Genomic DNA, 42240 nt, shown 5'->3' on the forward strand with positions numbered 1-42240 from the left:
TCCTGCACTTCAAAGCGTACTCGCCTCCGCATTTCTTTGTTGTCTAGCTCCGCGGTGCAGAAACTGCGAAGCAGAAATCCCCTGACTCGTGAAATGTGGGAATCCATTTCTCGGTCAGGTGATGTTCTGTTCTCCGTTTCTAAGCGTGCACCGCTCCGCATTTCTTTGTTGCATATGTTTTTTGTTTTTGGAAATGCTAGGGGCAAAGGTTTATTTTGAAGGGGTTGGTGGTGTTGTGGTGGTTTTGGATGGGTGCGCTTGCTTGGATGGGACTGGGCTTTAGTGGGAATGTTCAGGACATGAAGGGAGTGGAGCTGCCGCCTGTACGTGTTTTACACGTTGAGGATGGGGCGGAAGAGGTGTGGACGAACGATCAGCGCATTCAGAAGGAAGGTGCTCGAATGGTGGCATCAATTAAAACACACTATGAAGGTACGTTTGTTCCGCCTCAGTCAGGTATGCTTGTCCGAATTCCGTATATGCCGCCTATTGTGTTAGACGGCGTTCCTTTTGATGGTGCTGTGTCTCAAGTGGTTTTAGCCATTCCTGAAGAGGCGCCCTCGTATTTGCTGTTACGAGATTCAGAAGAACGTTGGCATGTGTGTAGCTTTTCTCATCCGATTGATCATTTGATGATCCCCACTGTTGGTGAAGCACCACTTTCATCAAACACCGTTCCTTAACATCGTTAAAAATAGGTTGACTTGATTAAAACGGCTCTGGTATGATGTTTGAAATTATATAGCCATTCGAGGAAAGAGAGAGTACTTAATGATGCGTGGTATAGCGACCGGGGATGGTGAAAGCCCGGCCATCGCATTGTTGAGGAACCGGACTCTGGAGAAGCTTACCTGAACGTTAAAGTAGGGTAGCCGCTGGCCGCGTTATCCGCCTGAAGTGGGAAAGGATTCTTTCCAAAAAGAGTGGCACCACGGCGTCCCCGTCTCTTATATAGAGGCGGGGTTTTTGGCGTGTCTGAAAGGGTGAACAATGATGAAAAACATGCATGATATGTGGCAAGGAGCGTTGTTTAATGCATTATGTGAACATGCCTCTTTTGAGGAGATTGGTCAATGGATTGAGGCTCCAAAAGATCGTGCACACGGCGATTTGGCATTTCCGTGCTTTCCTCTTGCCAAACGTCAGCGTCGCGCGCCGAGTGCGATTGCTGAAGATCTAGCCGCGACGCTCACGCACGATGAATTTGCGCGTGTTGAGGCGGTTGGTGGATATGTGAATGTGTTTTTTAAAAAGGATTCACTGAGTCGGCAAGTTCTTCAATCGATTGTTGTCCAGAAAAGCGCGTACGGTTCCTTTGTTACAGGGAAAAGCGCACGTGTGCCGATTGATTTTTCGTCACCGAATATTGCAAAGCCGTTTTCAATGGGACATTTGCGCTCAACGGTCATCGGCAATGCGTTGGCGTTGCTGGCGGAGAAAAACGGCTTTTTGCCGGAGCGGATCAATTATATTGGCGATTGGGGAACGCAGTTTGGCAAATTAATTGTGGCGTATCAACGTTGGGGCTCTGAAGCGGAAGTGCGTCAGGCGCCGATCCAAACGCTGTATAAGCTATATGTTCGTTTTCATGAGGAAGCGGAAAAGGAGCCCGAGCTGGATGACGAAGGGCGGGCGTGGTTCGTGCGGTTAGAGCAGGGGGATGAAGAGGCTGTGGCGTTATGGACATGGTTCCGTCAAGAGTCCATTGTCGCTTTTCAGCATCTGTACGACCGTTTGGGCATTACGTTTGATCGGATTCAAGGCGAGGCGTATTACAATGATCGGATGAAGGCTGTGATGACGCACTTACAAGAAGCAGGGCTGTTAGAAGAGTCGGATGGCGCACTCGTCGTTCGGTTAGATGATGAAGGTCTCCCACCTTGTTTATTCCAAAAGAAAGACGGCTCTTCACTATATGCGACGCGCGACCTAGCGGCTGTCTATCATCGAAATGAAGAGCTGTCACCGGCACGTCTTCTGTATGTCGTCGGTCAGGAACAAAGCTTGCATTTTAAACAAATTCAAGCCGTGTTAACACGCTTAGGTGTTGAGAAACAAAAGCAGCCTGAGCACGTAGCCTTTGGCTTATTGCTTTCCGACGGCAAGAAAATGTCAACAAGACGTGGCCGGGTCATTTTTTGGAGGATGTTTTAGAGGAGGCAACAGGACGCGCACTGCAGTCGATTCAGCAACGAAATAGCTCATTGGAAAACCCGCAGCAGGTGGCACAGCAAGTTGCGGTTGGCGCGATGATTTTTCACGATTTGAAACACGATCGTCGCAACGATGTCGCGTTTTCTTTGGAGGATATGCTCGCATTTGAAGGAGAAACAGGGCCGTATGTGCAGTATACGCATGCACGCGCGTGTACGCTTTTACACAAAGGAGACTGGGATAGCGGTGCGTTTGCTGTTGATCTTACAGATGAAGAGGCGTGGCCTGTTGTTAAAGCGTTAGCTGAATTTCCGAATATTGTCCAGCGCGCCTGGAACGATGCCGACCCTTCGCAAGTGGCACGTCACGCATTGGCTTTAGCGAAAGCATTTAATGCGTATTATGGAAAAGTGCGGATTTTAGGTGATAGTGAGCACGTAAAAGCCAGGATGACGCTGACTTGGGCTGTAGCGACGGTGCTTAAGGAAGGGCTTCGCTTGCTTGGCATTCAAGCCCCTGAACGGATGTAACTTTGTAAGATGAAAGAGGAGGGTTATCACGCCTTCTCTTTTTGTGTTTTTTTGCTTGACTGGAAAGTATACAAGGGTGCGCGCGCGAACATGCCAAGTGAAACAGGAGGTGTATAAGTGACCAAAAAAGTGTGACATAATTAAGATCACTTACTCAGATTTCCTCGCTCGTGCAAGGTGTATTTACACTGAACGAAAGCACTGAAGGAGGGTGAGAAATGAGAACAGAAATAAGCATCGTACTTGGGCTCGCAGTGTTACTTTCTGTATGGCTAGGGCGAAATAATATTCAGAAATATCTAGTTATTTTTATTATAAACATCATGTTAACGCACATTTGCTGATCTTAGATTTAGCGGTTGTTGATAAGTTCATTGCTCATGATGAATATGATTTAGCGTTCAATATCAACAATGAAGAGCTGATCTAGGAGTATCAGATTGAGGATAGAAGGAGGGTCTATAAGGAAAAAGGTGAAGAGCTGTATAACGCTATTGACCTAGCCAGAGCTGAAGACTATATAGGCATCGGGTTTAGACGTCTCAATTCATGTGTAACATTTGTCTGATGTTGAAGAAAAATCTCTTGAGGAGGAGCCGTTTCTCGTGATGCCGTCCCAAAAATATAGTAATTATGTTGAGGTTGTTCACGTATCGGATGCTTTAGAACAAGAAAAAGACAGGGAAAGGAACCTGTCTTTAATAAAGTGAATGATGTAGAAAAAAAGCCGGGCATTTAAGAGATTACTTTGCCGCCTCGAGCGTTCCACCTTCGTATGCTTCTGGTTCCCCTGCACGAACAAGCAGTTTGCCGGTATTTTTGCCGGTAAATAATCCTAAAAATGCATCGATCGTTTGGTCAAACCCGTCAACGATATGTTCTCTATACGTTAATGAGCCGTTTGCCAATTGCTTGGCAATATACGCTGATCCTTCGTCAAACAGATGCGCGTAATCGGAAACGATAAACCCTTTCATCATGGCGCGTCTCGTTAATAGCAATGGCTGAATACGCGGTCCGTGATCAAGCTCTTGCAAATTATAGAGAGAGATTTGGCCGCATAGAGGGATACGTGCGCCATCGTTTAACAGCTGTAGGACGGCATCAGAGACCGGTCCGCCAACATTGTCAAAATAGACATCGACGCCGTCAGGACAAATGTTTTCCAACTCTTCACTAAAGTTTTCAGATTTGTAATTGATCGCTGCGTCTACTTTGAGGTCCTTCGTTAAAAAGTGGCACTTTTCATCGGAGCCAGCAATACCGATGACACGAGCACCAGCAAGCTTAGCGAGCTGGCAGACGATGCTGCCGACGGCGCCTGCAGCGCCAGACACGACGACTGTGTCATCTTCGTCAGGTTGTCCGATGTGAAACAGGCCTACGTAAGCGGTCATCCCAGTCATGCCGAGTGGGCCGAGAAAGGCGGTCGGGGCTCCAATTGACGGATCAATTGGGCGTAATAAAGAGCCGTGGACGGCGTTATACTGCCTAAATGGAAGGTTTCCTGTGACGAGGTCACCTTTTTTAAAATCTGCATGGTTCGACGCAATGATTTCGCCGAGTACCCCGCCGGCTAACGGTTCGTTTAGTTGAAAAGGAGCGACATATGAGCGGGTGTCGTTCATCCGCCCGCGCATATAAGGGTCGACTGACAGGTAGAGCGTATGCACAAGCACTTCATTTTCTTGAATCGTTGGGATGGGCATGTCTTCGTACGAAAAATCTTCGGCGGTCGGCATTCCTGTTGGCCGACGCTTTAACACTAGCTGCTGATTGTTTGAGCTCATTCAAACCATATCCTTTCTGCGTGATGTTTGATTACTATACTAAAAGAGTGCCGGTTGTGCATTGATTTAGCTTGGGCGATGTTGTATTCTCCAAACAACAAACTTTTGGAGAAGGGAGTTGTATGATTTTGGAGTCAGAACGGCTACTTTACAAACGTTACGAGCTTGCTGATCTTCCTTTTTACTGCAAAATGTGGCAGCATCCCGACGTTGTGCGTTATATCGGAAATGGGTCTCCTAAGACAGCTGATGAGGCAGAGCGCAGTCTTCGCTATTGGGCACTGCCTTTGTATGAAGAACGACTTGGGCTTTATCAAATTATTGATAAGAAGACGAAGGCTCCGATGGGTCATGCTGGTTTAGTCCGCCAACAAGTGGAGGGGCGGACCGAGATTGAAATTGGCTACTGGCTGTTGCCGGAATACTGGGGATACGGTTATGCAAAAGAAGCTGCCTCGACGATGAAAGCTTATGGAGAGGCAGAGCTCGGACTAAGCCGATTGATCTGCCTCATTCACCCAGAACACCCTGCTTCTATCTTCGTTGCGCTGAAAACAGGGATGCACTATGAAAAAACGAGTGTGTACAATGGTCGTGACGTGCTCGTCTATGCGACAACAGGGAAAAAAGTGTTACGTTGATCGGCGCTGTGCTTCGACAATTCCTTTTTGCCGTGCTGTGACCTCACCTTGATGGAGCAAGTCAATGTTGATATGCTCGGGCAAGTTTGTAAAGATCACTGGCGTCGTCAAGTTTGCTTTGTTCGCTAGTGCGTCGAGGTCGATGCGTAGCAACGGTTGCCCTTCTTCGACGTCATCTCCTTGAGCTACAAGGGCTTCAAAGCCTTCCCCTTTAAGCTGCACCGTATCCAATCCGACGTGAATCAAAATTTCAGTACCACTTTTTGTCTTTAAGCCAATCGCGTGGCGAGTGTCGGCAAGTATCGCAACTGAGGCATGGAAAGGAGCCGTCACAGTGCCATCGGTTGGGTTAATGGCAAACCCGTCGCCCATCATTTTTTTAGAGAACGCTTCGTCTTTGACGTCTTCAAGTCGAATGAGGGTGCCCGTCAACGGTGCGGTTACGGCTGCGATATCATTTTCATTGGCAAAGCTTTGGTCGTTCGTTTGTGCAGATTGAGGTGCATCATTCAGCTGTTCGTTTGTTCTCTGCGTTGTTAAAATCCCTTCTTTAAATGCATGCAAGGCGTTATAAACAAATTCTACTTGTGTACCGACGATGATTTGCAAATTCGTTTTATTCACTTTCACTGTGCCTCTAGCGCCATGCTTTTTCAAGGCCGCTTCGTCGACTCGATCCATGTTATGAACTGTTAACCGGAGCCGTGTTGCGCAATGGTCAATCGTGTTCAGATTGTCTTTCCCGCCTAAATCTTCTAGAAAATAAGCAGCTTGTTGCTGATGCTTGTCAAATCCCTGCTTGTTTGCTTGCATATCAACCGTCCCAGGGCTTCCTGTAACAGCAAGCTCTTCATCCTCATCTTCACGCCCGGGCGTTTTTAAATCAAACTTTTTAATGACAAAATAGAAGATCCCTAAGTAAATAAAGAAGTAAATCACACCCATAATTAACAAGATATAGATGCGCGTCCCATTTAACGATTGTAAAACGAAGTCAATGGCTCCAGCGGAGAAGCCGAATCCGTGACGTACGCCGAAAATGGTCGCTAAATATAAGGCTGAGCCGGTCAATAAGGCGTGAATACCGTAGAGCACAGGGGCTAGAAACATAAAGGAATACTCGACAGGCTCTGTAATTCCGGTAAAAAATGAAGCGAACGCAAGGCTGAGCATAGCGGTTAACGTCGCTTTACGACGTCCTTTTTTGGCAGCAAGACCGATCGCAACTGCTGCGCCAGGTATGCCGAACATCATGATGACATAAAAGCCGCCCATGAAGATGCCTGCTTCCGGGTCACCCGCGAGAAACCGGCTAAGATCGCCCGTCGCGCCCTCGTACTCACCGAATTGGAACCAGACGAGTGTATTGATGACATGATGAAGACCAAGTGGAATAAGTAAACGGTTGATGAAGCCAAACAATCCAGCACCGACCGCTCCAGCTTCAACGATAGACTGTCCACCGGCTTCCACGAGCCCTTGAATAGGCGGCCACACGAAACCAAGAATCGCCGTCAAGACGATCATTACGCCGGCTTGAATGATCGGTACGAAACGCCTCCCGCCAAAAAAGGCTAGAAACTCTGGGAGCTGAATGTTATTAAAACGGTTATATAATAAACCCGCACTCACACCCGAGATGAGACCACCAAGCACGCCCATGCTGATATCCTCGCCACCAATGACAACGAGTCCAGACGATAAAATAAAATACCCGATTACCCCTGCGAGTGCAGCGGTACCGTTACTGTCTTTAGCAAAGCCTATTGCCACTCCGGCAGAAAAGATTAAGGCAAGATTATCGACAATGCTTTGGCCGGACATGCGGATAAAGCTGCCTCCGGGAACTAGAAATTCTTCCATAATCAGACCGATCCCGATTAAAATCCCTGCAGCTGGAAGCACTGCAATCGGGAGCATTAACGCTTTACCTAGCCGTTGAAGAAATGAAAGCATCGAACCCCTCCTTATAAATGTGATGAATTTATTTTATGGTTACCCTTGATGTCAATCGTCTAAAATCTTTTTTCTTTTATAACACCGGGAGATTGGTAAGTAGTATTTAAAAATTTCGCGATGATATGTGAAGTCCCTTCTTTTAAATGTGCTTAAAATAAAACGTACGGTTTTGTGAAAGGAACGCTTCCTCGTATGTTTTCTTTCCTGATCGTGGTAAAATCGAGACGAACCCCCAAGTGAACAGTGGGAGGATGTAAACGGAAAGGAGAGTTTATATGTTAGACGGCTTTATCGCGTCGCACGCAGGATCGTGGGCGTTCGTTGTTCTTCTGTTTATTCTGTCGTTTTTTATGATCCGTGTAAAATTCTTGCCGATGATTCTTCGTTTGTTTTACGTCATCATGCTTGTAACGGGTGTGTATATACTGATTCAATATGCATTCCCGATTAATTATCTCATTAAAGGGATTTTAGCAGTCATTACAATCGGCTTAATGGAAGCAACACTTGGACGTAAAAAACGTGGCGAAAATGCAAATGTCTTTTTTGTCATTTCCCTCGCTTTGCTCGTCGTAATTATTTTGCTAGGATATGGAGTTATTGGTTAAAGTAAATGAGGAAGCAGCCTTTCAATTGCAGGCTGCTTTTCACTATTTTTAGGGGGGAATGAGCCGTTTGCTATTTCCTTGATGGCTAGTAGAAGAGGAGTGATTTTTTGTACCAGGCGAGCGCACGTTTCGTTAAAATATCAAAAATTCTATAAATTCATTTATGCAATTACACTCCCGATGCTATTTGGTGCACTTGTAGGTCATCTCGACAAATTCATAAATGTCGCCATTCGTTTGCTGCTTAAATGTGCGTGTTTTTTTAAACCCCGCCTTTAGATAAACTTTAATCGCTCGTTCATTAAACGTCGCGACCGATAAGGTGATATGTTGGGGTGCGAAGGTCTTTTGTACAAACGACATGCCCGCTTGTACAAAAGACAACCCATTCCCTGCCGGTTAAATCGGGCTGCATACCTAAACCAATATCAACGGTATCTGGTGCTACGTGATTGGCGCTAAAAAAACCGATCAACTCATGTGGATTCGTCACGGCGAACATTCTGTCCCCCCGCAATTTAGCGTCAATAAACTCGGCGAAGTCCTCTTCATCTGCATCCATATCATAGAACGAATCATCACCTTCATAACGCCATTCGTAGCCGAAGCGAGTTGCACGCAGAGTTCATGTTTGAATCGTTAGATGCACAAGGCCAAGCGCTAAACCTAGGAGAGATCGTCCTGCTTGAAGAAGAAGTGCCAGCGTTCACTAGTGCGTGGGTCAGGCAAGGGATTGCCATAAGTGCATTGCATAACCATTGGCTATACACAAAACCGACGATTCTCTATGCACATTTTCAATCAGTTGAACCACCGTTGCAGTTTGCCACGAAGGTTGCTGCGGCTTTGCAGGTATTGCAACGTTAGACGATCACAACTAGAGAGCCGACGCAGTTTGGTTTGCCGTTTTTGTACTTTAAATCGCCTTGGCTAAGCCCCTTGTCCTTGTCAGCCAAGCACCGCATCCGTGTCCTTGCCAACAAACGAAACCCTGCGCGGCGGCAGGGTTTCACGTACAGTATTAAGACTGGTGTTCTGGCATGGCGCCAATATACGTTGCTTGCGGACGGATAATCCGGTTGTTTTCATTTTGCTCGAACACGTGGGCGCTCCAGCCAGCCATTCGGGCTGATGAGAACGTCGGCGTGAATAACTCAGCCGGGAATTGCAACGCTTTTAAAATCGCTGCAGCATAGAACTCGACGTTTGCATACAGATGACGCCCCGGCTTGTATTCCTGTAAAAGAGCGACTGCGGTTTTTTCGACGTGGTTGGCTAAGTCGAACCACGGGTCCCGTCCCTTTAATTCTAACGTAATTGCTTTTAAAGCCTGCCCACGTGGATCAGCGGTTTTATATACCCGGTGACCGAAGCCCATAAGGCGCTCGCCGTTTTCGATCTTTTGGCGTAACACTGTTTCAGCGTTTTCTGGCGTCGAAATTTCTTCAAGTAAATCGATGACGCCAGACGGAGCTCCGCCGTGCAAAGGACCCTTCATTGCGCCGAGGGCACCTGTGAGTGCCGAGGCAAGGTCAGATTGTGTTGACGAGATGACCCGAGCGGTAAAGGTTGATGCATTTAAACCATGCTCTGCAGTTAGGATCATATATGCATTTAAGGCAGCAACGTGTGCTTCTTCAGGCTCTTCACCATAAAGCATATACAAAAACTGTGCGGCATGCTTTAGACCGGGCTTTGGCTGAATCGGCTCTAACCCTTTCATGCGTCGATAGCGGCGGGCGATCGCTGTCGGTAGCATCGCGGTTAAAAAGAGGGCCTGCTCCTTCGTTGCTGGCCATGTATAAGATGCGTCTCCTGCAGAAGATACGGCGGTACGCGCCGCTTCCATGAGATCAAAGGCAGGCGGCAGCTCATCAATCATTTTTCTACATGTAGAGGCAGATGGGCCGCATTCGACCACGCTTCATAAAACACTTTCTTTTCATCGCCTAGTGGTAAATTCCCGTGCCATAACAGGTAGGCGACTTCTTCGTAATCCTTTTCCCGCGCCAAATCAGCTGCGAAATGCCCGCGGTAAACTAAAACCCCGTTTTTTCCATCGACTAAGCTCATATTTGTTTCTGCTGCAACGACTTGATCTAAACCATTAACAGTTGCCATGTGCTTCTCTCCTTTAATAGGGCTCCGAAAGCCACAAATATCCATAGTTCTTATTGTAACAATGCAAATTCATTCCGTATAATTAAAAAAAACGTATAGATTCATTGATTATTATAATGAATGAAAGTAAGGAGAGTCGGCTTATGCAATCTACCTGGTTAAGGACCTTTCTCGTAGCGGCGGAGCACGAGCATTTTATGAAAGCGGCAGATGTGCTGTTTATTTCTCAGCCTACGGTCACAAGCCATATTCGACACCTCGAAAAAGCTCTAGGGTGTGCTTTATTTCACAAGCATGGAAGAGGCGTGCGTCTGACGGAAGAAGGGCGACTGTTTTTGCCTCGGGCGGAAGGGATGTTGCACCAGCTAGAGGAAGGATATAAAGAGTTAAAGGATTATCGACAAGGGTATCGGCAGTCTTTGCTCGTAGCGGTCAGTCCCATCGTTGCGGAAACGAAACTTCCGTTTTGGTTAAGGGCCTTTCAGCCACAGCATCCCGAAATACGTGTGGACGTACAAGTCAAAGAATCTGATGAAATTGGACAATTAGTGGCCCAAGGAAAAGCAGATGTCGGCTTAAGTCGTATGAAAACCCAAGCGCCCACGCTTATTAATACTTTCCTTTACGAAGAGGCGATTCGCTGCATCGCACCTCATGATGGAGGCGATGCGGAGACAAGCATCCCTTTAGGTCTGCACGATTTTGTCCAGACAATGCCCGTGTTAAGTGGAAATCATCCAGAATATTGGCCGCAGCTTCTTGATAAGCTACGACAAAAATACCCCGGTTTAAGGGTCATGGAGGTTTCGCAAATTCATATTACACGGCGCTTCGTTGAAGAGGGTCTTGGTTTTTCCTTTTTACCGGAATCGGCTGTGCGTAGAGAGCTCGTCGAAGGCAGGGTGTTGAATATTCCAGTCGATGGCTTAGGCTTGCAAAACACAGAAACCTTCGCTGTTCACCGGTCGTTGGATGAACGTGCGGAACGTTTTGTCCGATGTATACAAAGGATCAAGTAAAAGGAGGTGATTCAATTGTCACAATTAAAGAAGGTAATAAACACGGAACGTCTTACACTCGTGCCTATCTCTCAAGCGCACGCTGATGTCTTGTTCACGTATTGGTCCGATGATGAGGTCACCCGGTATATGAATATCGTGCCAATGAAAAAAATCGATGAGGCAAGGCAAATGATTGAGATGCTAGATCAATATGCAGATCAAGGGAATGCTGTACGATACGCGCTCGTTTTAGGCGATGGTCAAGTCGTTGGCTCTGTTGGTTTAAACGCGATAGACACCCTGAATGACGGCGCTGAAATTGGTTATGACGTAGGGAAGCCATATTGGCGGCAAGGCTATGGGAAGGAAGCGCTCAACGCATTGATCAACTTTGCGTTTGACACGCTTCAAGTCAATCGTCTGGAAGCAAAAGTCATTCCAGACAATATGCCGTCGCTCGCTTTACTCGAAAAACTCGGGTTTGAAAAAGAAGGCTGCTTAAGGGAAAAAGAAAAAACCGAAACGGGCTATAGCGACTTATATTTGTACAGCTTGCTCAGGAAAGATCAATTGTAGTCTCTGCTTACTTTAGTATGTTGAAAAGGTTTTTGCGATTAGAATAAACAGAGCGACTACCGTAGCAACAAACGTCATTAAAGCACCTTGAACGAGGAAAAAGGTTTTGACTTTGTTTTCTCGTTTTTTTGTTCCGACATCTTTAGCAAAAGATAAATGAAGCGGAATAAAAAATAGTGAAAAACAAAAACCAATGCCTAAACCAATGAATATCACTTGAAGCCAAGCTGGAACATTCGCTTCGGTTAACGCCATAAAAGGTAATCCTAGCCAAAAACCGGCTGTAAGAACTAATAAGACAACGGTTATGAGAAATAGAAAAACATTTTTCTTCATTGTTTGTAAATAGAGCCTCATGTCTCCTCTTTTTCCAGCAAACCGATCCATCCTCGTCAATACATGATCAAGGAAGGATCGATCTCGCTCTCACAGCACTCAACGAATCATACTCCAGCTGGCGAGTTTGTATGATCTCTTCGCATGAATGTGAATTCCTTTAAACATGTCACATCAAATGCCTTAGCCCGTTGACGAACGTTTCATCCATCGTTGCTAAGCCCGCTCACTTTTTCAAAGGTTCTCTTCGATTCTCCACGCGCTTAGGCTGAAAGGTGGTTTTCAGCTTGGGAGCTGCTCAGCCTTTTCTGAAACAAAGCCTAGGAAGACGTTGTCTACACTTTGACATTTGATTGATAAAGTGATGCTGAATAGCCAAGTTCTTCGGAAATGGCGTTGGCGAAGCCTTTGACGAGCTCTACGTAAGCGTCGATTTTTTCCGGTGTAAAGCGATCGGTCGCTCCCGAGATCGACAGGCTGGCCCGCACTTCACCTTCCCCATCGAAAATCGGTGCAGCAACTGCTGAGGCACCGGGCTCTCGACCATCGATGCTCTCGGCAACACCGTTTTGCTTGATCTGTACGAGTTCATCAAATAAAGGAGCTCTGTCAAAGGGTGGGACATTCTCGTGTAAGATCGCAGAAATAAATGAATCTGACTGGTGCGCTAGCAGGGCTTTTCCGGCAGCTCCGCGCCAGAGCGGCAGCTTCGTACCGATTTTGACCCAAACCCTTACGTCGTGTTCTCCTTCACTCTGTTCCAAACACATGCGTTCCCTTCCATCGATCATAAATAAATTGACCGTTTCCTTCGTAATGTTGCGAAGTTCGTCCATGAATGGGCGGGCACAATCACGCACCGTGAGAGATTGTGCTGCTGTCATGCCTAATATATACATCTCTTTACTTAAATGATACGAGTTCGTTGTTTCTTTATAATTTATCATATTTTGTTGCGCCAACAAATGTAACAGACGTGTCGCTTCGTGCTCGCTTAAGCCTGTTTTTTCGGCAACGCTCTTGGCGGTGAGATCAAAATCATGTGGTTCAAATGCTTGTAACACATGGACGACCGCGTGAATGGTTGGTTCATGCATTTCCTTCATGGTCATGCCAATCCTTTCTATTTCTTAGTACTTATGTACAGTTGCTCGTTGTCTAAAGAGTGACATGTAAAAGAGGAGCCAACTATTCTTTTCCCCTTTTTTCCTCTTTTATAAACTAAAGTGAGGAAATCTGTGGTTAAAATCGGTGGGAAATTCAAATAGTAAGGACATGTTTGTGCATGTTTTTAACAAGTAAAGGAGCGGCATCGATGTTCGCTAATCTTTTTGGAAGAACGAAAGCTGATCATGTCCTGGCGCCGATGACTGGAGAAATTGTTCCGCTGGAAAGTTTGTCTGATCCAAAGTTTTCTCAAAAAATGATGGGAGACGGTGTAGCCATTCAACCTGATGACGGGTTTGTCGTCTCGCCGGTAGATGGCAAAGTTACGGAGTTGTATATGACTCATCATGCGTTCGTTATTAAATCAAAGTCCGGCATCGAGTATTTGATTCATGTTGGCTTAGATACGGTTTTTTTAAACGGAGAAGGCTTTACGGCGCATGTCATTAAAGGCGACCGTGTGTCAGCCGGGGACCTTATACTGACCGTCGATTTGGCTCTTGTGAAGAAAAAAGCAGAATCGACCGTGAGTCCAATCGTCGTTGCTACTGAAGTTAAAAAGCTGATCGGTCATATTGGGCAAAAGGTGACCCGTGGTGAAACGGAAATGATGTATGTTGAAAAATAGCGGCTAACAGAGAGATTGACGGAAAATAAGCAAGCGTAAAGATAAAATCAAACAGACAGCCGGTTTGATGATCATCATCGTAGAGGCAAGAGGGCGACAATGAATGATGACGACAAAGAGCGGTGTATGAAGCCAATGGTTCACTCGTTGCTAAATGAATGTCAATACGCTCTCCACAAAGGCTCTTTTCATGTGTATCATAAACGTAGGTTCCTTGATTGTCTCAAGGCACTCTCTGTTTCACACGATCGCTCGACAATAAACGAAGGAGAGATATTGATGCAAAACAGGCCGGTGAAAGCGTGTTCCGATTCACGTGTCGTGAAAACCGTCCGTATTTTCCCAATTGATACGAATAGTCACGGCACGATGTTCGGTGGAAAGCTACTAAGTTATATGGATGAAGTGTCATCAATGTCTGCGTCAAGACATAGCCGCGGGGACGCAGTCACCGCCTCGATGGATTCTGTCGACTTTCTATCGCCGATTCGTTTAGACGATGCAGTAACGATCGAGTCGTACGTCACGTGGGTCGGTACGTCCTCAATGGAAGTGTTTATTAAAGTAACGGCTGAAGATTTAAAAACGGGAGTGTCACGACTTGCCAACACTGCTTTTCTAACTTTTGTTGCTTTGTCCGATGATGGTCGCAAAAAGGTCGTTCCGCTCATCCGTCCTGAAAGTGATGAAGAAAAAATGCTATATCAAGCGGCAGAAAAAAGGGCGGGACAACGAATCGAAAGGCGCCAGGAAAGCCGGGCATTTGCAAATACGTTGGCGGCTTCTATTAAATAAACAATGATTGTGAGATTTGTCCGTCTATTTTTAAGACCGCATGCATAGATGTAAAAGAGAACCGATTTTACATCAAAGGAGACTATAAATTGGCAACGGTGAATGTATATCGAATCAGTAGTGCATGCTTTCTCGTCATCAGCTTTTTACTTCTATTACGAGCAGTAATGTATGCTGAAGGCTCTCCGTTGTTAGCAGGAAGTCTAGGCGTGCTCGCGGTCGTCCAGTTTATGATCGGACGAGCTTTATATGATGCAGCAGCGTTTTCATCCGTGCAAAAGCGAGTCACAAATGAATAAGTGTGCCGTTTAAGTTGATCCCGAGCAGCGTTGTCGTTCGGGGTTTTTGCATTTCAAGCTGAGGTGTTGCTTAAATCGTTATAATTTCATCTCGCATCGGTCAAGCTAGGGAAAAAGAAAGTGGGATGTGTATGACACAAGAATCACAGCAATGGCCGCAAAAGCCCTTGTCGTTATGGCGCGACGCTGCTAGGCAAACAACACAGCACCCACCACTACAGCAGTCTGAGACTTCTGAAGTGGTGATCATCGGGGGCGGTCTCACCGGTTTGACAACAGCTTATTTACTTGCGAAAGAAGGAAAAGATGTCGTTCTACTTGAGGCAGGGAGGTTGATGACTGGAACGAGTGGTCATACGACAGCCAAGGTCACCGTCCAGCACGATCTCATTTACGATGAGTTTCTAGCCCATTTCGGTCATGATGCGATAGAGGCGTACTATCGAGCCAATGATGAAGCGCTTCGTTGGATGAAGGCGTTGATCGCGCAGCATCAGATTGATTGTGATTGGACAGAAGAATCGGCATACTTGTACACGAGTCAAGCGTTGTCTGTGGATAAGCTTGAACGGGAAATGAGAGCGTATGATCGACTGAATATTCCGGGACAGCTTGTTCGCCAAGGCCTTCCTGACTATATGCACGCAAAATTAGCGCTGATGGTTCCAAATCAGGCGCATTTTCATCCGGTCAAATATGCGGCGTTTTTATTAACTGAAGCTGAACGGATGGGCGCACGTATCTATGAGCAGACGACTGCGATGAAGCTTACAGACGAGCAGCGCCCCGTCATCACTTGCGACAATGGGAGCACGGTTACGGCAGATCACGTCCTGATTTGTTCCCACTTCCCGTTCATCGACCAAGGTGGCTTTTATTTTACCCGAATGCACGCTAGTCGATCGTATGTACTGGCACTTGAGAGCCCGACACCCCCACCACAAGGCATGTTTTTAGAGGTTGACCCGCCACAGCATTCGTGGCGCGCTGCAAACAGCACAGATGGGACACCGCTGCTATTATTAGGCGGAGAAGGACATAAAACAGGTCAAGGGTTAAATACGCATGAGCCGTACGAACAGTTGCTCAACTACGCTAAAAAAACTGTTGGTGTGACAAACGTTCATTACCGCTGGTCTGCACAAGACTTAATAACGAGCGATAAAATGCCTTATGTTGGTCCAATTACGAGAAGTCATCCAAATATTTGTATCGCTACTGGGTTCAGAAAATGGGGGATGACCAACAGTACGCAAGCGGCGCGACAAATGGCAAGGTATGTGACAGAAGGAAAGGCGTTTTTATCCGTAAGTGTACCGAGTCGCTTCAAGGCAGATCCCTCCCTTAAGCATATGGCACGGGAAAACGCGGATGTCGCCAAACACTTTGCCCGCGGGAAATTCGGTCTGGTCGCCAAAACCCCTGCAGACGTAAACAAAGGTGAAGGGGCTGTCGTCCGGTATCAAGGCCAACGCGCTGGTTTATATAAAGATGCATCAGGCAAGGCTTTTCTCGTGGATACGACATGTACTCATTTAGGCTGTGAAGTCGATTGGAACGATGGCGATTGTGCTTGGGAGTGCCCGTGTCACGGTTCGCGATTTGCACCAACGGGTGAAGTGTTAAATGGACCTGCAAAAAAGCCGTTAAAGCGTCTGTTTAATGAGGATTGACCCTTTTCGACTGGTGGTTCGTGTTTTATAATAAAGGCGACAAGGCTTTTTTCAGTGACTGGCGATGAAACGTGGAGGCTACCACGAGGAAGCTGAAAAAAAGAATTCTTCGTTTCGCGTGCCGTCCGCCTGGGCACCTGCGACCTAGAAGAATATATGGACAACATGTATCTTAGAGGAGGACGGTAGCGTGGGAGAACCAGTCATACTAGACGGAAGAAAAGTAGCACAAGCTATTCGGGAGGATGTCAGTGAGCGAGCAAGCCATCTCAAGCAAGCGAAAGGGATCACACCTTGCTTAGCAACGATCCTTGTCGGGGATGACCCTTCTTCAGCAACATATGTGAAAATGAAGGGGAAAGCGTGTGAAAAGGTTGGTATCGATTCAAAGAAAGTAACCTTGCCAGCAGACATTACGCAAGATGATCTCATGTCGACCATTCAATCACTAAACGATGACCCTGCCATTAATGGAATTTTATTGCAACACCCAATTCCCTCACATTTAGATGAGCGGGCAGCGTTTGAAGCGATTGATCCGGAAAAAGATGTAGATGGCGTTACGAGTGCTTCATTCGGACGCACAGGTCTCGGATTTGGACAATATCCTTCCTGCACGCCAGGAGCGATTATTTCCATTTTAGATTATTACGATATTCCTTTGGAAGGAAAGCATGCCGTCGTCGTAGGACGCAGCCCTATCCTTGGCAAGCCTGTATCTTTGTTGCTTTTGAACCGAAATGCGACAGTGACGATTTGCCATTCTCGGACTGTAGACGTCGCAGCGAAAGTGGCTGAAGCGGATGTGGTTGTAGCAGCCGTAGGTAAACCTGAGTTTGTCAAAGGACATTGGATCAAAGAAGGTGCAGTAGTCGTTGACGCTGGATACAATCCAGGCAACATCGGTGATGTAGAGTATGACGCGAGCTATCAAAAAGCGAGTGCCATCACGCCTGTTCCTGGTGGCGTAGGACCAGTTACGATTGCGACGCTATTAAAGCAAACGATGGAATCCGCTGAAAAATCAGCTGGATTAAATAAATCATAGACGACTTACCCCCAAAACGCAGTCACGTAAACCTGCCTTTGGGGGTTTTTTTGTGTCGTGAGATCATTAGGTCTCTTCATACGGCTTGTGCAAAATGCATTGGCAAGAAATGAAATTTACCGCGCAAATGTGCTTCAAATCTTAGCGTTCAATGTCGATATATATAGGGTAGAAGACAGACGCAAAGGTGATGAAAACATGGATAAAACTTCACTGATAGGAATATTTCTCGGCTTTATAGCAATCGCGCTCGGTATGGTTTTAAAGGGTGTAAGTCTTGTAGTTTTTTTAAACCCGGCGGCCATTTTAATAATTTTAGTCGGGACAGCAGCAGCGGTTTTTGTTGCCTTTCCAACCAATGAAATGAAGAAAGTCCCGAAGCTGTTCGGTATTCTTTTCAAAGAGCAAAAAATGATGACGCCTGTCGAAGTCATTGGAACATTCTCCTCTTGGACTGAGGTCGCTCGTAAGGAAGGCTTGCTCATGCTTGAGTCAAAAATCGCAGAGCTGGACGATGCCTTTCTGAAGAACGGTATGCAGATGGCCATCGACGGTCAAAATTCTGAATACATTCGAGATGTTTTAAGTGAAGAAATTGATGCAATGGAAGAGCGCCATGCAGGCGGCGCACAAATTTTCTCCCAAGCCGGTACGTATGCTCCGACGTTAGGTGTACTCGGTGCGGTCATCGGTTTGATTGCCGCACTCGGTAATATGAGTGACATTGATAAGCTCGGGGAAGCGATTTCTGCGGCCTTCGTTGCAACGCTTATGGGGATTTTTACGGGATACGTACTTTGGCACCCGTTTGCCAATAAATTAAAACAAAAGTCTAAGGCAGAGGTTAAAGTGAAAGAGATGATGATCGAAGGCATTTTATCTTTAATCGAGGGAGAATCACCTAAAGCGCTTGAGCAAAAGCTGACTTCCTATCTGTCTGAACAAGAAAGAAGCGCAGTAGGGGAGAAAAAAGGAGCAATAAGCGATGACGCGGCGTAAGAAAAAGAAAGAATCTAATCATGTCGATGAATCGTGGCTAATTCCGTATGCAGATTTAATGACATTGTTGTTGGCTTTATTTATTGTGTTATTTTCCTCAAGCAGTATTGACGCACAAAAGTTTCAGCATATGTCAGAAGTGTTTTCCGATGTTTTCACCGGCGGAACAGAGATGATGGAATACTCTGCCGCTTTTCCTAACACGACGACATTAACGGGCAAGGATCCAGAAGGGCGCTCTGAAGGGGCGAGTGCCAGTGAGTTGGAAGAGCTAGGCGCATTAAAAGAAAAGATTGACCAGTATATCGGAGAGCAAGGGTTGACAGGTAGCTTTCAAACGTCATTAAGTGAAGAAGGCCTCTTATTGAAAATTGAAGACAGTATACTTTTTGAATCAGGTCATGCACAAGTGAGCCCAGAGTACTATAAATTAGCCGAAGAAATATCGGGTTTACTAGTGATGGATCCACCAAGGCAGATTATTATTAGCGGTCATACCGATAACGTTCCGATTGGAAGTGCGCCATTTGAGTCCAACTGGGAGCTGAGCGTTATGCGGGCAGTTAACTTTATGAAGCTACTCGTGGACAATCCAGCCCTCCAGCCTCAATGGTTCAGTGCAAAAGGCTTTGGCGAATTTCATCCTGTTGCTTCAAATGACACGGCCAGCGGACGGCAAGAAAACCGTCGGGTAGAGGTTTTAATTCTTCCAAGGACGTCAACGACTAGTTCTCCTTAAAACTCAGCCTGTTGACAAACGCATTCATCCGTCGTTGCTCGGCTCGCTCGTCCTCTCATGAACTTAGGTTCAATTTGGGAGCCGAACTGAATCAGAATTGCGACCACTTCTACCTTAAGAAGTGGTATTTTTTTACTCGTAATGTAAACAATCATTGACATTATGACAAAAAAAGTTTACATTATATAAGACGTTTATCGTCATTTCAGCTGAAGGGGTGGGATACGAATGCTAAGAAATCGTGTGCGTGAAATGCGGGCACGTCATTCACTAACCCAAACTGAGCTCGCCCAATTAGTCGGCGCGACGAGGCAAACGATTGGCATGATCGAAAAAGGGGATTACGCCCCGTCAGTCGCTTTAGCTTTAAAGATCGCACATGCGTTTCGAGAAAACCTGGAAGCAATTTTCTGGTTAGAGGAGGAGTCCTGATGCTTGAAAGGTTTATTCGTTCCCCATTTCAGGCGGCTTTTGTTCTTTTTCTAGTGATGTCTAATGTGTATCTGGCTTATAAACAGGTGGTCTGGGTGCTGATTTTTTCTTTAATCGCATTTGTGTACGTCGCTTTATATGTAATGCTCATCGTGATTTATAACCGACAGCAGCCAAAAAGGCGCATTTCGTTTTTGTCGTTTGTCCCTTATGAATTGCACGAACTTGATGAAGGCCAGCAATGGGTCGTGAACAAAGCCTTGCCGTAAAGTGTATATTTTTTTCTATTTTGCAATTCCGACCTCTGCGGCGATTCTGTTTTCGTTTCCGATCTTTCCAGAAGTTCCGCTGTTGCTCCTGTTTGTCATGGGGGTCACACAATACACAATTTTTTGGTTAGATACACGGTCTTATTACAAACAATAAGGAAGAGGTGAAAGTGATGGCGTTTATTATTGCGTACGCGCTCGTGTTTATCTTTGCGGCTATACCGTTTTTTGAAGTGCTAGCTGTCATTCCGCTCGGTATTTTAGCGGGGCTCAATGGCTTTCTTGTGATCATTCTTGCCTTTTTAGGAAATTTGCTGACGGTGCTATTAGTGATTTTTCTTGGCGACCGTCTGAATCAGTGGAATGAAAGAAGAAAAGCGGCGAAGGAGCACGCTCCGAATAAAAGGAGACAGCGAGCGGAGCGTCTGTGGAAAAAATATGGTTTAATTGGGTTTTCACTGCTTGGGCCGGTTTTAATCGGCAGTCATTTGGCGGCTTTCTTAGCTGTGACTTTTGGTGGTCAGCGGCAGGCGGTTACATTATGGATGACGATTAGTTTAGTCGTCTGGTGTATCGCTTTTGGCGTACTTTCGTATCTAGGTGCCGATTTTATTCTGGAGCGTTCAGGAAATACGGACGGTTTCTTGTACAGGATGTTAGATGTCGATGAGTCATAACGCGAAGCCAAACGAAGGGACAGCGCAGCTTGAGCCGACAAAGTCTGCAAAACGAATTGCGTCGATAGATGTTTTGCGCGGTTTTGCTTTAATTGGCATATTACTTGCAAATATGCGGGCGTTTAAAACGCCTGCCTTACACGATATGAGTGCGTATGTGCTCGGGCAAACGTGGCCGGAAGGTGGGATGAGCGGCGCCATTGAAGCGTTTCTTCATTGGGCGGTCATTGGTAAATTTTATCCGCTGTTTTCGTTTTTGTTCGGCCTTGGTTTTTATTTGTTTGTGTCGCGGATTGAAGAGCGCCAGTTAGACGGATCGTACTACTTTAAAAAACGAATGGCGGGACTTGCGCTCATCGGATTGATCCATCTCTTTTTCATCTGGTCCGGTGATATTTTACACACGTATGCGGTTGCGGGCTTGTTTTTACTTTTGTTTTACCGTAAGCCGATTGGCACGTTGATTCGTTGGGGCATTGGCCTGCTTGTTTTCCCTGCGTTATTGACAGCGTTGCTTGGTTTAGTGACAGCCTTAACGCAAAATCCTGAGGATGTACAAGGTATAATAGAGATGTCTTTAGCGCCGATTGTAACGATATTTCAAAGCGGTAGTTATGTAGACATTTTGCAATTTCGCATGAGCATGGAAGTCCCAGTGCTGCTGTTTAACCTGTTTTTTGCGGTACCTAACGTCTTAGGTGTATTTTTGCTAGGGTTAGCATTTGGAAAGTGGGGCGGACTGCAACGACCTAAAGAATTTGCAACGACATGGCGGCGTATCCAGCTGTACAGTGGTTGGTCGGGAGCGATCCTTTCGCTCGTGTATGTCTTATTGATCTACAATGTGTTTCCACTTCCAGCTGGCGAAGGATATGCGTATGGACAATCACTCAATATGATTGCTGGTCCGTTGGTTATGCTTTGGTACGTATCAACCTTCGTTCGTGTCATGGAGAACGAGCGCATGCAAACAAGGCTGGCACCATTAGGGGCGATGGGGCGTATGGCTTTAACGAACTATATCGTTCAATCAATCGTTAGCGTTTTTCTTTTCTATGGATTTGGTCTTGGCTTGTTCGGACGAGTAAGTGTCGCTGCCGGGATGGGAATTGCCGTTACCATCTTCATTCTACAGCTTCTGTTCAGTGTACTTTGGTTGAAAAAATATAACCAAGGACCTTTAGAGAACCTTTGGCGTAAAGCGACGTATGCAGGTGCAACGCGATATAAACAAAAATGACCGGTTTGCTGTTTTCAACACCTTCACTCGGATCGTGTGAGGGTGTTGTTTTTCTGTAAAGAGAACAATGGATGCTGCCGACAGCATTTTCGCGCTTTAACCAGTCAACGCAAAAAAGAAAAGGGCTTGCCGAAGCATTCAAAGTATGTGATAGTTAAGGGAACATCAGCTAGAACGTAAGGGGGAAAAACAGTTGGCACATACGCCGGATTTGGAAGCACGGTCGCCTTGGTCAGCCATCAGTGATTATAAAGAGGTCAATATACGTGGGTATGAAAAGCCTGTTCAAGGAAGTGTTACGATTCCTGGAAGTAAAAGCTTTACCAACCGCGCCTTGGCGCTGGCTGCTTTTTCGGAAGGGACAAGCCATTTAACAGGGGTACTCCAAAGCGATGACTCCTATTTTTGTTTAGAGTCACTGAAAGCGCTTGGTGTCAAAATAGAGCTCGATGGCGAAACAACAAAGATTGAAGGAATCGGCGGACAACGGTTAGCTCACTCCGCGCAAATGTATATTGGTGCATCTGGCACGAACGGCCGCTTTCTGCCAGGGCTCGTCGCTGCCCATACGGATGTACCACAGGAAATTAGGGCGAGTAAGCGGATGTCTGAGCGCCCCGTAGAGCCATTATTTAACGTGTTAACGTCTTTAGGACAAAAAGTGGAATATACAGGTAAAGAAGGCTTTTATCCAGTGACCTTGCACCCGTCAGCCTTCACGGGGGGAGAGGCAACAATTTCTGGTCAGCTGTCCAGCCAATTCATCAGCGGCATTTTGATGGCGGCTCCAGCGTCAGAACAAGGTGTCGTGCTCAATGTGACGGACGGAATTGTACAGCACGCATACGTCAACATAACGGTCGAGCTGATGCGCGCTCATGGTGTCGATGTACAGCACAATGACCGTTTTGATCGCTTTGTCGTGAAACCGCAAACGTATCAGGCAAAAGATTATGCCTTGGAGGCAGATGCATCAACCGCAGGCTACTTTTTTGCGCTGGCGGCGTTGCACGGGACGACAATTGAAGTAACAAACATGAACCCTGAAACAAATCAGCCAGACTTTTTACTCCTGAAAGTTTTAGAGCAGCTCGGGTGTCAGGTGGCGATTGATGGGACGTGTGTCAAAGTGACCGGCCCAGAGCAATTAAAAGGCAACTGCACCATTTCGATGCGGGAAATGTCAGACCAGGCGCTCACGCTAGCCGCACTAGCACCATTCGCCGATGGACCGATCACGATCACGGAGGTGGAGCACATTCGCCACCATGAGAGTGATCGAATTGCCGCAATGGCAACGTCACTCAAGCAGTTAGGCATCGACGTTCAAGAGCACATCGACGGATGGACGATTCAGCCGGGAAGCCCAGCTTCAACCGATCCGTTGTCATCGTATGACGACCATCGTGTCGCGATGTCCTTGGCGGTGATCGGGACAAAAGCCGGAAATTTAACCATTTCTGATCCTGGCTGTGTCTCCAAAACGTGTCCGACATTCTTTTCGTTAATTGAGCAATTGCATGTCAACGTTGATTATGTGAAAGCATAATATGAAGCCCTCTTGTCTGCTCGTCGTGAGCAGGAGAGGGCTTTGCTACTTTTAGAAGAAATGCTTCCATAAGAGGATATTAAAATTGTTCCGCTTAGACATCTGGTAAATTCGTTTTTTTGACCGCACACTCAGCTGTTTTCATTCTATTGAAAAATAATCTTGAATGATTAGCTAGCTTTTAGTCAGCGTAAAAAAGTAATCGACATCATGACGAGTCTTTATTATCGAATTATTTATAATTTTATTTACTTAAAGGGGTGACGACCCTTTCCAAAGCATCATAAAACTTTAGTCCATACAACAGTAGAAAATATTCATTGCTTCACAAAGAGCCTATAGGAATTTGTCAAATACATTTAGGGGAAGAATGAAAAAAAGAGCGCAACGCTTCTTGCTTTACAATAAAAAACGCACATGGTAACATGTTTAGTGCTAAACCTTATAATAAAAAGGTGGAGAAAACATTGTCTGAAGGCCGTTCAAAAAGTCAATTTAGTATGGATCGATTAAGCTTGCTTTGCTGGTTTCGTCTTTCGCGTGTGTATACACAAAACATCCGTGAGACGAATCAGCATTTAAACCAATGGAATATGTCTGCGACCCAGTTTGACATGCTCGCCCAAATTGGGGCAAATGAACCAATTTCGCAACAAGACCTCGCGGAAAAACTGTTTGTGACAAAAGGGAACATTGCTCAGCAAATGCGTAAGCTTGAGGAATGGGGCTGGATTACGCGTCAGAGTGAAGGACATACGAAGTGGGTATCGCTTACAGAAAAAGGACGAGCAAAGTATGAGGATGTCGTGCCGCAGCAAGAGCAGTTTCAACAGGAGCAATTTCAACGTCTCAGCCGCGATGAGCAGAAACAGCTCGTTCGGCTTCTCAAAAAAATTCAAGATTCTTAAAGGAGGACGATTTAATGAACATCAAAGGGATTCATCACGTTTCGGCCATGACAGGAAGCGCCAAAGGAAATTACACGTTTTACACCGATATTTTAGGTATGCGTCTCGTAAAGAAGACAGTGAATCAGGATGACACGAGCATTTATCACTTATTTTATGGCGATCGTGTCGGAAGCCCAGGAACAGAGCTGACTTTTTTTGAAATTCCTAATGCGGCGCCAACGCATCAAGGGAACAGGAGCATCTCGCAAATTCAACTGCGTGTACCGTCTGATGCATCATTACAATATTGGGTTGAGCGCTTTGACGATCACAACGTTCAGCATACAGGGGTAATAGAAGTAGCTGGCCGCAAGACGTTGCCTTTCTTTGATCCTGAAGGTCAACGGTTGGCTTTTGTATCCGATGAGACGAATGAAGGCGTTGCGGGCGGTGAGCCTTGGGAGCGAAGTGCAGTTACGGCAGCTCATGGAGTTATTGGTTTAGGACCTGTGAAATTGACTGTGCCGGACGCAGAGCGAACCGCCGACATCCTGACCGACGTCCTCGGATTTCATCTTGCAGGCACGCGCCCACCAGAGAAAGAGGGGATGAATGATATCCAAATTTTCTCGGTTGGCGAAGGGGGGACTGGAGCTGAGGTCCATTTAGAAGAACGGACCGATCTTCCTCCGGAAAGATTAGGGAAAGGCGGCGTCCACCACGTGGCGTTTCGTTTGGAAGATGAAGAGGCTTTGCTTAAATGGGCGGAGCAATTAAATGAGCTGCGCATCCCAAATTCCGGGTTTGTCGAGCGGTTTTATTTTAAATCGCTATATTTTCGTGAACCTAATGGCATCTTATTTGAACTCGCTACAGATGGTCCTGGCTTTGCGACAGATGAGGACGAGGCGCATTTAGGAGAAAGTCTATCTCTTCCGCCGTATTTAGAAAGTCAGCGCGAGCATATTGAAAAGCACATTGCCCCATTGGACACGACACCGAGGAGTGATGCATAATGAAGTATATTTATCATCCACCGAAAACAGAGAAAGCGCCTGTGTTATTACTGCTTCATGGTACTGGCGGAAGCGAGCAAGACTTGATCGAGCTCGGACGTGAGCTTCATCCCGATGCAGGGCGATTAAGTGTGAGGGGTCAGGAGATTGAGAACGGTATGCCGCGCTATTTTAAGCGGTTGGCACCAGGTGTATTTGATCTCGATAATTTAACGATGCGCACCGAAGAGCTTTATCAATTTATACAAACAGCGCGAGAAGAGCACGCTTTTCAAACAAATCCCCTCATTGCAGTTGGTTATTCTAACGGTGCCAATATTGCTGGAAGCCTTATGTACGACTTTCCAGAAGCTTTAGCAGGTGCTGTGTTATTTCATCCAATGGTGCCGCGCCGTGACAAACAGCCAACTCATTTGAGTGGTAAGGACGTTTGGATTGGTGCTGGGACGAATGACCCGATGTGTCCAGCAGAAGAAACGAAGGATCTCACTTCTTATTTACAACAAGCGGGTGCCGAAGTCGACGTATTTTGGACTAATCAAGGCCACCAGCTGAGCATGGCTGAGGTAGAGGCTGCGAAAAATTGGTTGTCTGGACGTTCTTTCTAAGTTTATGATCAAAGGGATTGGGGAAGCGTTAAAAGAATACTTTTCGCGCAAAGAAGGGGAAGCCGATGTCATCATTATTCAAAAAGCTATTGAGGTTATTAAAGAAGCCTTCAGTTCAACGCGCCATCAAAAACAAAGTCGTTCCGATGGCGAAGCGAGAGTATGAAAAGCGAAAACGGAACAAATCTTCATAATACATGTTGGACCACAAATCCCCGGAAGCTCATTTGACGAGCACCGGGGATTTTCATTGTGGGCTATTCATCATTTAGGCCGTTTGAGCTTCACTCTCTTTAATGAAGGCCGTGTTTTAAGGCGCAACAGGCGGGCAATAGCGACTGCAGGAGAATTTGATATTTTGTCATTATAGCGTTGAACGCTTTCGTTATAAACATTTGCTGAATACATGATTCGTTGTTCGAGGTCATTTAAATCCTCTAATAAGGAGACGTTTTCTGTCTCATCAAGCCTTGGCAGTATTGGATAAAGCAAGCCTTTAATCGTATCGTTTGCGTGAATGCGCTCTTGAGTCGATCCTTTGATCAACTGCTGACGGAGGGTCATGACTTCCTCCCATGTCTGTTGATCTATTGCTGGTCGAAACGTTTGAAGGTCGACGATCATGTCGTGCCTTTGACGAAGTAACGTCTCAATGTCCGTTTGGCTCCGTTGCATAGACATACGCAAGCGAAGTAACGTGTTGTAGTGGGCGATAAAAAATAAGGTGATGCCGAACAGGACGATCGCGATGACAAAAAGTATGACTTGAAATTCACTCATACAATTTCCTCCCTTTCTTCCACTTTATCAAAATCTGTCGTCGGATGCATATCACCGATAGCCAATCTAAAAACAAATTTTTCGGAAATTTCCTCCTGTTTGAGGTCATTTTTTGGAAAATGTAGGTTGACGAATGATATGAAAGGGTTTACACTGTGACTTATCAATTAAGATTGATTAAGGGGGGAATGGTATGACGACAGCTTGCGTTTCTAAAAGACGGCCCGTCACCGACTTTGAAAGTCCATTTAAAGCTCTAGCTGATGAAAAGCGCTTAAAAGTATTAAAACTGCTGACAAAACACGGCGCTTCGTGTGTCGTTGACTTAATGGAGTATATGGATATGCCACAATCTAAATTGTCTTACCATTTGAAAATTTTATTGCGTGCAGGTTTTATAGAAAAAGAGAGCCGCGGTACGTGGAGTTATTACACTGTACGAGAGGATCGACTTCGTGCCCTGCTTTCCGATGAGGTGACGGAGAGTTTTTGGTGGTCAGAGACATAAAGTATACAAAAAACACTTCTTTCATCTTCTCTATGCAGAGAATTGAAAGGAGTGTTTTTTTGCGTCGGCAAAGGGGGTAAGCGTGATCGCTCAAAAGGTATTTACACTTTGAGCGGTGGGGCAGGCGGATGTCATCTAAAACGAATACAGTTCAAAAATGTTGGTTCTACCAATGCTTGCCTCCGTTCGATCGGTTCGTTATGCTAGTGTCATCTGAAGGTGGAGGCTAAATAAATGACGAAAGAGCGCATTTTAATTATAGAAGATGAAGCGTCAATTGCCCGTGTACTGAAGCTGGAGCTTGAGTATGAAGGATATGAAGCGCACTCCGTACATACAGGCTCAGAAGGCCTTTCGTGCTATCGCGAGGAACAATGGGACCTTATTTTGCTTGATGTGATGCTGCCTGAAATGAGTGGAACGGACATTTTAAGTCGGATTCGCTCAACAGGCGGTCAAACACCGATCATTATGCTAACAGCACGAGACACGGTTTCAGATAAGGTTCAAGGCTTAGATTTAGGCGCCAACGATTACGTGACAAAGCCCTTTCAAATTGAAGAGCTCCTTGCCCGCATTCGTGCGATTTTAAGAACGACGTCATCAATGGCCAACAAACCTAAGGAAGGTGAATTGCAAGTTGGTGATTTGCAGGTGAATACGAAAACGAGAGAAATTTGTAGAGATGGACGTTCTCTTGAATTAACACCAAGAGAATTTGATTTATTAATCTTTTTGATGAAGCACGAAGGTCAAGTATTAAGCCGAGAACAGATCCTTGATCACGTTTGGGGTTACGATTACTACGGTGACACGAATGTCGTCGACGTATATGTGCGGTATGTGCGTAAAAAAGTTGATTACCCATTTGATGTTGCTTTGATTCAGACGGTTCGCGGTGTTGGTTATGTCATGAAAGCGCCAGGTGGCTAAATATGAAAATGAGAGGGAAAATCTACCTTTTCTCGACGGTTTGGCTTGTGCTTGCGATGGTTGTGATCACGGTAGCGATCTATTATTTGTTTGAAAGCCGTCTTACTGAACGTGAAGAAGCTCAAGCAGCTCTTGAAACTGAACGCATCGCCGAGGCGTTGGCAGAGGCAGGAGGTGCAGTACCAACCGCGCAGCTTTTACGCGCATATTTGCCAGCAGAGGGCATGATCCGGATAATTGAAGGAGAAAACGATTCGTCTCCCCTAGTCATTACAAAAGATCGAAGTACCGCGTCATTACCGCCGCTCTATAAAACGGGACAAAGTACAACACTGCGAGAGCTTGACGGAAGACGGTTCATTACAGCAACGTTTCCTGCCATGCTTAACGATGGTCGCCTCGTCACATTAGAGGTGACAGAAAACGTTGAAGACACTTATGCGCTTCTCGACATATTGCGTCTCGTTTTGTTTATCGCTGCGCTTGTCGTGTTAATCCCAAGTATTTTAGCAGGAAAAACCTTAGGCGACCTGATCGTGAAGCCACTCATTACAATGACAAAAACAATGGAAGATATTCAAAAACAGGGCGATTTTCAACGAATTAAGTTAGATAAAACGTCAGATGATGAGCTGTCACAGCTGGCAGCGACTTTTAACAGGATGATGGATATCCTCGAAGAAAACTACGAAAAGCAGGAGCAGTTTGTTTCTGATGCCTCTCATGAGTTAAAAACCCCTTTAACAGCGATTGAAAGTTATGCGAACCTCTTGAAACGTTGGGGAGCGAAAAAACCTGAAGTGCTGGAAGAATCGATTGAAGCCATAGTCTCAGAATCACAGCGAATGAAAGGCATGACTGAGCAAATGCTCGAACTCGCCAATCACGGTACAGAGCGATTGGAGCGCCAAGGGGTAATCTTAAATGAGCTTGTTCAAGAGACAGTGCAGACGATGCGTCAAGCGTATCAACGAACGATCATTTGGACAGACGATTTGGAAAAAGTGGTCGTTTACGCTGATAAGGAAAAAACAAAACAAGTGCTTTATATTCTTCTCGATAACGCCTTGAAATACAGTGACGAAGCAGTCGAGGTGCGTCTGCTTATGATGAAAAGCAAGGCGGGTTTTCCGTAACGGATCAAGGAGAAGGAATTCCTAAAGAGGACGTAGAGCATATATTCGACCGGTTTTATCGAGTGGATAAAGCGCGCAGCCGTCAGACTGGCGGAACGGGTCTTGGGTTGTCTATTGCCAAACGGATGATAGATGCTCATCGCGGAAGCATTGACGTTCAGACAAAGGAAGGCGAAGGGACAACAATTTCCGTCTGGCTCCCATTGTATTAACACTCTCAGCAAAATCTCATTTGCGTCTGCTACATTATGAATATGAAATGTCCGAAAGGAGAGGATCGCATTGAAAAAACGATGGTTTTGGGTTCCGATCGCCATCGTCGTCGTTGTAGGCGGATTTGGGATTCAGCAGCTTCTGGCGATTCAGCAGACAGCTCCCTTGTCAGAGCGAGATGTGATAGAGAAAGTGACGGATTTTTATAATGGCGAAGTAACGGAGACGGATTTGATTAACGACACGTACGTGCTCGTACTAACGAATGATCAAGGTACGTATCAAATTCAAGTCGATGCGACCGAAGGGTCTATTCAACGAATTAAGCAATTAGCTCAAAAAGAAGCACCCCAATCTCTACTGAGTGAAGAGGAAGTGAGTGAAAAAGCCCTTGAGGCGGCTGGTGGGGGAGAAGTCGTCTCTATTGAGGAAACAATGTTAGATGATATTAAGGCCTTTGCTGTAATCATTGAGCAGGAGAAGAAACGCTATCATTTCAAAATGGACAGAAAAGATGGTGCAATTCTCGAGCAAGAGGAAGAAACACTTGAAGACCGTGAAACGCCAAAAGAACCGACAGATAAAAATGAAGCAAACAACCAAAATGATCAGGACGATACAAAACAGCCAAAGCCAACAAAGAACAACAATACGGTAAAAAACAACGACACGTCGACCCAGCCAGCGCAGCCACAGGCTAGCACCGTCGTCAGCTCAGCAGAAGCGATGAATATTGCCTTGCAAGCCGCTGGAGGTGGAACGGTGAAGGAAATGGAAGTCGATGACGATGACGACACCGGGAAGGTCTACGAAATTGAAGTCATCCTCAATGACCAGGAAATCGATGTCGTTGTGCAAGCTCAATCTGGAGAAGTCATTTCAATTTCTTGGGATGATTAAAACAAGATCATTCGTTTCTCATCAATTTCTCATTTTCTTCTTTCTTGTTTCTCAGAAGCACGAGGTATGATGAAAATAGATCGAAGATAGATATTCCATTGAAGGAGGAATTTAACAATGAACAAAAAAGTTACAGGTATTGCTTTAGCAGGCACATTAGCTTTAGGCGGTCTTGGTTTTGGTTCCCATGCGTTAGCGAATGGAACAGTTGAGCTCGAGCTTGATCACGAGCGCGGTGTCACCCAGCATACAGTTAATGCAGTTACCATTTCACCTGAAAAAGCGAAGGAAATTGCCCTTAAAGAACGAGACGGAAAAGTGACAGATTTTGAACTGACGAGAAATTATGGCCATGTCATGTATGAAGTTGATATTGCAGTCAATGGTGACGATGAAGATGTTTACGTAAGTGCTTGGAGCGGCAAGGTACTCATCGACGGAAAGCCGTGGGTACCTAAACAAGCTATAAAAGTGACACGTGATCAAGCTATCGAAGCAGCACTGAACAAAACAGGCGGCGGAACAGTGACAGATACCGACATTGAAGTCGAGCATGGAAGAGTGTTTTACGACATCGAAGTGCGGACGTCTAAAGGCGAACGAAATGTTTATATCGACGCTCGCTCAGGCAAAATTTTAGCCGAACGTCCCGATTACGATCGTGATGATCACGATGACGATGATGATAGAGACGAGGAAAACGTCAACGTGAATATTAGCAAGGAACAAGCGAAAGAAGCAGCGCTAAACGGAAAAAATAACCACGTTGATGACATTGAATTAGAGTACATCAATGGCAAATGGTACTACGAAGTGGACGTAGAAGATGACGGAAAAGATGATATTTACGTCGATGCGAACACAGGAAAAGTTGTCAATAAGTCAGAGCTCTATGACGTTGAACTTTCTATGCAGGAAGCACACAAGATCGCGCTAAAAAAAGCTCCAGGAACGATTGTGGAGGCATCTTTAGATGAAGATGACGGGCGCGGAGAATACGAATTTGAAATCCGGGCAAACAATGGTGATGAAGTAGAGATCACTATTGATGCTAAGACAGGAAGCATTATTGAATTTGAACGAGACGACGATTAATCGCTAATCAGCCGCAAGGTGTAGTCAAAGTTTACAATCACTTTGACTACGCTTTTTTTTCGTCAAAAACGAAGTTCATGCAAACGGAAAAATAAGCACAGGCGTACCCCCTTTCAGGATGATAAATGATTGGTAATGAAGCATCATAAATCGTGTAGCTCTAAACAACAAACAAAAAATGTCACGTTGTTGCGCTCTGTCGGTCTGTAGCATTGAAAGGAGTGGCTGTGGTAAGGTAATTTCAGGACAATAAAGAAGGGCAGGGACGACGATGAGACGTTTATTAATCGTTGATGACGATCCAGATATTGTGAACTTGATTGCGATATATTTGCAAAATGAAGGGTATGAAGTTGAAAAGGCATTCAATGGAGAGGAAGCATTTCAAGTCATGGAAGCGCAGGATGTTGATCTCGTCATCCTTGATGTTATGATGCCAAAAATGGATGGGATTGAGGTTACGCGGCGGATTCGTGAAGTTAAAGATACGCCAATCCTTATGGTCAGTGCAAAGGCAGAGGATATGGATAAGATTCTTGGGTTGATGACCGGAGCAGATGATTATATGATTAAGCCGTTTAACCCGTTGGAGCTGATCGCACGGGTCAAGTCGTTACTGCGTCGTTCCTATCAGTATAAACCTAATTCCCCAGCTGAAGAAGACGAGGATCATGCTCATTTGCTACAATGTGGCCCACTGACCATTAACACGGCTCGCCATGAAGTGACGGTTGACGGTGACGTTGTTTCATTAACGGCAAAGGAATTTGATATTCTTCATCTCATGGCTCAGCATCCTGGTCGCGTGTATTCAGCTGAAAATCTATTTGAACATGTATGGAAGGAATCGTATTATTCGTCTAATAATACAGTGATGGTTCACATTAGTAATTTACGTGACAAGATTGAAAAAAAGCTTGGATACAAAATGATTCATACGGTGTGGGGAGTTGGATATAAACTTGAAACGTAAAATCGTTCACCCGCTACAGCTTCAGCTTTTGATTACGATTGGTCTTTCTGCTGTGCTCGGAGTACTCGTAGCGATGGCATTTATTTTTGTATGCATCATTATCGTTTCTATCGGCATCGTACCTCCGAGTATTGTCGATTTAATTCGTAATCTTTTTGGCATAAATTTGGCGATCTTGATTGTCGGAGTTGTTAGTTCACTCGTTTTTTTCGCCTTATTTATTATTTTTTTCACCCGTCGCTGGATGAAGGAGCTAGAGCAAACCATTCGTGGCAGTGAGTATATCGCCCAAGGGAAATTTTCTTACCGGCTTCCCTTCTCACGCAATGAAGAAATCGATCAACTGAGGACAAATTTAAACGCTGTGTCAACGCAATTAGATAGTGCTATTGCCGAGGAGAGAAATGCGGTTCAGGCAAAAAATGAGCTCGTTTCTAACGTGTCTCACGATTTGCGCACGCCTTTAACATCGATCATCGGCTACTTGCGTTTAATTGACGAGGATCGTTACAAAGACGAGGTTGAGCTGCGCTACTTTACAGACATTGCTTACCGTAAATCTTTACGGCTGAATCGAATGGTAAACGACTTGTTTGAGTATACACGCGTAAGCTTCGGTGGAATCCGTATGAATAAACGCCCTTTGGATATTGTTTCTCTCTTACAGCAGCTAGGTTCAGAATATGACAATTCATTTCGCGCTTTGGGAGTTGAATTGAGTATTCATGGTGGTGAGAGGTCGGCAGTAGTTTTGGCAGATGGTGATCAGCTTGTGCGAGTTTTTGAAAACCTTTTTGCCAACTCCGTCAAGTATGGAGCGCAGGGAGGGAAGATTGATGTAGAGATTGAGCTGAACGGTGATGCTGTAGGTGTGAAGGTCATCAACTACGGGGAACCTATTCCAGAGGAGGACCTTCCTTATTTATTTGATCGGTTTTATCGTGTAGATAAATCGAGAACGGATGATCATGGGGGATCAGGACTTGGTCTGGCTATCTCTAGAAGCATTATTGATTTACATGATGGGAAGATACAGGCGGACAGTACCCATGAAAAAACGACGTTCCAAGTCACACTTCCATTGTGGGAGAGGGCTTCTTGACGAAAATTAATGACGCTTCGTCAAGTGTAGCCATTCTCGTTTTAGCAGCCGATGCATGATGACGTCTCGGAGCTCGCCATCCTGCATAATATAATCTTTTAATAAACCTTCTTGCTGAAAGCCAAGTCGTGTGAGTAATTTTAATGACGCTTTGTTTTCAGGCATGACCGTCGCCCCAATTCGCAGAAGTCTTCCTTCCGAAAACCCCCAATGGATCATTGTTGCTAGCGCTTCAGTAGCATAGCCGTTTCCCCAAAAAAATGGGTCCAGCTCGTAGCCCATTTCCACTCGCGCATTTCGTGGCGAGCATTCATGAAAGCCGCAGCTGCCTATAAAGATCGGTCGGCCGTTTTGGTTTTTTCGATTGCCCAGCGAAGACCCCAGCCATATTGAACGCTTTCCCGCAAAGAACGCACTAAAAGGACGGCCTCCTCAAAGGTCGTTAGTTTTTCCATGCCATACATTTTTGTGACTTCTTTATTGCTTAAAATTTGAAAGAGCGGTTGGGCATCTTGCTCTCGTAACGGGCGGAGCCGCAAGCGGTTCGTATAGAGTGTTGGTACGTCCATTGGACAGACCTCCTTAAGAACGGATCGTCAATTACTGTCCTTGAATTGTACCATGAAATAAGTGGTGACATTGATGTCATGCGATCCTTAGCTAAAAAAACCCCGCATCCTTTTGCAGGTGCGGGTAGAAAAGGGGGTGGTTCTCAGGTGATTGATACAGATCGTGCTGTAAATATATGTTAACATATGAAGAAAATAAAATATAATCATTTAGCAGCGCTATTGCAAAAATGCATCATATGATACAGAATATTCAGAATGATAATTTCTTGAATGGGAATAACGAACTAATTTTAGGGAGTAACAGACCATGAATCTTGGAGAAAAAATCACAGCTCCCTTGATTGTATAAAAGGAACTATGATCCATTGAAAAGGTTTGGCAAATAAGAGACGATAAGAGAATACTTTTTATTTGTTTTGGCGACGGCGCCATGCCCAGTGGTTTGTTGGACCGTTCCCGTGACCGATATTTAGACTGTCTTCAATAGCAGCCGAAATAAATGCTTTGGCTGTTTGGACGGCTTCTGGAATAGACGCTCCTTTTGCCAGTGCGGCTGTAATGGCAGCTGAATACGTACAGCCTGTGCCATGGGTATGTTTTGTTGCAACTCGGGGAGAGCTAAAGCTGTCAAAGGCACCATTTGTGTATAAGATATCGGTTGCTTGCTCGTCGTCCATACGATGCCCGCCTTTTAACACACAAGCCGTTGCCCCATAGACCTCTACAAGTTTTTTTGCTGCATCTTTCATATGCTCTATTGTCGTAATGGACTGACCGACCATCTCTTCAGCTTCCGGAATGTTTGGCGTCACGACAGTCGCCAGAGGGAGCAATTCGTTTAACAGACTGCTTCGAGCGTCTTCTGCAAGCAAAGCGTCTCCACTTTTAGCAACCATCACCGGATCCATCACATAATTTTTTACTTGCTCTGTTTTTAGTACATGTGCTGTTACTTCAATGACCGGAACGGCAGAAAGCATGCCGGTTTTTACGGCGTGAGGTGGCAGATCTTCAAAGACGGCTTTTAACTGATCCTCAATAAAAGAAGTCTCCATATTAACGAAAGAACGTACACCTAACGTGTTTTGGCTGACGACAGCTGTGATAGCGCTTGTGCCGAAGACATCAAGCTCTTGAAACGTTTTTAGGTCAGCTTGAATACCTGCCCCTCCCGACGGATCAGTGCCGGCAATCGTTAAAGCAATAGGTAATGTCATCATGAACCCTCCATATGTATTAAGAACTGCGAGAGAGCCACAATAAAAAAACCGTCTGCTTCTGGTCATCAGAGAGCCACACGGCATATGAAAGCATGGTAATCATAGCTTTAGCCGATAGCTTCCCTACGCTGGTCTTAACCAGATCAGGTTCAAAGGGTCAAAGGATTACTTCTCTCAGCCTTTTTACTAAGGCTCCCCTAGCAGTCTTTCCTGTATATGTTGATCGTAACTCAATGACCGGCTATTGTGAAGCTTTTGCTTCAGAAAATTGGTTTTCTCCTGCAAATTGTAAAGGAGGTTCATAGCAAATGACGATTTGTGCTGACGACATAGACATTCGTCCTCTGCAGACAGTAGATATCCCAAAAATGTCCAAATGGCTGCAAAATCCAAGCCTGTTACAGTATTATGAGGGGAGAGACCGTCCGCATGACGAGTCACTCGTCCAACACCGCTTTTTTCGCAAAGAAAAGACGAAGCGAAGATTCATTATTCTTTTTCGCCATGAGCCGATCGGCTACTGTCAAGTTTATCAGCTGGAAATGATATGAAGGCCGGTTATGGTTTTCGGGATGAACGGATGACTCTAGGGATGGACCAGTTTATTGGCGAGCCCAATTATTGGGATCGGGGGATTGGACAAGCGTTTATGAATTTCATGTTAAAACGGTTGACTAAGGAATTTGGCACGTTTCGGGTGGTCGTTGACCCTCGGATACAAAATCAACGAGCGATTGCGTGTTATTTAAAAAGCGGTTTTACGAAAAGGAAAGAGTTACCACAGCATGAGTTGCATGAAGGTGTTTGGGAAGATTGTGTGCTGATGTCTGTAGAGGTGTAACAGAAAAACGAGCTCATGAAATACAGTATCTCTAATTGACAGATGGAGATTGCAAAAATGAAACCTTCTTCTGTTTATTCGCGTATATTTGTTAAACAACAAAGGAAGGAGACTGAACAATGGACGGTCTCACATTTCATCAAGTGAGTAAAGACTTTGGAAAAAATCGAGCAGTTGACCGGCTTGATTTCCATATTCCACAAGGGCAGATGTTCGGCTTTTTAGGAGCAAACGGTGCAGGGAAAACAACGACGTTTCGCATGATTCTCGGCATTTTTTCCCCTTCTGAAGGTCATATTGAATACAATGGGCAGCTGATGAAGCCGATGAGTCATGATTGGATTGGTTATTTACCTGAGGAGAGAGGGCTTTATGCTAAACAGACAGTAGAAACGCAACTGACCTATCTCGGTCGTTTGCGCAATATGAAGCGAGGTGACGTTAAAAAGGAAATAGCGGCGTGGCTTGAACGTTTTCGCATTCCTCATTACGCCAAAAAAAAGGTAGAAGAGCTGTCGAAAGGAAATCAGCAAAAAATTCAATTCATCGCGTCTGTATTGCACCGACCGAAGCTCGTCATTTTAGATGAGCCGTTTAGCGGGCTTGATCCCGTCAACGTCGAACTCTTTAAGAGCGCTGTAAAAGAGCTGGAAAACAGAGGAACGACCGTGCTTTTTTCCAGCCACCGTATGGAGCACGTGGAAGAGCTATGTGAGCATATTTGCATGCTGCGGCAAGGAAAAGTCGTTGTGAGCGGTCATGTGAAGGAAATTAAAGCCGCAGAGCCCCGCAGCTTTGTCCGCATTGATGCTCCATATTCGCTAGATTGGTTGTCTGCTGTCTCGGGAGTGAAGGATGTGCAGCTGTCAGCGAACGGGGCCAGAGTGGAAATTGAGCATCCGGAAGTGGCTGAGACCCTGTTTCCCGTGTTGCAAGCAAAGGCTTTGTTCGTAAGTTTGAGTTAGAAGAGCCGACGCTCAATGACATCTTTATCGAAAAGGTGGGTGGGCAAAATGAATAAATTTTGGACGACCGCTCGCTTCACCTTTACGAAGCATGCCAAAACGAAATCGTATGTAGCAACGACGATAATCGCATCATTGTTCATTGTTTTTATGCTTAATATTGACCTAGTGATATCATTATTTAATGATGACGCGCCAGAGACTGTGGCTGTACAGACCGATTCTGACGAACTCTACGGTGATGTAAAACAAGCGCTTAATGACATTGACGCTGCGATGACACTTGAAAGATTTGCAGGAAGTACAGATGAAGCCAAAGCAGCAGTTCAAGACGGAACATACAGCGGTTTTCTACAAATGGATATTGCTGAAGGGTTACCGCAAGCGTCGTATTTACAAAAAGAACAAACCTCAAGTCCAACAGCAGAATCACTCAATCAAGCCTTGCAGCAAGTCAAGGAGTCGTATGCATTAAACGAGGCGGGGTTAAATGAAGAGATTCTTGAAGCGATAAAAGCGCCGGTCGCGTTTGAAAGAAATTGGATGGAACAGCCCGCGCAAACAGGAGAAGAAATGTTTCAAGCGCGCGCCCTTGTGTATGTACTTATTTTTGTCATTTATTTCTCGGTCATTATGTACGGGAATATGATTGCAACAGAAGTGGCTACGGAGAAATCTTCACGTGTGATGGAAATTCTCATTTCGAGCGTGTCACCCGTCACACAAATGTTTGCTAAAATTATCGGGATTGCGTTATTAGGTCTTATGCAGTTTGCAATCATCGGCTCGATTGCCTTCGCTTCGATGCAATTAAGGTCTGCGGGCAGTGAAGAGGAGTCAGTCGTCATGGATCTTCTCGGCTTAAACGAGGTTCCTGTCGATACGTTGCTTTACCTGTTACTTTTCTTTCTTCTCGGCTATCTTTTTTATGCGACGCTTGCGGCGATGCTTGGCAGTCTCGTCAGTAGCCTTGAAGAAGTCAATCAAGCTGTCGCGCCAGTGAATTACGTCCTCATCTTGGCATTCTTCATCGCAATGTCAGGTTTGAGTGCACCGGAAGAGCCTTTAGTGACGATCGCATCCTTTATTCCACCTTTCACGCCGGTCATTATGTTTTTGCGTGTCGGATTGCTCGACGTACCGCTTATTGAAGTTTTGTTAGGTATCGGGCTGTTGGTAGCGTCTATTATCGCGCTTGCCTTCTTTGGTGGACGCGTCTATCGAGGAGGCGTTCTCATGTATTCTGGTCGCTCCGGTATTTTTAAAGATATTAAGAAAGCCTTACGCATGAATCGATCATAAGAGCGTAAAGGAGAACGGCTCTTTATAGATATCGAGTTGATCATTTAGTGAACGAAAAGACATACTTTTGAAGCATTTTCTAGGCGCATCGGTAGTCGTTTCGCTATCAAGTTATGCTAATATAAATAGAGAGGCTACGCCTTATCACATGAATTTTTCCTGAGGCTTGATCGTTTTTTAACGGCATCAGGGAAGGGGGGCAATGGCAACTAAAATGAATGCAACACAACAAAATAAAAAGCAGCCGTTGATGACCGTCGTTAAAATCGTCGCGTTTACTGCTGGCATTATTAGTGCAATCAGCATTGTGTCAATCCTTGTTTTTCTAGTCTATGTCCTACTGACACAACCTTGATGTAGGCGTTATTAAGCCGTTTAAAAAACTCTTAAGGTTTTCTTAAGGGTTTTTTGTAGGGGTTTTAGGTTTGCTTCGTATAGTAAGAGGTGAACAAGGAAAGACATCTTGCAAAGGAGTGGAGCTTATGGCTTCCATGATTTATAAAGATGCAGAGAAAATGAACGATCTTTCTGCAAACCATGTGATTGTGATTCATGATAAAAACAGAGAAGTACTTTATGAGAAAAATAGTCGTGAGCGTATGTATCCATCAGGAACGACGAAAGTATTAACGGCTTTAACGGCTTTGAAAATGTGTCGCCTAAATGAACGTATTACCGTCGGCGATGAAGTATTAAGTGAGACGAAGGGTGAACGTTTAGCCGGATTAATCCCTGGTCAAACGTATGTATTCATGGAAGTGCTTGCTGCGCTACTCATAGGCTCGGGGAATGATGCTGCGCGTGCGCTTGCGTATCATATCGCGAAAAGAGATCTGCATAAAGGATTGTCTTACGATGCAGGGGTTCGCTATTTTGCCTGGAGCATGAACGATGTCGCTGTTCGATCAGGAGCTGTTGCTTCCCAATTTATTAATCCACACGGGCTATTTAACGAACGTCATTTCTCAACAGCATGGGATATGGTTCATATTGGACACGAAGCTCATGCGTCACGGGTTATACGGAATTTGCTAAAGAGGACGAGCTGGGCATCTGAGCGGCTGACATTAAAAAGTCGAAATGAATTGGTGTTACCAGACAGCCCGTTTTATGTTCCAGAAGCAGAAAGTTTGCAGTCGGACAGTTCCATACAGCAACAGAGCTGCTTGCTCAGCACTGCCACGAGCGCAACGGAGACGGTCGTCGCCGCTGTATACGATGCAACTGGACATTATGTCTGGATCGACGCGCAAAAAGTGTTGAAACAAAGCTTAAACAATCTTAAACAACAAGAGATCGTCGTGTAGACTAAGCCTTAAAGCATGGACAAATAACAACATATGAAACGAACGACAGTAAGCTACAAAAATGTGCGGCTGTCGTTCGTTTTTATGTAGGTTGGGACAGGTAGAAGAGAGCGACTGGCTGCAAGGGTTGAGAAGAAAACCTTGCAGCGGGCATGGCGAGAGCAAAAGCGATGTTGCCATGCCGGGGTCAAAATGTCTGTATGTTTGTTATAACTAGGTTTTAAACAAGATAAAACGGTTATATACATACTGAAAGGTCTTTAGGGCTAACCGCTATGGTGTGATGTAGCTGAATCAGCGTTGTACTTGTCATTCAAAAAGTATAATGAGGAGGCATCGTTATGAAACCGATTCGTCGCATGCATGCAGACAACCAGCCAATAAGACGTATTAAAAACGAGCTAGACGGATTGTTTGAACGATTTTTTGACGATCCTTTCTTCACAGCGAACCCTTTGTCAAATGAAAAAAGTGAAGGAGTGTTCGCTTGCAACATTAAAGAAAAAAAGGATCGCTACGTCATCGAAGCACAAATCCCTGGAATTGATCCTGATGATGTCGAGATTGAAATTGAGAACAACATCATCACGATGAAGGGGGAGAAAAAGCAGTACAACGAAACCGAGGAAAGTGACACAGAGATGCGTGTCATTGAGCATAGCTATGGCTCATTTCAGCGCTCTTTCAGTCTGCCGGAAAATGCAGATACTGAGCGCATTCGTGCAGACCAGAAAAACAGCATTCTGTATATTGACATCCCGAAGCATAAAGAGAGTACGAAGCGTCGCATTCGAATTGGAAAAATTAAAATGCGAAACGGTCTGTAGGTTTATAATTCCTTCGGTTTAGCCCTGCAACCCATTGTTTCATGAAAATAAAAGACCTTTTCAAGTTCAAATAGGTCATTTTTCTTAAAAGAAGCAGCGGCAAGCATCATCGCCTGTCGCTGCTTCTTCTTAGTAGATCGAGCTTTTTAACTGCGTTTCTCGTTCGTAGCGCTCGATTGCTAGCTCAAGGAGCTGGTCAATCAGGGCTGTGTAAGAAAGACCGCTAATTTCCCACAGTTTTGGATACATACTGATTTGTGTAAAGCCTGGAAGTGTATTCACTTCATTGATCACCCATTGACCATCAGGCTTGAGAAAGAAATCGACGCGAGCCAAGCCTTCACACTGAAGCGTCTGAAAGGCGTCCAGCGCAAGTTTTTGTATATCCTTAACCTCTTTTTCAGCTAAAGAAGCTGGCAATTCAAGCCGTGCCCCCTCATCGTCAATGTACTTCGACTCATACGAATAAAACCCGCTTTGCGGTAAAATTTCTCCTGGGAGAGAGGCCTCTGGATGTTCGTTTCCGAGAACGGCTACTTCGATTTCGCGTCCGATAATCTCTTCTTCCACAACAATTTTTGTATCATACTGAAAAGCATCCTCGACCGCTTTAAAAAAGCTTTCTTCACAAGTTGCTTTGCTGACACCGACGGACGATCCTTGGTTGGCGGGTTTAATAAAGACCGGAAGACCAAGTGTTTCCTTCACTGTTGTAAAATCGATAGCATCTTGTCTTGCCTTTGTAAAGGAAAGACCCCGCGCAACAGGAAGATCAGCGGCTTGAAGCAAACGTTTGGCAATATCTTTATCCATACAGATGGCCGAGCTTAATACATTTGGTCCTACGTACGGAAGGTTTGCCATGCGCAGCAGTCCTTGCAGGCTTCCATCTTCACCAAGCGTACCATGCACAATCGGGAAAATGACGTCGAGTTGATCAAGGGGATCTCCAGATTGGGTCGCTACAAATTGTTCGGATGAGCGTCCAGGAACCATGGCGACGCCATAAGATGATTGATTGAGCTGAATTAGCGCCGGATTTTCAGCATGCAACAAAAAGGAAGAAGCTTCATTTAACTGCCAACGTCCTTGTTTGTCTATCCCGAGTAAGACCACGTCATATTTAGTGCGGTCGATGGCGTCTATAATATTTTTAGCTGATTGGAGAGACACCTCGTGTTCAGCAGATTTCCCTCCGAAGATAATACCGACTTTCTTTTTTGACAATGCGTACGCCTCCTTACTTTCTCATCTTATACTATTACGTTATTCCACGTTGGGGCAATGGTGTATTGTAGAAAAGCTTTCGGTTGAGCGACTTATTTCAAGTAACGCTGAATCGAAGAGGGCGGTGTTGTCTGATATTGGCCGCGGATAATGTCAATAATTCCTCCCGCGATAAAGCCGTCCCAAAACCCAGCCTCGACGATATCCTGAAAGGCGAACGATATGAGAATGCCAAGGATTCCAAGCCCGATGGTGAAATAAAACCTCATACGAATCTCCTCCATATGATGCATGTGTTGTGTATAGCGTACCATAGCGCGTTTGTTGGAATATCCGAAACGTAATAAAAAAAGACTGCTGGCTAGCTTAAGCCTTTAGCAGTCTTTTCGTGGCCATGTTCATTTTTTAAGAGTGTTGGACTGTTGTTTTGCACGTAGGTTCTCCATATGCTCTATGGCGGACAGGATGTCTTCGTATTGTTCAGAAGTAATTCGTTTTTCGGATAAGGCACGCTGGGCAGCAATTCGTTGGGCGACAAGCGAAGTTGACGTTTTCATCGTGAGACACTCCTTTGCAAGCCGTAAGAGGCAGGTC

The 42240-nt window shown here is 45.3% G+C and carries 48 protein-coding genes, 4 pseudogenes, 2 riboswitches and 1 other annotated feature; of the genes and pseudogenes, 39 read left to right on the forward strand and 13 right to left on the reverse strand.

Annotation, left to right across the window (positions count from 1 at the left end; all coding sequences use genetic code 11):
- Window positions 1-233: 233 nt before the first annotated feature.
- The 3 genes and pseudogenes from G4V62_RS13305 to G4V62_RS20355 all read left to right on the forward strand — a co-directional run bounded on the left by G4V62_RS13305 (window position 234) and on the right by G4V62_RS20355 (window position 3028).
- Window positions 234-683 (forward strand): hypothetical protein, encoded by a 450-nt coding sequence (locus G4V62_RS13305; protein ID WP_165203000.1) that lies wholly within the window; start codon window positions 234-236, stop codon window positions 681-683.
- 60 nt (window positions 684-743) lie between these two features.
- Window positions 744-951, forward strand: a binding site (T-box leader).
- 51 nt (window positions 952-1002) lie between these two features.
- Window positions 1003-2684: pseudogene (argS, locus tag G4V62_RS13310) on the forward strand (arginine--tRNA ligase).
- A 218-nt stretch (window positions 2685-2902) separates the two neighbouring features.
- On the forward strand, window positions 2903-3028 hold the full coding sequence (locus G4V62_RS20355) for a hypothetical protein (RefSeq protein ID WP_281359531.1): 126 nt from the start codon (window positions 2903-2905) through the stop codon (window positions 3026-3028).
- A 399-nt stretch (window positions 3029-3427) separates the two neighbouring features.
- Here G4V62_RS20355 and G4V62_RS13315 read toward each other — a convergent pair whose 3' ends face one another.
- The gene (locus G4V62_RS13315) at window positions 3428-4474 is read right to left on the reverse strand and encodes an NADP-dependent oxidoreductase (protein WP_165203002.1); all 1047 of its coding nucleotides are present in this window, start codon (window positions 4472-4474) and stop codon (window positions 3428-3430) included.
- A 125-nt stretch (window positions 4475-4599) separates the two neighbouring features.
- On the opposite strand from G4V62_RS13315, the gene G4V62_RS13320 reads away from it, so the two are divergent.
- Complete coding sequence (locus G4V62_RS13320; protein ID WP_165203077.1) at window positions 4600-5115, forward strand: GNAT family N-acetyltransferase; 516 nt, start codon at window positions 4600-4602, stop codon at window positions 5113-5115.
- Here G4V62_RS13320 and G4V62_RS13325 read toward each other — a convergent pair.
- Window positions 5107-7071, reverse strand: a complete 1965-nt coding sequence (locus G4V62_RS13325; protein WP_165203004.1) for a glucose PTS transporter subunit IIA — start codon at window positions 7069-7071, stop codon at window positions 5107-5109. The genes G4V62_RS13320 and G4V62_RS13325 overlap by 9 nt on opposite strands.
- A 278-nt stretch (window positions 7072-7349) precedes the next feature.
- Between G4V62_RS13325 and G4V62_RS13330 the strand changes: the two genes are divergently transcribed.
- Window positions 7350-7682, forward strand: coding sequence for a DUF1516 family protein (locus G4V62_RS13330; protein ID WP_165203006.1), 333 nt, complete (start codon window positions 7350-7352; stop codon window positions 7680-7682).
- A 183-nt stretch (window positions 7683-7865) separates the two neighbouring features.
- On the opposite strand, the pseudogene G4V62_RS13335 reads toward G4V62_RS13330, so the two are convergent.
- Window positions 7866-8304: pseudogene (locus G4V62_RS13335) on the reverse strand (GNAT family N-acetyltransferase).
- Between G4V62_RS13335 and G4V62_RS13340 the strand changes: the two are divergent.
- Window positions 8277-8549 (forward strand): DUF1259 domain-containing protein, encoded by a 273-nt coding sequence (locus G4V62_RS13340; protein ID WP_312855497.1) that lies wholly within the window; start codon window positions 8277-8279, stop codon window positions 8547-8549. The pseudogene G4V62_RS13335 and the gene G4V62_RS13340 overlap by 28 nt on opposite strands.
- 154 nt (window positions 8550-8703) lie before the next feature.
- Here the strand turns inward: G4V62_RS13340 and G4V62_RS13345 are convergent.
- Window positions 8704-9803, reverse strand: a pseudogene (locus tag G4V62_RS13345) (citrate synthase).
- A gap of 143 nt (window positions 9804-9946) precedes the next feature.
- Between G4V62_RS13345 and G4V62_RS13350 the strand changes: the two are divergent.
- Entirely contained in the window at window positions 9947-10822 is an 876-nt protein-coding gene (locus G4V62_RS13350) for a LysR family transcriptional regulator (RefSeq protein ID WP_165203010.1), read from the forward strand.
- Between the two features lie 15 nt (window positions 10823-10837).
- Window positions 10838-11380, forward strand: a complete 543-nt coding sequence (locus G4V62_RS13355) for a GNAT family N-acetyltransferase (RefSeq protein ID WP_165203012.1) — start codon at window positions 10838-10840, stop codon at window positions 11378-11380.
- Window positions 11381-11392: 12 nt separating this feature from the next.
- On the opposite strand, the gene G4V62_RS13360 is transcribed toward G4V62_RS13355, so the two are convergent.
- Window positions 11393-11737, reverse strand: a complete 345-nt coding sequence (locus G4V62_RS13360) for a hypothetical protein (protein ID WP_165203014.1) — start codon at window positions 11735-11737, stop codon at window positions 11393-11395.
- 314 nt (window positions 11738-12051) lie between these two features.
- A complete protein-coding gene (locus tag G4V62_RS13365; RefSeq protein WP_212508785.1) occupies window positions 12052-12828 on the reverse strand; it encodes an IclR family transcriptional regulator in 777 nt (258 codons plus the stop codon).
- Window positions 12829-13031: 203 nt separating this feature from the next.
- Between G4V62_RS13365 and G4V62_RS13370 the strand changes: the two genes are divergently transcribed.
- The 16 genes from G4V62_RS13370 to G4V62_RS13445 all read left to right on the forward strand — a co-directional run bounded on the left by G4V62_RS13370 (window position 13032) and on the right by G4V62_RS13445 (window position 25911).
- The gene (locus tag G4V62_RS13370) at window positions 13032-13511 is read left to right on the forward strand and encodes a PTS sugar transporter subunit IIA (protein WP_165203018.1); all 480 of its coding nucleotides are present in this window, start codon (window positions 13032-13034) and stop codon (window positions 13509-13511) included.
- 279 nt (window positions 13512-13790) lie between these two features.
- Window positions 13791-14306 carry an acyl-CoA thioesterase gene (locus G4V62_RS13375; RefSeq protein ID WP_165203020.1) on the forward strand — a complete coding sequence of 172 codons (516 nt, stop codon included), beginning with the start codon at window positions 13791-13793 and terminating at the stop codon, window positions 14304-14306.
- 89 nt (window positions 14307-14395) lie between these two features.
- Window positions 14396-14605, forward strand: a complete 210-nt coding sequence (locus G4V62_RS13380) for a hypothetical protein (RefSeq protein WP_165203022.1) — start codon at window positions 14396-14398, stop codon at window positions 14603-14605.
- Between the two features lie 131 nt (window positions 14606-14736).
- A complete protein-coding gene (locus tag G4V62_RS13385) occupies window positions 14737-16278 on the forward strand; it encodes an FAD-dependent oxidoreductase (protein WP_246218439.1) in 1542 nt (513 codons plus the stop codon).
- 44 nt (window positions 16279-16322) lie between these two features.
- Window positions 16323-16420: riboswitch (ZMP/ZTP riboswitch) on the forward strand.
- Between the two features lie 48 nt (window positions 16421-16468).
- Window positions 16469-17326, forward strand: a complete 858-nt coding sequence (locus tag G4V62_RS13390) for a bifunctional 5,10-methylenetetrahydrofolate dehydrogenase/5,10-methenyltetrahydrofolate cyclohydrolase (RefSeq protein WP_165203026.1) — start codon at window positions 16469-16471, stop codon at window positions 17324-17326.
- Between the two features lie 198 nt (window positions 17327-17524).
- Window positions 17525-18325, forward strand: coding sequence for a flagellar motor stator protein MotA (gene motA, locus G4V62_RS13395; RefSeq protein ID WP_165203028.1), 801 nt, complete (start codon window positions 17525-17527; stop codon window positions 18323-18325).
- Window positions 18312-19064, forward strand: a complete 753-nt coding sequence (gene motB, locus G4V62_RS13400; RefSeq protein ID WP_165203030.1) for a flagellar motor protein MotB — start codon at window positions 18312-18314, stop codon at window positions 19062-19064. Before motA ends, motB begins: the two co-directional genes overlap by 14 nt.
- Window positions 19065-19292: 228 nt before the next feature.
- Window positions 19293-19496: a helix-turn-helix transcriptional regulator gene (locus G4V62_RS13405; protein WP_165203032.1), complete on the forward strand. Its 204-nt coding sequence runs from the start codon at window positions 19293-19295 to the stop codon at window positions 19494-19496.
- Complete coding sequence (locus G4V62_RS13410; protein WP_165203034.1) at window positions 19496-19765, forward strand: hypothetical protein; 270 nt, start codon at window positions 19496-19498, stop codon at window positions 19763-19765. Before G4V62_RS13405 ends, G4V62_RS13410 begins: the two co-directional genes overlap by 1 nt.
- 173 nt (window positions 19766-19938) lie before the next feature.
- On the forward strand, window positions 19939-20442 hold the full coding sequence (locus G4V62_RS13415; protein WP_165203036.1) for a small multi-drug export protein: 504 nt from the start codon (window positions 19939-19941) through the stop codon (window positions 20440-20442).
- Complete coding sequence (locus tag G4V62_RS13420; protein ID WP_165203038.1) at window positions 20432-21682, forward strand: DUF418 domain-containing protein; 1251 nt, start codon at window positions 20432-20434, stop codon at window positions 21680-21682. The genes G4V62_RS13415 and G4V62_RS13420 overlap by 11 nt, the downstream gene beginning before the upstream one ends.
- 193 nt (window positions 21683-21875) lie before the next feature.
- Entirely contained in the window at window positions 21876-23231 is a 1356-nt protein-coding gene (gene aroA, locus G4V62_RS13425; RefSeq protein ID WP_165203040.1) for a 3-phosphoshikimate 1-carboxyvinyltransferase, read from the forward strand.
- Window positions 23232-23731: 500 nt separating this feature from the next.
- A complete protein-coding gene (locus tag G4V62_RS13430; RefSeq protein WP_246218443.1) occupies window positions 23732-24139 on the forward strand; it encodes a MarR family winged helix-turn-helix transcriptional regulator in 408 nt (135 codons plus the stop codon).
- 14 nt (window positions 24140-24153) lie between these two features.
- Window positions 24154-25137: a ring-cleaving dioxygenase gene (locus G4V62_RS13435; RefSeq protein WP_165203044.1), complete on the forward strand. Its 984-nt coding sequence runs from the start codon at window positions 24154-24156 to the stop codon at window positions 25135-25137.
- On the forward strand, window positions 25134-25745 hold the full coding sequence (locus tag G4V62_RS13440; RefSeq protein WP_312855498.1) for an alpha/beta hydrolase: 612 nt from the start codon (window positions 25134-25136) through the stop codon (window positions 25743-25745). Before G4V62_RS13435 ends, G4V62_RS13440 begins: the two co-directional genes overlap by 4 nt.
- 4 nt (window positions 25746-25749) lie before the next feature.
- Window positions 25750-25911, forward strand: a complete 162-nt coding sequence (locus G4V62_RS13445; RefSeq protein WP_165203048.1) for a hypothetical protein — start codon at window positions 25750-25752, stop codon at window positions 25909-25911.
- Between the two features lie 98 nt (window positions 25912-26009).
- Here the strand turns inward: G4V62_RS13445 and G4V62_RS13450 are convergent, their stop codons facing one another.
- Window positions 26010-26525 (reverse strand): LemA family protein, encoded by a 516-nt coding sequence (locus G4V62_RS13450; RefSeq protein WP_165203050.1) that lies wholly within the window; start codon window positions 26523-26525, stop codon window positions 26010-26012.
- A 193-nt stretch (window positions 26526-26718) separates the two neighbouring features.
- On the opposite strand from G4V62_RS13450, the gene G4V62_RS13455 reads away from it, so the two are divergent.
- From G4V62_RS13455 to G4V62_RS13485, 8 genes are all read left to right on the forward strand, one after another.
- Window positions 26719-27033 carry an ArsR/SmtB family transcription factor gene (locus tag G4V62_RS13455; RefSeq protein ID WP_165203052.1) on the forward strand — a complete coding sequence of 105 codons (315 nt, stop codon included), beginning with the start codon at window positions 26719-26721 and terminating at the stop codon, window positions 27031-27033.
- A 234-nt stretch (window positions 27034-27267) separates the two neighbouring features.
- Entirely contained in the window at window positions 27268-27966 is a 699-nt protein-coding gene (locus G4V62_RS13460; protein ID WP_165203054.1) for a response regulator transcription factor, read from the forward strand.
- A 2-nt stretch (window positions 27967-27968) separates the two neighbouring features.
- Window positions 27969-29102, forward strand: a complete 1134-nt coding sequence (locus G4V62_RS13465) for a sensor histidine kinase (RefSeq protein WP_246218440.1) — start codon at window positions 27969-27971, stop codon at window positions 29100-29102.
- Between the two features lie 17 nt (window positions 29103-29119).
- Window positions 29120-29314 (forward strand): sensor histidine kinase, encoded by a 195-nt coding sequence (locus G4V62_RS19990; protein ID WP_312855499.1) that lies wholly within the window; start codon window positions 29120-29122, stop codon window positions 29312-29314.
- A 70-nt stretch (window positions 29315-29384) separates the two neighbouring features.
- A complete protein-coding gene (locus G4V62_RS13470) occupies window positions 29385-30215 on the forward strand; it encodes a PepSY domain-containing protein (protein ID WP_165203056.1) in 831 nt (276 codons plus the stop codon).
- Window positions 30216-30332: 117 nt separating this feature from the next.
- On the forward strand, window positions 30333-31310 hold the full coding sequence (locus G4V62_RS13475; RefSeq protein WP_165203058.1) for a PepSY domain-containing protein: 978 nt from the start codon (window positions 30333-30335) through the stop codon (window positions 31308-31310).
- A 271-nt stretch (window positions 31311-31581) separates the two neighbouring features.
- Window positions 31582-32283 (forward strand): response regulator transcription factor, encoded by a 702-nt coding sequence (locus tag G4V62_RS13480; protein ID WP_165203060.1) that lies wholly within the window; start codon window positions 31582-31584, stop codon window positions 32281-32283.
- Window positions 32273-33385, forward strand: a complete 1113-nt coding sequence (locus tag G4V62_RS13485) for a sensor histidine kinase (RefSeq protein WP_165203062.1) — start codon at window positions 32273-32275, stop codon at window positions 33383-33385. Before G4V62_RS13480 ends, G4V62_RS13485 begins: the two co-directional genes overlap by 11 nt.
- A 6-nt stretch (window positions 33386-33391) precedes the next feature.
- On the opposite strand, the gene G4V62_RS13490 is transcribed toward G4V62_RS13485, so the two are convergent.
- From G4V62_RS13490 to thiD, 3 genes are all read right to left on the reverse strand, one after another.
- The gene (locus G4V62_RS13490; RefSeq protein WP_165203078.1) at window positions 33392-33775 is read right to left on the reverse strand and encodes a GNAT family N-acetyltransferase; all 384 of its coding nucleotides are present in this window, start codon (window positions 33773-33775) and stop codon (window positions 33392-33394) included.
- Entirely contained in the window at window positions 33715-33954 is a 240-nt protein-coding gene (locus tag G4V62_RS20360; protein WP_165203064.1) for a GNAT family N-acetyltransferase, read from the reverse strand. Before G4V62_RS20360 ends, G4V62_RS13490 begins: the two co-directional genes overlap by 61 nt.
- 410 nt (window positions 33955-34364) lie before the next feature.
- Window positions 34365-35177: a bifunctional hydroxymethylpyrimidine kinase/phosphomethylpyrimidine kinase gene (thiD, locus tag G4V62_RS13500; protein ID WP_165203066.1), complete on the reverse strand. Its 813-nt coding sequence runs from the start codon at window positions 35175-35177 to the stop codon at window positions 34365-34367.
- Window positions 35178-35280: 103 nt separating this feature from the next.
- Window positions 35281-35386, reverse strand: a riboswitch (TPP riboswitch).
- A 99-nt stretch (window positions 35387-35485) separates the two neighbouring features.
- Here thiD and G4V62_RS20365 point away from each other — a divergent pair.
- The 7 genes and pseudogenes from G4V62_RS20365 (at window position 35486) to G4V62_RS13530 (ending at window position 40419) form a co-directional block, all read left to right on the forward strand.
- Window positions 35486-35728 (forward strand): GNAT family N-acetyltransferase, encoded by a 243-nt coding sequence (locus G4V62_RS20365; RefSeq protein ID WP_281359553.1) that lies wholly within the window; start codon window positions 35486-35488, stop codon window positions 35726-35728.
- Window positions 35725-36018 (forward strand): GNAT family N-acetyltransferase, encoded by a 294-nt coding sequence (locus G4V62_RS20370; RefSeq protein ID WP_281359554.1) that lies wholly within the window; start codon window positions 35725-35727, stop codon window positions 36016-36018. Before G4V62_RS20365 ends, G4V62_RS20370 begins: the two co-directional genes overlap by 4 nt.
- Window positions 36019-36137: 119 nt before the next feature.
- Window positions 36138-37039 (forward strand): annotated as a pseudogene (locus G4V62_RS13510) (ABC transporter ATP-binding protein).
- On the forward strand, window positions 37032-38285 hold the full coding sequence (locus tag G4V62_RS13515; RefSeq protein ID WP_165203068.1) for an ABC transporter permease: 1254 nt from the start codon (window positions 37032-37034) through the stop codon (window positions 38283-38285). The pseudogene G4V62_RS13510 and the gene G4V62_RS13515 overlap by 8 nt, the downstream one beginning before the upstream one ends.
- Before the next feature lie 202 nt (window positions 38286-38487).
- Window positions 38488-38640 (forward strand): hypothetical protein, encoded by a 153-nt coding sequence (locus G4V62_RS13520; protein WP_165203070.1) that lies wholly within the window; start codon window positions 38488-38490, stop codon window positions 38638-38640.
- A gap of 127 nt (window positions 38641-38767) precedes the next feature.
- Window positions 38768-39592 (forward strand): D-alanyl-D-alanine carboxypeptidase family protein, encoded by an 825-nt coding sequence (locus tag G4V62_RS13525; RefSeq protein WP_165203072.1) that lies wholly within the window; start codon window positions 38768-38770, stop codon window positions 39590-39592.
- Window positions 39593-39933: 341 nt separating this feature from the next.
- Entirely contained in the window at window positions 39934-40419 is a 486-nt protein-coding gene (locus G4V62_RS13530) for an Hsp20/alpha crystallin family protein (protein WP_165203073.1), read from the forward strand.
- Window positions 40420-40548: 129 nt separating this feature from the next.
- Here G4V62_RS13530 and ddlA read toward each other — a convergent pair whose 3' ends face one another.
- The 3 genes from ddlA to G4V62_RS13545 all read right to left on the reverse strand — a co-directional run.
- Window positions 40549-41646, reverse strand: a complete 1098-nt coding sequence (ddlA, locus tag G4V62_RS13535) for a D-alanine--D-alanine ligase (protein WP_165203074.1) — start codon at window positions 41644-41646, stop codon at window positions 40549-40551.
- A gap of 92 nt (window positions 41647-41738) precedes the next feature.
- Window positions 41739-41915, reverse strand: coding sequence for a hypothetical protein (locus G4V62_RS13540; RefSeq protein WP_165203075.1), 177 nt, complete (start codon window positions 41913-41915; stop codon window positions 41739-41741).
- 129 nt (window positions 41916-42044) lie between these two features.
- The coding region (locus G4V62_RS13545) for a hypothetical protein (RefSeq protein WP_212508786.1) at window positions 42045-42240 on the reverse strand (196 nt) is incomplete at its 5' end.

It is taken from the genome of Litoribacterium kuwaitense, from assembly GCF_011058155.1.
Classification (GTDB): domain Bacteria; phylum Bacillota; class Bacilli; order Bacillales; family DSM-28697; genus Litoribacterium; species Litoribacterium kuwaitense.

Coding starts and splice junctions, on each gene's coding strand:
- G4V62_RS20355 (WP_281359531.1), top strand. CDS start 2,903: ATGAGAACAGAAATAAGCATCGTACTTGGGCTCGCAGTGTTACTTTCT.
- G4V62_RS13315 (WP_165203002.1), bottom strand. CDS start 4,474: ATGAGCTCAAACAATCAGCAGCTAGTGTTAAAGCGTCGGCCAACAGGA.
- G4V62_RS13325 (WP_165203004.1), bottom strand. CDS start 7,071: ATGCTTTCATTTCTTCAACGGCTAGGTAAAGCGTTAATGCTCCCGATT.
- G4V62_RS13330 (WP_165203006.1), top strand. CDS start 7,350: ATGTTAGACGGCTTTATCGCGTCGCACGCAGGATCGTGGGCGTTCGTT.
- G4V62_RS13350 (WP_165203010.1), top strand. CDS start 9,947: ATGCAATCTACCTGGTTAAGGACCTTTCTCGTAGCGGCGGAGCACGAG.
- G4V62_RS13360 (WP_165203014.1), bottom strand. CDS start 11,737: ATGAGGCTCTATTTACAAACAATGAAGAAAAATGTTTTTCTATTTCTC.
- G4V62_RS13365 (WP_212508785.1), bottom strand. CDS start 12,828: ATGACCATGAAGGAAATGCATGAACCAACCATTCACGCGGTCGTCCAT.
- G4V62_RS13370 (WP_165203018.1), top strand. CDS start 13,032: ATGTTCGCTAATCTTTTTGGAAGAACGAAAGCTGATCATGTCCTGGCG.
- G4V62_RS13375 (WP_165203020.1), top strand. CDS start 13,791: ATGCAAAACAGGCCGGTGAAAGCGTGTTCCGATTCACGTGTCGTGAAA.
- G4V62_RS13385 (WP_246218439.1), top strand. CDS start 14,737: ATGACACAAGAATCACAGCAATGGCCGCAAAAGCCCTTGTCGTTATGG.
- motA (WP_165203028.1), top strand. CDS start 17,525: ATGGATAAAACTTCACTGATAGGAATATTTCTCGGCTTTATAGCAATC.
- motB (WP_165203030.1), top strand. CDS start 18,312: ATGACGCGGCGTAAGAAAAAGAAAGAATCTAATCATGTCGATGAATCG.
- G4V62_RS13405 (WP_165203032.1), top strand. CDS start 19,293: ATGCTAAGAAATCGTGTGCGTGAAATGCGGGCACGTCATTCACTAACC.
- G4V62_RS13410 (WP_165203034.1), top strand. CDS start 19,496: ATGCTTGAAAGGTTTATTCGTTCCCCATTTCAGGCGGCTTTTGTTCTT.
- G4V62_RS13415 (WP_165203036.1), top strand. CDS start 19,939: ATGGCGTTTATTATTGCGTACGCGCTCGTGTTTATCTTTGCGGCTATA.
- G4V62_RS13420 (WP_165203038.1), top strand. CDS start 20,432: ATGAGTCATAACGCGAAGCCAAACGAAGGGACAGCGCAGCTTGAGCCG.
- G4V62_RS13430 (WP_246218443.1), top strand. CDS start 23,732: ATGGATCGATTAAGCTTGCTTTGCTGGTTTCGTCTTTCGCGTGTGTAT.
- G4V62_RS13435 (WP_165203044.1), top strand. CDS start 24,154: ATGAACATCAAAGGGATTCATCACGTTTCGGCCATGACAGGAAGCGCC.
- G4V62_RS13445 (WP_165203048.1), top strand. CDS start 25,750: ATGATCAAAGGGATTGGGGAAGCGTTAAAAGAATACTTTTCGCGCAAA.
- G4V62_RS13450 (WP_165203050.1), bottom strand. CDS start 26,525: ATGAGTGAATTTCAAGTCATACTTTTTGTCATCGCGATCGTCCTGTTC.
- G4V62_RS13455 (WP_165203052.1), top strand. CDS start 26,719: ATGACGACAGCTTGCGTTTCTAAAAGACGGCCCGTCACCGACTTTGAA.
- G4V62_RS13460 (WP_165203054.1), top strand. CDS start 27,268: ATGACGAAAGAGCGCATTTTAATTATAGAAGATGAAGCGTCAATTGCC.
- G4V62_RS13465 (WP_246218440.1), top strand. CDS start 27,969: ATGAAAATGAGAGGGAAAATCTACCTTTTCTCGACGGTTTGGCTTGTG.
- G4V62_RS13475 (WP_165203058.1), top strand. CDS start 30,333: ATGAACAAAAAAGTTACAGGTATTGCTTTAGCAGGCACATTAGCTTTA.
- G4V62_RS13480 (WP_165203060.1), top strand. CDS start 31,582: ATGAGACGTTTATTAATCGTTGATGACGATCCAGATATTGTGAACTTG.
- G4V62_RS20360 (WP_165203064.1), bottom strand. CDS start 33,954: ATGGACGTACCAACACTCTATACGAACCGCTTGCGGCTCCGCCCGTTA.
- thiD (WP_165203066.1), bottom strand. CDS start 35,177: ATGATGACATTACCTATTGCTTTAACGATTGCCGGCACTGATCCGTCG.
- G4V62_RS20365 (WP_281359553.1), top strand. CDS start 35,486: ATGACGATTTGTGCTGACGACATAGACATTCGTCCTCTGCAGACAGTA.
- G4V62_RS20370 (WP_281359554.1), top strand. CDS start 35,725: ATGAAGGCCGGTTATGGTTTTCGGGATGAACGGATGACTCTAGGGATG.
- G4V62_RS13515 (WP_165203068.1), top strand. CDS start 37,032: ATGAATAAATTTTGGACGACCGCTCGCTTCACCTTTACGAAGCATGCC.
- G4V62_RS13520 (WP_165203070.1), top strand. CDS start 38,488: ATGGCAACTAAAATGAATGCAACACAACAAAATAAAAAGCAGCCGTTG.
- G4V62_RS13525 (WP_165203072.1), top strand. CDS start 38,768: ATGGCTTCCATGATTTATAAAGATGCAGAGAAAATGAACGATCTTTCT.
- G4V62_RS13530 (WP_165203073.1), top strand. CDS start 39,934: ATGAAACCGATTCGTCGCATGCATGCAGACAACCAGCCAATAAGACGT.
- G4V62_RS13540 (WP_165203075.1), bottom strand. CDS start 41,915: ATGAGGTTTTATTTCACCATCGGGCTTGGAATCCTTGGCATTCTCATA.